Source organism: Chitinophaga costaii (assembly GCF_900094705.1).
Classification (GTDB): Bacteria; Bacteroidota; Bacteroidia; order Chitinophagales; family Chitinophagaceae; genus Chitinophaga; species Chitinophaga costaii.
Genome location: NZ_FMAR01000010.1, coordinates 115,344 through 173,014 on the forward strand (window position 1 = coordinate 115,344; position 57,671 = coordinate 173,014).

Sequence of the window (57,671 nt, forward strand, 5' to 3'; positions counted from 1 at the left end):
GTTTAGGGCGCATCGACATAGCATACGATTCACTTATTACGGCCTTTTTTAAATCACCTAGCTTGGAGCTTCACAATGGCATCGTTCAATATGGCGCTCAATTAGGTAAGAATAAAGAGCAGGTAATTGCTGAACTTTATCAGCGCCTGGTGGCTCAGGCCCAACCCGCCACTCCCTTTACCTTAAAACGTTACCTCACGCCCGGCAACGCCTCGCTGTCTGATTTTAAAGGTAAAGTAGTGCTGCTCACTTACTGGTTTCCCGGCTGCGGTCCCTGCCGCGGTGAATTCCCGCATTTCCAGCACGTCATTGATCAATATAAAGACAAGGCGGTAGCCTACGTGGGCATCAACATAGAGTCTGAACAAAACGACTATGTACGTTCTTTCATGAAACAAAGTGGATATACATTTACACCTCTGGAAGAGATAAAAGACAGGGTAAAAGGTAACCTGAACAATGGAGGGGCCGCCCCGGTCAACTTCCTGATTGACCAACAGGGACGGGTGGTATTTTCGAATTTCCGCATTAATAAAGACAATGAACCACTTCTGAACGCCATGATAGACCTGCTACTTACGCATCCCGCGTAAGCAGCCATCAATACGCAAAAAGAAAGAGGCTACGCCGGGACAAAACCCGTGGTAGCCTCTTTTCACTTTTAATATGCTTATTACGATGGTAAGCGGGACGCACTGGTGCTGAGCTTTGCCTCGACTTTGCGCGCAGGGGCAACACCCTTTTTTTTATGCTTACCCCACCAGATCATAAACCCCGTTATAGGCAAGCTGGCACCGATAAGCGTGGTGAAAAACAGTAAGATTTTACCAGGCAACCCCAGCATGCTGCCCACGTGAATATCGTAGTTCATACGCCTTAACTTTGCTGCTCCAGACGATGCTGCATAACTGGTTTCAAACAGCTTATTGGGAAAGGGTAATTGCTTACCCGTATGCTGGTCAAAATTTACAGTACACCTATCATAATACTTGCCGGCACTGGGATAAATACTGATGGCAATTACCGACGAAGCCCTTGCAGTATCCGCAAAGACCACATAAAATCCCTGCGCCGCCGGAAATTGGGTTAATACCTTATTCCACGAATGGTCTATGGCCTGGGAAAGTGTGTACCTAGTTGCCCGAGGCAAGGAGGTATCAGAACGGTTAATAATGTTCGCTGGAAGCGAATTCCCACCCGACGTAACCCAATACAAGCCCTTGCTAAACCAAGCTACCCCAAACACCAAACCCGTAAGGCCACTGACTAGCAATACGAGTAGTGCATAAAAACCAAGCACTTTATGCAGGTCATAATTCACCCGTTTCAGACTGGCCTTCCACTTAATACTGAAACCCTGCTGCCGTGCTGCTTTCGTCCATTTGCGCGGCCACCACAGCACAATGCCGGAGAGCAGGATCAATACAAATAACAAAGTACCATAATCTACGATAGGCCTGCCAATCGCTTTGGGCAACCACAAAGTACGATGCCCGTTCAGGATAAAACGAAAAAAATCTGTTTCTCCTGCTTTGCGCCGTTCCAGACTGAGCACCTGCCCGGTGTAAGGATGTACGCGCAGCATAGCCATGCCCAGGCTATCTACACCCAGCCCCATTGTTATAGCCCTGTTCTGCTGGTAGATAGCATACACAGGCCGCTTGCCGGGGCATACAGCACCAGCTATATTCAATAACGCAGCGGGGGTAATTACCGGCTTATCCTGTGCCGTAACCTTCATTTCCGGATGCGTAAGCAGGGTAATCTCGTCCTGGAATACCCATATGCAACCAGTTACGCATACCACCACCATAATAGCCCCCGAAATCAGCCCCAGCCACAAATGCAGCCACGCCGCAACCCGGTAAAAACTACTGCGAGCCTGCGGTTTTTTCTTTTTCATACTGCTATCTAAATGATCCAATCAGTATAATGGTTTAATGCACAAATGTATTGCCGGCGGGGAGGAGCAGGTAATCGAAACGGGAAACAATTTAATCCAATCCGGAAAAGCGGCTACAGCAGCGGATCACAACGACCCCATCCCAGCCATTCATCCCGGTAGCTACCCCAGTAAAAAATGGCCCCCAATGTTCGAAACATCCATATTTCAGGTAATATAAGACCTGGCATAAAAACTACTACGTATATACGATACCGTTACACAATATAATCCATCCTAGCCGGTCTCAAGCATCTTTTCCTTCATCTTGTCTGGCCTAATAGCCCAGCCTGTTTATTCAAAACCCCCATCCCACAAAAGGCCTAAAAGCGGGTTTAGTGCTTTAAATGGGGCGTTAAATTATTAATTACGGGAAGAAAAATACACAGTGTAATGGAGTATGCTAAATATTTTAGTGATGGTAGGATATTTGTATAATTAATCCTAGAGATGTATTTAATAAATTATAGCGGCCATTAGGGCTGTGTACGCCATTTTTAAGGCTTAAAATAGTAATATGTGTCGCAGCCATAGATAGATCAGCAGCATATAGGGCCGTAAGACTACCCCCGCATGGAATACAACAACGTGAGGTGAACGCATTGGTTAAAAGCGTCTTGTGAATGATATTCTTTTTGTTGTATTACCCTGCATAAAAATTATGCAGGTGCTATACTTCCTTAACAACTTCTACAATGATTTTACAATTAGATCCCGCTATAACAGTAGAAACTCCCCTTGGAAAAGGTCATACCCTATTTATTATAGATTACGGTATGCACCAAAATACTTGCTGGGTGGTGGTGCTCCAAGAATCCGGCATTGTAAAGCATTTTGATTGCAATGATATTATTATCAGCACCAACTACACGTATGGAATTAATACGAAGGTGGGGAACCACGTAAAAAAGTAAGAACTTCAGCTTTTCATCCACAGTTTCACCAGAATTGAAAATTAACAATGCCATTTTTTCAATTTCTTGCCAAATGGCAAGTCGTGACAGTGTAGAATGTGTGTTCTTTGCAATAAACTTTAATACAATGAGCAAAACAATTTTTATAACAGGTGCCTCTTCAGGATTAGGTAAAATTACTGCCAAATTATTCTCCGAAAAAGGATGGACTGTAATCGCCACCATGCGAACACCCGAAAATGAAACCGAACTTTCTCAATTACCTAATTTGCACATTTTACCGTTAGACATCAGCCATCCACAGCAAATAGTGGAAACGGTAGCACTCGCAGAAAAAATCAGCCCGGTGGATGTACTATTTAACAATGCAGGGTATGTGTTAGCCGGTCCATTGGAAGCAATTACGGACGATCAACTGGAACAACAATTTAATACTAATGTCTTTGGAGCCATCCGCCTTACCCGGGCATTTCTCCCCTACTTCACCGCGAGAAAAAGTGGTGTTATCCTCACGACTACAGCTTTAGGCGCTTATATCCCAGACCCTTTTATGGCATTGTATGTAAGCAGCAAGGCTGCCTTAGAAAGCTGGTCTACGGGAATGTTTTATGAATTAGCAGCGAAGCATATTTATATCAAAACCATTGTTCCAGGGTTGATGCAGACCAATTTTGTAGGGAACGCCCAAGTAAAATTTCATGAAGCCTACCAGGATGATATCAATAAAGTATTGGCTGCATACGCAGATCCAGCAGCTGCTGCAAATGCAGACCTTCCATCCACCATTGCAGCAGCGGTATATGAGGCTGCCACCGATGGTAAACAACAAATTCATTACTTTGCAGGCAACGATGCAGTAACAAGATACCAGGAATTGAGTAAAAAAGGATTAGATGTAATATTACAGGAAAGGAAAAATTTTTTTTTGACAAATAAATAATGGAAGCACTTATCAACTATTTATTGCAATTCGGACCGCTCAATCTTCAGCAAATTGAGCTGATCAAAAAAAAAGCGGAAGAAAAAAAGGTAGCCAAGGGAGAGTATTTCCTGGAAGCGGGAAAAATAGCCAGGCATATTGGTTTTGTAAAAGAAGGCGTTTTGATGATTTGCTATTACAACAACAAAGGAGAAGAAATCGTACATCATTTTGTTGATGAAAACCATTTCGTAGCAGATGTGGAGAGTTTTATTCACCAAATGACATCCATGATTTACATTCGCGCCGTCACAGATTGTCAACTGATCTCTTTTTCTTATGATAACTTCAAAGCATTGTCGGAAACCATTATCGATTGGGATAAAATAATGCATAAAGTCACTATTAAAACGCTGCTGGATAAAGTAAATGTAGTACAACCCATGCTGTCTACAGATGCTCAAACCAGGTACACAACTTTTTTACAAAATTTTCCTAATCTGGCCAATAGAATTCCGCTCATTTACATTGCCTCTTATGTGGGGATTACCCCCACTTCGCTAAGCAGAATAAGAAAAAACATGCGGTAGAGGCAAACATGCCGAAAAATACGGGTAAGTACTATAATTTACACCCTCCCTTATGGTGACCCTGGCACAAATGATGTTATCTTTGGGGTAAAGAAAGTTCTATATGTCAAATAAAACAGCAATATTAGCCGGTGGCTGCTTCTGGGGCGTGGAGGAGCTGTTCCGTGCGCTGCCCGGGGTCATTAAAACCAGGGTAGGCTATACCGGTGGCGACGTACCCAATGCTACTTATCGTAACCACGGCACCCATGCAGAAGCTATCAAGATCGAGTTTGATCCTAACGTGGTTTCTTATCGTAAAATACTTGAATTTTTCTTCCAGCTCCACGACCCTACCACCCGCAACCGGCAGGGCAATGATATCGGTAGCTCCTATCGCTCGGCTATTTTTTACCTGGATGAAGCGCAGCAGGCAACCGCCACGGCACTCGTGCAGGAACTTACGGACGCCCACCTATATCGTAACCCTATCGTTACCGAAATTGTACCAGCATCCGATTTCTGGGACGCAGAAGAAGAACACCAGGATTACCTGCAGAAAAACCCCTACGGATACACTTGCCATTTTGTAAGGCCCGAATGGAAATTAAATACAACAGCAAGCAAATAATAACCGGCGGGCAAACAAGTTCCGTTTGCCCGTCCCTTCCTGCCCGCCCTTTCCCTTTTTCTTCTACCACGCAAAACTTTTCCCGGTAACAAACTTTTTCATGGCGGATTTTTCTTCTTTAATGGGCATCGATAGCACCACCCTTCGAACGCTTATAATGGCCTACAGCGCTTATGCAGCCTACCTGGAAGCCGATGAAACCGGGGAAAACCAGCAGGCAGCCACCGCATATCTCTACGCCGCTGCCTACGAGGTATTGCTTGACCAGGAAAAAGCAAAAGTATGGTTTGCTAAAGCCGCAGCATGTTATACCCGGCATAATAATCCTTATGGTGTTATAGCCAGCATCTGCCACAAATCCATAAACTATCTGGGATATATTGATTACCTGGAACGCAGGAATACAACACCCGACATGCAGTTTTATCAACTATTAAATTTAACCTTCATCGGAGAGAATATTAAAACAGCCATCCGGCAGGAGCCGGTGGGAAGGTTGCAAATACCCTTTCAATGGTATGCAGATGCCATTAATGCTACAAAAAATATAACCGGAGCGCAGCAGGCTGCACAACTGCCGGCAGTCTGGTACCCACTGCTTTCCCGGATGAACGAACCTGTGATGCAACTTCGGCAGGATACCCTTCGCTGGCGGCAGCAGCAGGGAACGGTAATTCCCATAGCACCTGATACCATTGCCACTTGCCTTACGTTGCTTTCCATTGCAGCAAGAAATGGCATATCCGGAGCGCACATCTCATCGCTTCTGGCAACGCAAACAGACTTCGCTTTTCTACCGGTAAAAATTGCCTTGCAAATTTAATGCTCCCTTTTTCGCTCAATTTTCGTTGAATAGTTTAAGTAATACTACAGCTTACTGTCTTTTGGCTACAACAAAAGTAGATTTGGCAACATTTACCCTCGTTTTTTTTCACAATTTTACAGCAATAAAAAACTCATAAAATGAATAATATTGCTGAACAAAACAAACAGACAGTAGAAAAATTCTTTTCGTCAATTGAAGATCAAAATTTTGATTTTTTCCAAGAATTATTCACTACAGATGCCCGGGGATTCCAACCTTTTGCACCAAATGGATTCCCGAATAATTTAATAGGTGCTGAAGGTTTCTATAAAGAATTTAGTGAAGTCGCTGCTCGTTTTGGTTTTAAAAGTATAAAGTTTTTCCCGAGACTAATTTTAACAACAGAAGATCCAAACTTCATCTTTGCTCAATTTTCAGGGAATGTAGATTTAGCACAAGGAGGGAAATATCAAAATCAATATTTAGCAACATTTAAATTTATAGACGGAAAAATTTTTGAATACACGGAATACTTTAATCCGATTATTTTGTCTAAAACTTTTGGCATCCCACTTTAGATATTAATGGCAGGAAAATTGATAAATAATAATAATGAAATGCATATAAAAAATAGGGATATTAATGGCGAAAAGAATTAAAACCATAAGCGAATTTCATCAGCTAAGAGGTTTGCCAAAGCCTGAACATCCTTTGATTAGTGTCATTGATGTAGAAGCCATTAAGCATTTACACCACGATGAACCTGAAAATTTATTGATGGACTTTTATGTGATTGCCCTCAAAAAAAATCTCAATAACAGTCAGCTAAAATATGGTCAGCAGCAATATGATTTTGACAGTGGTGTAATGTTTTTTATGTCGCCTAATCAGATTTTTACCATTGTAATTGATAATGAAAAAGAATTAAAACAATCCGGCTGGGCATTACTCCTTCATCCTGATTTTTTGTGGAACACCTCACTTACCAACACCATTAAGCACTGTGATTTTTTTGATTATTCCGTCAATGAAGCCTTGTTCCTTTCAGAAAAGGAACAAGAAACATTGAATAATATCATTGAAAACATCAGGCAAGAATGTCATAATAATATCGATAAATATAGTAAGCAAATCATCATTTCACATATTGAAAGTTTGCTTAATTATTCGGAACGATTTTACAATCGGCAGTTCATAACCAGGGATAAATCCCATCACCAGATTTTGGAGCGCCTGGAAAAACTACTTGCGGACTATTTTAACAGCGATGATTTGATGTCAAAAGGGCTGCCTACCGTTCGGCACATTGCCCAAATGCTTAACCTATCACCTCAATATTTAAGTGGCTTGTTGAAAGTACTGACAGGGCAAAGCACCCAGCAACACATCCACGAAAAACTCATCGAAAAAGCAAAAGAAAAACTTTCCACCACAGATTTACCAGTCAGCGAAATCGCCTATGAATTGGGTTTTGAGCATTCGCAGTCGTTCAGCAAACTGTTCAAAACAAAAACCAATCAAAGTCCTCTTGAATTTCGAGCTGGCTTTAATTAATATTTCCTCCAATAAATATTTAAGGATATTACCCATCCAAAGATTAAAGTGCTGCACTTGCCGCAATGGCGCAATGGCAATGTAACAATGAAAAGGGCGCCCTGCATAGGCAAGCCATTTACTTGGAACATTCCTTCATGCCGGCGCGTTATTTTTTCACAAAAAAAGCCCACAACCAGGCATTTCCATAATCATTTTTGGAATTTAAATGGGTAAAAGCATCTAATTTCACCGGGGCGCCTTCTGCATTATATCCAATCTCAGTATCCTTCATGCTTATCTGTACATGCTGAAGGTCTCCATCATGTATAATGTCCAATTCATTCGTCACGAGGGGCAAGGAACCTGTATGGGAAAATTTTAATGCATTGGAAATAAGAATAAAAAACAGTTTGTAGCTTAATTCTGGCACGCCTTCTATCACCGGCAGATATTTACAAAGGATACGGGCATGACTGCGGGCAATCTTCAGCGAAAGGTGGTTGGTAATATCCATCATTACCTGTTCAGGTCTACCGGCTGCACCGGTTGGGCACTTTCCTCAAAGGCGGGATTGATAAATACGCCGTCAAAAGTAGACCTCAATCAGTTTGTAAGGCTAAGGCAGTTCTAGCGTCTATAACACTACCGCTGCGGGATGTATTTTTTTTATTTTGCAGGAGCCTTTTTGCTAATACTTACCTGCCGCCGCTATAAAAGCATAAGGTGACCTTGTTAACAACGGCTTTTTATTTTTAGCTGAATGATATATGCATAAAATTATTATACTTCCAATCTTATTATGCTTCGCTGCTCCATGTTATGCCCAATCTGCAGCGGGTACTATCGTCGATCAATCTTCCCACTTACCGCTGGGCGGCGTTACCGTGGAGGCAGGTGAAGCCCGGCAAACGGTTACTACCCGCGATGATGGAAGATTTGCTTTTAAACATTTACCAGCTGGCGTACAAAAGATTACCTTCCATATGGCAGGCTATCGTACACGCACCCTGCCGGTAGCCGAAGTGGCCGGGATGGCCGATACGGTATTTCTCTCGTCCCAAGCCACACAACTGGCCGATGTATTGGTGTCTGCCAACCGGATCAATCCTTATAAGACGATCAGTGAAAATGATATTCGCATGCGGAGTATCTCCAATGCACAGGAAGTGCTGCGGATGGTGCCCGGCCTGTTCATTGGGCAGCACCAGGGAGGTGGCAAGGCAGAGCAAATATTCTTACGCGGTTTTGATAATGACCACGGCACCGATATTAATATGAGTGTGGATGGCATGCCCATTAACATGGTGTCGCATGCGCATGGGCAGGGATATGCAGACAGTCATTTTATTATCCCAGAAACCATTGAACACACCACGTATGAAAAAGGCATGTACAATCCAGAAAAAGGCGACCTGGCCGTAACGGGATTTGTAAATTTTCATACCGCTAATGCTATTCCTCAAAGCCTGGTAAGGGCAGAAGCTGGGCAATACAATACCTACCGGGTACTGGGTATGGTAGATCTTCTGGGAGAAAAAACAAAAGAAAAAGGGCAATCCTGGTATGCTGCATCAGAATACCGTTACAGCAATAGTTATTTTGATAACCCGCAGCATTTTAAGCGCTTTAATTTCTTCACCAAGTATTATGGCCGGTTAAATGCCCGGAACTACCTGTCGGCCACTGCTTCCACGATGTACAGCCAGTGGAAGGCATCGGGGCAGATCCCCGAATCGGCGGTAGCGGAAGGCATCATTGGCTTTTACGGCGCTATAGATCCCAATGAAGGCGGCGTAACGGCGAGAACCAGCCTGAATGCTACCCTAACGACTAGCTTATCAGACAACGACCTGTTGAAAAACCAGTTGTACTATTCGCATTATACTTTTGACCTGCATAGTAACTTCACCTTTTTCCTGGAAGACACCGTTCATGGCGACGAAATCCGCCAGCGCGAATCCCGCGATCTAATGGGATATAACGGCAGCTATGCCCATGAAAGCCATCTGGGCAACAGCCACCTTCGTTCCGAGTTGGGCATTAACCTGCGCTGGGATGGCACCCTGGGTTCGGCACTCACCCATACCGTTAATAAATTTACCGAGATCCGGCCGGTTAAGCTGGGAAACATCAGCGAGCTGGGTGCAGGGGCCTATGTAAGTGAAACCCTCAGCCTCACCAACAGACTTACCATCAACGCCGGCCTGCGTTACGACCACTTTAATTACCGCTACGACAACAAATTGGCCACGGATAGCACCTTGCAGGGTGTGGGCAGGTATAAAGCAAACAACCAGGTGGTAAGCCCCAAAATAAAAGTAAGCTACCAGCTCAGCGACAAGGCCCAGCTGTATTGGTTTGCAGGCAGGGGCTTTCATTCTAATGATGCCAGGGCTGTGGTGGCGGCCAACGGACTGCCCACCTTACCAACCGCCATTGGGTCAGACATTGGTACGGTATTAAAGCCCACTAAAAATCTTTTACTCCATGCGGCAGTATGGTACAGCCGCTTGCAACAGGAATATGTATATGGTGGCGATGGTGGTACAGTGGAATTCAGCGGCCCTACCCGGCGCCTGGGCATGGACTTCTCCGCCCGCTACCAGCCACTGCGTGCGCTCTACCTGGATGTGGATGTAAATTATGCGCACGGACGTGCTACTAAAGATCCAAAGGGAGCCAACTACATTCCACTGGCACCGGTATGGAGCAGCACCGGCGGCATTGTGTACAACAAGGGTACGGGCCTCAATGGCAGCCTGCGTTACCGCTGGCTGGGCGATCGCCCGGCCAATGAAAACTATAGCCTTAAAGCGGCAGGATATTTTGTGAACGACCTGGTGGTAAACTATACCAAACGCCGGTATGAGGTAGGGGTAACGGTTAATAACCTGTTTAATGTAAAATGGAAAGAAACCCAGTTTGAAACGGAAACCCGGCTGCAACACCAGCAACCGGTAGATGGCATTGCTTTCACCGCAGGAACAAAGTTTTTTGCCACGGCGCATATAACCTACTTCTTCCATTAATCTAAATCAGGAACGCCCCAGTTGTTTCAACATTTTTGCATGCTCCCACAACGCCCGCAGGAAAGTAGGCTGGGAGTTGTAAAGCAAGCTTGTTGCCTTTCCTACTATCCTAATTAACGCAGCATGTACCAGCCACCTACCGCAGCAGCATTATGCCAGGAAATTGTAGCTTTGCAACATTCAAAGCCAACATTATGCAGAAAAAAATTATGCTGCTCGGTTCCGGTGAATTGGGGAAGGAATTTGTGATCTCCCTACAGCGCCTTGGCCAGTATGTGATTGCCGTAGATGCTTACAACGATGCACCTGCCCAGCAGGTAGCCCAAGAACGGGAAGTAATTAATATGCTCGATGGCGAAGCGCTAGACCGCATTGTAGCCAAACACCAACCCGATATCATTGTTCCTGAAATAGAAGCCATCCGCACAGAACGTTTTTACGATTATGAAAAGCAGGGCATACAGGTAGTACCCAGTGCCAAAGCGGCCAACTTCACCATGAACCGTAAAGCTATCCGGGATCTTGCAGCCAAAGAACTGGGGTTACGCACGGCCAACTATCGTTACGCCAGCAACCTGGAAGCACTGCGTGCCGCCACGGAAGCCGTTGGCATTCCCTGTGTGGTAAAACCGTTGATGTCTTCCTCCGGCAAGGGGCAGTCTGTTATCAAAACCGCGGCAGACGTGGACACAGCCTGGCATTACGCCCAGCACGGCCAGCGCGGCGATCAGACCGAAGTAATTGTGGAAGCCTTTGTAAAATTCACTGCCGAGATCACCTTACTGACCGTGACCCAGCAACATGGCCCCACCTTATATTGCCTGCCTATTGGCCACCGCCAGGAACGGGGCGATTACCAGGAAAGCTGGCAGCCGGCAGCCATCGCTCCAGACCACCTGTTGGTGGCGCAGGATATGGCCGCCAAGGTCACCCAAGCATTAGGCGGAGCTGGTATATGGGGCGTAGAATTTTTTCTGACGGAGGAAGGCGTATATTTTTCAGAGCTGTCTCCCCGGCCACACGACACGGGCATGGTAACACTGGCAGGTACGCAAAATCTTTCTGAATTTGATTTACATGCACGTGCCGTATTAGGCCTGCCCATTGCAGAGATCACCCATGAACGCAATGGTGCCAGCGCGGTGATACTCGCAGATCAGGAAGGCAGCCACCCTGTTTTTACCGGTGTTGAAAAAGTACTGATGCAACCCAAAACAGACATCCGCCTCTTTGGCAAACCTACTACCCGCCCCTATCGCCGCATGGGCGTGGTGCTTACTTACGATAGGCCTGGAACCAATGTAGAAGAGATTAAACAGCGGGCCATAGCCCTGGCAAAAGAAGTGAAGGTAAAACCGAGCCATTAAATTGGGCAGGTAGCGCCTTTGTAGCAGCCATGATGAGCGGCAGTGGCGCTACCCCATCTGCCCTGGTGGTATACAAAATGACCAGGGCCAATGCAGGATACCAGGAAGCACATCACCTCCGGAAAGATCAATGATCGTCTTCCGTTTCTTCCAGTTTATCCTGTTCCTTACCCCGGCGCAACTGCACCTTGGGGCTACTTTGAGTACCTGTTACGGTAAATGGAATGCCGAATATACCCAGCGGCGGCAGGCCTAAACGCCCGGTCATATTGAGTTTACCGTCCAGGCTTACCTGCCCCTCAAAACGGGGCCGGAAACCGGCCACCTTCATTTTAGTGCGTGCTATCGTAATAATATTGTTGTTGATCGTAGACTTGATGTCCACCTTCGACAGATCGGGGTCTTTTACATCATCCTTACCGGTAGCGCTGCTCACAGCATTAAATAACCGGAAACCTTTCATTTTTACTTTCTTTACAGACAACACGCCCTCCCCTTTAATCGAAGGGTATACGGGATTCATATTTTTATCCAGGCGTCCGCTCAGGTGGTAATCTAACCCCACCACCCCACTGGCACCAGCGGCAGAGGAGGCCAGGTCGTGAAAAATCTTTATCTCGTTGTAAGCACGTTTAATGTCGAATTCATGGGCGTTGATGCGATAATCGAACGTGGCCCTGTCTGGCGTGGTAGCGGCGTATACCGCCTCCATTTCCACCGGTGCACCGATGATGTGAAAACCGGTATTGTTCATGCGCAACTTACTGCTGTCTATCACCACTTGTCCATAAAAGCTATCAATATTTACGCCTTTAAAGCTGATCTTTTTTACGTTGGCCTGGAGGGTAAGCCCCAAATTGTCCGGCACCATCACCACACCGGAAGCCGCCACAGGGGCGGCATTTTCCACAGGTGCGCCATTTACCATCATTTCATCCACCAGGATATAATTACTCTTCAGGTTCAATTGCCCCTGTAATTTTTGATGCGGCAACGTGGCGTAAGCAATCATATTGTTCAGGTACCCGTTCAGGTTTATCAACGACTTACCATAGCTGGCATTGAACTGGTCGAACACCATTTTATCCTGGTCAAAACGGAAGGTGCCATTCTTAATAATAAAAGGCAAGGGATACAGTTCCGTCTTCAGCGCAATATCCTTTACAACCAGGGAGCCCTTGTTATGCAGCTTATCGTAATGCCCGTTCATCGCATCGCGCTGGGTACCACTCAGGGCCAGGTTGGTTTTAATAAATCCGTCCAGGTCGTATCCTTTCACTGCAAATACCTTGTAGATTTTACCCAGGTCAATAACCCCTTGCGATGTAACACGGTAGCGCAGGTCGTCAAAATTATTCAGATCGGCCTGTAGCGTGAAGGGCTGCCCCTCCAGTTCAAAGGCCACTGGCTTCAGGTTCACATTCAGGGAACGCATGGTACCCGTGGTATTGGTTACTGTAGCATCTACCTGTATATTTTGTAAGGGGGACGGGTAATATTTCGTTTGCACACTTCCATTATTCATGATAAGCCGGGCGGTGGTAACCGGAAACAAGCGTTTGGCAGGCAGGTAACTTCCCTTGGTCACCACATTCAGGTGCAGATCGCCGCCCATAGCCAGGCTATCTGTCTTATAACATTGCTGCACGTCTGCCAGGTGCAGTACTGCGCCCAGTTGTGCGTCTATCAGCGGAGCCTGAGCATTGCTAAGCCGGAAATACCCTTTGATATAATTGCTCAGCAAACGGGCATTAATATCTTCCACATTCAACTTCGTATGTGCATAATCGTTATCCGGGCAGGATGCCTCCACATGAAAGCTGATATTATCTACTGCCGCCGGCAACGATACATATTTGAAGTACCCGTTGCGGAAAGTAGATTGCAGGTGAAACGCTGGTATACTAGCCAGCACCGTATCCGCCTTATGCTGTAATCCTTTGTAAACCACCGAGGTGGCATACCTGCCATCGGCCTGCAATTGGGCTTGCAGTCGGCCCTTCATTTCATATGCCTGGCCGCCTATGGCCTTGTTCCATTTTTCGAGGTCAATATCGGTATTAATATTTACGTGTACATCCGGCGTTTGCAGCCCCTTCACGCGTATAATGGCGCTGAAGAAGTCTTTGTCGATGTTGAAGTAAATAGAATCTACATTAACATACAGGCTATCCATATTCAACTGCGGTAGCCTCGATTCAAAATTGAGAAAGGCGTGCCGGATGGGTGCTGGCGCTTTGTTGTTGCTAATCACACCATCCCTCACCTTCATGTTAAAAGCCAGGTCGGGCATAGTATTCGTAGCGGCGATGTACTGGCCACTCAGGCTGGCCGTAACGTCTGCCGAACCTTCTACATCGGTATGATCCAGCCAGGTAATGTACTCCGGCGGCAGGGCGCTGAAGATGGCGTGTAAGCTAGACTCCATGGAACTTAGCTTAAAATCCATCCGGTAGCCGTTTTTCAGGAATCCAAAAGAACCATTCAGCCTTACGGGCAGCTCATTAATTTTCAGATCATTTTTTTCAAATATCAGGTCCAGCGATTGGGTATTGATCTTGGTAATCAGTTCACCATCCAGTTGCTTGGATTTTACATAAGGCGTACCCGCATAACTAAGATCAAAGGAGCCGATACGGATGGCGGAACGCAGGTCAAACTGGGCCTTACTGAGATCGCCCGCACCCGTATAGTTCACTTCCTTCGCCCGGATATACATGGGCAGGGAGCGATCGTCATAAATAATATTGCAATGACTGAACTGTATGCGTTCAATACGCAGCGAGGCGCTGCTGCTATCGTTTTCGGCTTCCTGTGCTCCCGCAGGCGATGCCTTGTAAATATCGTAATTAGGATGGCCGGCGGCATCTACCAACACATGCACATTGCCTTCAGTAAGAAATATCTTATTGATCTTTAGGGAGCCGGAAAACAAGCTGGCCAGGTTCACCCCCAACGCCACCTCGTTTGCAGACACCAGCGTATCCTGTTTAAAAGGCGCAGCGCCCTTCAGGGTAAAATCGTATAAGGCCAGCGTGAGTGAAGGAAAGTGATTAAAAAAAGAAAGCCTTGCCCGAGAGAAATTCATCTCCCCGGTAATACTTTTATTGGTCCACGTTTTTATTTTGTTGGAAATAGTGGTAGGAAACAGGATAGGCAGTAAAAACAGCAACCCAAAAAAAACGGCAACTGATATTATAAAAATTTTAAACGTTTTTAGTATGGTCTTGTTGCGCATAAATATGATCGCGAAATATATAAGGATTAAATTGCATACCTAACCAATCCCACAGTTCAGCACGCAAAGATAGCCCAATTTTAAAACCCTCCCTATTTTTAGCGCAGTGGCGGTATTTTAGGGGTGGGTAAGCTTATAGGTCTAAATAGTCTGGCCAGGTAATTTTATTTTACAGCTTATACGAAAAACTTTAGCAATAAGGTGAGTCAACCATTTTTGGCATTATCAAAAAAAGGATATAAAATGCCTGCAGCTATTACTGCTTATCAAAATGAGAGCAAGAAAAAATAATCAAATGCTAATCCCTTAGCCCAACCTTTCTATGCTGCTCATGATTATTAAGCAGTCATAATTTAGGTAACAGGGAAAATGAAAAAATATATGATACAAATGGGACTTGCCATCTTTTGGGCATTTGTTATGTGCAACATGACGATTACCGCCACAACAAATGATGATAAAATACGTGCCGTGCGGGTAGTTCACCCTGCACCTGAATATGACCAGAAAATGAAACTAACCGTGTATGACACAATAGCGGTGAGTATTTACTATTACAAGGATATGGTCGCGTATGCTATTCCTGTATATGATAATGTATTTGTTAAAAGGTCCTCGCATAATTTCCGATATCTGGTCCATTAAAAGGATAGTAGTGCTGGATTTTACTATGCATTTTATGACAGTTCCTCCCTGTTCAATAACAAGCAATATATAGTAGATACCATTTTGAGACATGAAAGTTGGATTACCAGGATTTATGGTTACGAAGCGTTCAGGGATGATTCAGCAAAATTTATATCCGCCCATTATGACCGGCGGGCAGGAACTTTGAAAGAAGAATATATGATCTATTCAAAAAAGGATACGAACATTCATGTAAAAGCATTTTATTCCTACACCGCTAAAAAATTTCAAAACATAGATTATAGCTTATCAAAGCAACTAGATAGCATAAAAAAAATGAAATTATATGAAATCAAGATATTCCAACCATCTAAGTATTATGAAAATTATAAATTAACAATGGATGGATTTGAACAGCGATATACACTGGAAGCGTTAGAAGTACCCGATCAGAAGAAATTTCTATCTATTTTCAACAGATATCTCCGTGATATTGGCAAGAGTAGATAATAAAACGTAGCAGTCTTGTAGGCCCTCCCATATGCGGTAAGATCCACATTTGGCAGGGCCTATCTTTCGCACCCCAACTTGATGGAGCGCTTGCGATAGCACGCGCCACATATGCTTCCGAACATTGCCACTTTTCAAGGGGAGTTTATACGCACTCCATTTACTACCCTTTTTTATCAAATAACGTTATTGATTAAGAGAAAGGCCTTCCAGTATCTAACCCGAACCAGGACCTAACCCGCTCCTGTAGCCTATCTTAAAATATAAACTGCAAAAATACCGCAGTGAAAATTTCTTTGTACTTGCATTTAATAAATGACTTATATTTAATCTCAGTTATACCAAAAGCAACACAACATATCCCTTATCCAACAGCAACCTAAACCCGGATCACACCTAATTTATCACCCCCCAAACTTTTATTTTATGGGAGAATTCCTGTCTGCAAACACCTTATCCGTTGACACGATTCTGCAGTTAACGGAAGAAAAGATCACCGCCCCCGCACCGGCCCTGGCGGCGCTGGATGTCATTCTTTATGCTTTTACACTGCCTGCGACCATCACCGCCACGGCGATGCCGCAGGGAAAAGCAACCAGTTCTTTGGCAGCAGAACTGGCTGCCGCCTTTGACGCCACAGACCTACATGCCGATTTTATTTTCCAGCGAACGTTCAGCCATCTTACGCTGGATAAGGCAGTGGGCAACCGGGGCGTGGTGCTGTATTACCAGCCCGCGGGCCACATTAACACCGTGGAACAACAACTGTATGCAACGCTCAGTACCTGGGGCCTTCCCGGCGATCAGGCACTGGTGCAGGACATTGCCCGCCTCATTTTCCAGCAGGCCGCCGCCACGGGCAATACCCCGCTGGCCACCTACGGACAGGCAGCCTCCACCGTCATGCGCATAGAAGGCCCCAAGGTATATGCCTTGTTTGGCTGCTGGACAGTAGCGCTGGCTACCTTTCCCCTGGGAGATGATCAAACCGCTTTGCTTTACAGCTTCAAAGCCGCCACCACAGAACTTTCTACTATCATTGTATAACATGGCCGCTTCCCCAGCCATGCATCCTTCACCCTTAAACCATTTAATGATGAACAGCCCTTTTCGCTTACGCCTCCGTAACACAGATAAAGACACGCCGCCCACCATTCCTGTAGGAGAAGCCATGGCGCGCGCCTACCAGTGGCGGCAGCTGGTGCAATCTATTTACACCGGCACTGCCGATGCCGCCACGCATACCCCCGTGCCCAGCCAATGTATTTTCCGCGCCATCCACATTGATATGGATGATATTATTTTCCTGCGCGAGCAGCATCCCGACGCAAAATCCATCCGCGTTTACCTGAGTATAGCCGATCCTTCTTTACAGTTGCAAATTACCGGCATGTTGGTACCGGTAGATTACAACAACAGGGATATGATCTATACCCAGACGCCCGATGCGCGCCCGGAATCCGCCTTGCGGCAAGACGCCTCTGTTAGTACGGTGTATGATTTTACCCAACCCTGCCCTACACTATGCGATCCGCAAAGTTTACTTTTTAGCGAGGTGAATGATGCCACGGCTTACCTGCCACCAAAAGCCTGATTATGCCCTCTGCTTACCTGATCTACACAGGCATTATAGTGCCACTCAGCGTGCTGCTGCCCCTTGGGGCGGGCATAACCCGCTACCCATCGCTCAGTAAGGCGTTGCGTATCATTTATTTTTACCTGTGGCTGGATGGATTGGTAAACCTAGTAGCCATCGCGCTGGCAGATTTCCATATCAATAACCTGCCGGTACTCCATATTTTCACCATCCTGGAATGGTGGTGCATGGCCTATTTTTACCGGCAGGTATTACATCGCGTTCGGGCTAAACGCATGTTGATTTACCTGATGATTATTTTTCCGTTGCTGTGTATTATTAATTTCACCTGGTTCCAAAGCCTGTTGCATTTTAACACCTATACAAGACCGCTGGAAGCCTTGCTGGTTATGGCCTGTAGCCTGGCCTATTTTGCGCAAACGAACGACGCCAGCACGGCCTGGGTACAGTCTGCCCTAAACTGGGTTAACACTGGCATCCTCTTATATTTTTCCGGCGCGATATTTATCTTTTCTTTTTCTAATTTTACCATCACCCACATGAGCCGGAAAGTGGTGAGCATGAATGTGCTGATTTGGGACATTCATGCCTCCCTCTTGCTGGCTATGTATTTATTGTTTACGATCGGCTTTTTGAAATGCAGGCAACCATAGGTGACAACATTTACCTGCTGATTATTTTCTGTACTGGCGGCATTTCCTTGCTGGTGGTATCTTTTGTGCTGCTCTTCATCCGCAACCAGCGAAAACTGCTGGCTTCCCGCCAACAAGCGCACGACCGGGAGATGGCCCACCAGAAAGCGCTGATGCACACCATGCTCACCTCCCAGGAGCAGGAACGCCAGCGCATCGGGCAAGACCTCCACGATGAAGTAGGCGGCGCGCTGGCAAACCTGCGCATGCGCATGGGCCGGGAGGATCCTAATTTATTCAAACAGCAGATAGATGAAATTATTCAAAACGTGCGCAGCATTGCACACAACCTGTCGCCACCGGCCCTGGCCTTATTCGGCTTTTCGGCAGCACTGGAAGAGTTAGTAGCACACAATGGCCAATTCATACTCCTGAAACAGGAAGCCGCAATAGCAACCGATCAACTGCCCAACGAGGTGGCACTGGCACTACTACGCATTCTCCAGGAGCTGATCACCAATACTTTGAAACATGCTCAGGCAACACAGGTTACCATCCGCCTGTATCTCCAGGATCAACACCTGCACATCCAGTTCACCGACAACGGCATTGGCTGCGACATCCACGCGGGTGTGCATGTGGGCATGGGATTAAGGAACATAGAAAGCAGAATAGCCATGATTAAAGCCCATTTTACGATAACATCCGCCAGGGGCGAAGGCTTTGCGGTACACATTGCCATGCCCTTATAACCTTAGCTATATGTCAAAGATTAAAATTGTCATTGCTGATGATCAGCACCTTTTCCGGGAAGGGTTGGCCAATCTGTTGCAGGCCAATCCCGACTACCAACTCCTGGCCCAGGCTGCAAATGGCCGCCTGCTGCTGGAACAGTTGTCTGCCCTGGAAACCCTGCCAGATATTGCCCTCATCGATATGAACATGCCAGAAATGAATGGCGTGGAGCTGAATGTCATGTTGAGTCAGCACTACCCCACTATCCGGGTCATCGTGCTATCGGTGCATGGAGAAGAACGTTACATGAGCCGTATGATTGAAGCCGGGGCCTGTGGCTACCTGAAGAAGAATTGTGAAGTCCAGGAATTATATACTACCATCAATAATACTTACCAATTTGGTTTTTATTTTAATGCAGAAAGTGTGAGCGCTATGCGCAACGCTTCCCGTTATCGCCAACAGGATATTCAAAACCTCAATAATATTCCCATAACCCTCACCGACCGTGAACTGCATGTGCTGAAACTTGTCTGCGAGGAATGCACCAATGCAGAAATAGCCGCCCGCCTGCTGATCAGCATACGCACCGTAGAAGGACATCGCAATAACCTGCTGGCCAAAATTGGCTGCAAAAACACCGCAGGCCTTGTACGCTTCGCCATCCGCTACAATATTTTTGAAGTTAAATGCTAAGCATCCGTAAAACTACCTACCCTTACCAGGTAATTCCCGCAAAAAAAATGGGGGATTACTACGGGCATTTCCATGCCGGTTGTATCGTTATTTTGACATATCAGTTGAACATTAAATAAACCTAGCCAACAAAACTTACTGCCAACATACACCCTATGGGCCTGAAATAGTCAGGACCACAGCGCTAGCCCTTTTTCACTTTGTTTGTAAGCCCCCGGTACGGAAGGCTTTCCCTCAGGCGGGAGCGCCTTTATCATTTAGCATCACTCAGGTTCACGGCCGGTTGTTTTGTACGACCGGCTCATTTATTTACGCCAGCACAGGCCCATACAGCAGCATAGTTTTCATTTCTAAAAAAACAGGTGCATTTCGTACCTTGCACCCTTTAACACTTCCTGCGCATGAAATGGATCATCGTTTCTTTATTGGCATTAGGGTGCTCCCTTCCCCTGCATTCCGTCCAAGCGCAGCAAGGTCCTAATTTTCCAAGCGATAGCAACCTGCAAACAAAAGCAGATTACGACCGCTATGGCCCCATGGTACAGCAGGCCGCCGACTGGCTGGAGGCAACTAGCCTGGATGATCAGCGCGAACTGCGCCAGGCTACCGACCGCTTTATTTATCGCTGGGTCAATGGATCTCCCACGGTAAGGGTACATGTAAATAACCACCTCCTGAAACTAATGGATAAAAACCAGCAACTGTCTATGATTTACCTGGCCCGATATGCGGCATGGTGCTTAACCAACAACGATTATCAAAACGCAAAGCCCCCTACGAAGGCGGCCTTGCAGGCCATTATAAAAGTGTATAAAAAAGGAATAAACGTAAAACACACTAAATTGATGGATCAGTTAGTGAGCGCAGCAGACCATAACGGGTTGGATGATTATATCAGCCACACCGTGCTGCAATAACCGGAGAGACTTTTCCTCCAACCAGCTAATTTATAAGGCATTCCTTCGTCTTGCTCCGTTTCCTCTTATCATACATTGCTGTGACTCATTATATGCACATAGCAGGCCGCTGCAAAAAAAGTAACAGGCTGCATATGTAATTTTTGCTCAAGCATTCTTTTCTTTAAAAGGTAAAAACCATTTGAACAGGTGTTTTATCCGGTCTTTCCGGGTACGGTATACCAAACGGTTCTTACGGTAATTTAGCATGGTGCTGAGTGACAGTAAATCGTTCTCTCCACTGATCTTGGCATATTGCTGGCAGAAGTAGGCCAGCATGGGCAGCGGCAGGTCTAGCCGGCGCAGATTTTTCATCCTGTCGCCAAAGGAACCCTTCGTGAACTTCATGCGGTTGTTGTCTACCAGGGAAAAATCATAATGGCCCTGTTCATTCTTTTTAAAGAGAATATTGCCGATGGAGTAATCTTTATGGTAAATGCCTTCCTGGTGCAATTGCCAGGTGAGGGCAGCTAGCTGATCCAAAATTTTAAGCGCTTCTTCCCGGGGCATTTGATAAATGTCCCGCAATGGTTGGTAATCTACATAGGTGCTTACAAAATAACTGTCACGCATCAATCCCTTTTTCACGCATTCAATATAAGCAATGGGTGCTGGTGTTTGAAAACCTTTGTTCAGCAGCTTTTGTGCATACAGGAAAGCACGTTTCGCTTTAGATGGAACCACATTAGCGTAAAAGAAACGGTTAAAAATGTATATCTGCCGGTAAGACTTTATAACCAGCTTTACATTTTGCTGCACATCTATCCGTATAATATTACGACCCGAATGTACTGCTGTACCCACGCTGTTAAAACTAATCGGCAAATGCTCAATATATTTTCCTAAAAATTCGTATTGGGCTGCGATCTCCATGTGAACGCTCATGTTTCCTATTTTGTGCTACAGATTAAAAATTTGATGCTGATGATCCTTTGTTCGTTACAATTACAATATAAGTACCACCTTACAGCCGGGGAGGCTACAAGGTTTTAGTTGCAGGTCAGGTTGTGCATTAGTTCTTATCAAAATTACAACAACAAAATTGAATCGCTTTAATTGTCACTATATATTTTAAAAATGGAAGCCCTTGTTACCATAACGGTTATATAATACCAGCAGACAGTAAATATTATAAAACTCCTCACCATAAAGGATCCTGAGGGGAAGACAGTCTTTTATATTATAACTTTATAAAATTTATTAATCCTGCCATTATTGAGCTGTTGCCTATGTGCCGAAATATTTTTACGAATTAGTTATAATTTTCTCACCGGCGTTATAGCCTGACAAATTATCCGCATTTAACATTTGATAAAATAATATGTACCTTACAACCGATCGACCGAAATTATGGTGCATGTTCCTGACGATGAAATACTGTCCATCAGTAACACTGACCGGCACAGGGCTTTTGAACTCGCCTTCCAACAATACTGGCAGCCTTTATTTACGCAGGCCTACAAAAAAGTCCAACAGGAAGATATTGCTAAAGACCTGGTGCAAGAGACCTTTGTAGCCTTCTGGCACAACCTGGAACAACTCACTGCCGAAACGAAGTTGCTACCCTATCTCTATGGTATTTTACGCAACAAAGTATTACAGCACTACGAAAAAAGTGAAGTGAGGCTGCGCTATGCCATGAAAGTGGCCTCCCAGCCCGAGCATGCGGCACCCTCCGGTTTCCATCTTCTTGTGAATAAAGAATTACAAGGCATATTGGACGATGAAGTGGCCAGTATGCCGGAACGTATGCGTACCATCTATTTATTGCGCAAGGATCAACAACTGTCTATTAAAGATATTGCCACACAACTATCCCTCTCCGGGCAAACCATCAAAAACCAGTTGAATGCCGCTACCAACCGGCTGAAGGAGCGCATTCGCCGCTACGGCGCTCCCTTGCTGGTGGCCGGCCTGCTATTACTGGCTGGTTTGGCCTTGCAATAATTTTTTTTCACCCACTTAGTACTTTTTATTCCCTCACCGGATAATTATAAAAGCACCCTTTGGAACTGCACGAACTCAAACAGATGATCGCCAGGTATAATGCCGGCGAAGCCACCAACGACGAAAAAGCACTGATTGAGGAGTGGTACGAAAGTATTCACGGGGAGGATGCCGTGCTGGATGAAGCCGCATTGCAACGCCTGCAACAAACATTATACGCCAGCCTCAAAAAAGCTACCGGCAAAGATACCGGTATGCGCATCGTAAGCCGGCGGCCGGCCTATTGGAAGTGGGCAGTGGCGGCCGGCCTGGCGCTGGCCATAGGCGCTGGGTGGTATTATAATCCTTACCGCCAGCAGGCTACCAAACTAAGTGAGGAAACCGCCCAAGACTTCGCCCCTGGCGGCAACCGCGCCACGCTTACGCTGGCTGACGGATCCCGTTTAGTGCTGGAAAATACTGGCAACGGCACCCTGGCCCAGCAAAGTGGCGCCAGCATTCATAAGAACAATGGCCAACTGGTATATGATGCAGCTGGTACACCTGCTGCCGCCGGCAGCAACATCCTCAACACCATTACGACCCCCCGGGGTGGCACCTTTGCCATTGTACTGACAGACGGCAGCAAGATATGGCTGAACGCTGCATCCAGCCTACGATTTCCCGCCTATTTTGCTGGCAGCGATCGAACCGTGGAACTGCAAGGAGAGGGCTATTTCGAAATTGCGCCCGATGCCAGCCGGCCTTTTCACGTAATATCCGGCGATCAAACCCTGGACGTTTTAGGAACACATTTTAACATCAGTCATTATACCGACGAATCGGCCATTATTACCACCTTAACAGCAGGCAGTGTACGGGTAAAAACCAACAGCGATACAGCCCTGCTGACACCGGGACAGCAATCTCTCGTGCGCAACAACGATATAACCCATATCATCCATGTGCAAAAAGAAGCAGACACCGGGCAGGCACTGGCCTGGCAGCATGATATGTTCCAGTTTAACAATGCAGATATTATCACCATCATGCACCAGCTAAGCCGCTGGTACAATGTAGAAGTAGTGTTTGAAGGACCTTTGCCCACGGAGCATTTCAGTGGAAAAATATCCCGCAACGTACCCGCCTCCGGGGTTCTGAAAATTCTGGCGGCAAGTGGTATTAACTTTAAAATAGCAGGAAGAAAAATTATACTGATGTAAAAATGTAACCGGCACTACCAGCTGGATAAGCAGGCTCTTCAACCATTTCAGCTAACAACTTTATTGTGCAGTACACCCCGTGTAGTGTGCATTCTGTCATCGATCTATGGCTAAAAAAAGCCGGCACGTGTTGCAACCACGTTCCGGCCATACAGTCAGGGACCGGTCGCTAACAGCTATTGTCTAAAAAAGCATTATCAACCAAAAGCCCAAAACCAAACAAATGTATGGAAATTTCCCGTCTTTCCTTATCGCCGGCTGCTTTGCCCCGGTGCAAAAAAATCTTTATGGTTATGAAATTAACCAGCTTTTTATGTTTACTCGGTTGCCTGCATGTCAGCGCTACCGCCTTCAGCCAAAATATCAACCTTTCAGAAAAAGATGCCAGCCTTAAAAGCATTCTGAACAAGCTCGAACAACAAAGTGGCTATACCTTTTTCTACAACGCAGACCTGGTGCGGCAGGCCCCGCATGTAAACGTGGAGATACAGAACGCCACCTTGCAACAAGCCCTGGACGCCTGTTTCCAGGCAATGCCCCTGCACTATACACTGATCGATAACACCGTGGTGATTACCCGCCGCAACATCGATTTTGTAAAGCCGATGAATGCCCTGGCACCCATCGTTTTTATAGGCAGGATTATAGACGAAGCCGGCAACCCGCTGCCCGGCGTTACCGTAAAGATTAAATATACTAACTACGGCGCTGTGACCAATAAAGACGGGCAATTCACCCTGCTGGTGCCGGACAAAGACAATAATACACTGGTAATAACATTCATCGGTTATACCTCGCAAGAGGTATCCACCAGCACACTTAAAAGTCCACTGATCATTACGCTGAAGGAAAACGTTAGCTCCCTGGACGAAGTGCAGATTCTTGCCTATGGCCAAACCAGCAAACGCCTGCTCACCGGCAACATTACCACCATCACCGCCAAAGAAATTGGCAACAACCCGGTGACCAACGTACTATCTGCCATAGAAGGCCGTGTGCCGGGCCTTTACATTACCCAGAACTCCGGCCTGCCTAGTTCTTCCTTTACCACGCAAATACGCGGCAATAGTAGCTTTAACGGTACTAACCCGCTGTTTGTAGTAGACGGTGTTACCTATCCGGCCAACGATAACCTATCTTTCCTGAGCAACGGAGATCTGAATAACTCCATTTCCCAGGGCAGCAGCGCCCTGAACTTCCTGGACCCTTCCGAGATCGAAAGTGTAACGGTAATGAAAGATGCCGATGCTACTGCCATCTATGGCTCCCGTGGCGCTAATGGCGTGATCCTCATCACCACCAAGAAAGCTAAAAGTGGCATCCCGCAGTTGTCTATCAATGCAAGGCTTGGCGAGTCGTCCCGTGGCACGGCACCCAAACTGATGAATACCGCACAATACCTGGCCATGCGCAGGGAGGCCTTTGCCAACGACAACGCCACCCCTAAGGCCTCCGACCTTGATCTGAATGGTGCCTGGTCGCAAACGGCCTATACGAACTGGCCAAAATACACCAGCGGTATTCACGCACTCAACTCCGATGTGAACGTAGCCTACGGTGGCGGTAATGGCAATGTGAATTACCGCATCAGCGGCCAGTATGCCCAGCAAGACGCCGTGCAGCTAGGCGGTGGCAGTGTGAAAACCCTGGGCCTTCGCTTTGACATTAACAGCACCTCGCCTAATAAGAAATTCTACTTCGATATGTCTGGTGGATTTTCGTCTACTACAAATAATACAAAGCCCGGCGACTTTTCCAACGTAAGTCTCTCTACCCAGGCACCCAATATGCCAGCGCTGATAAAACCCGATGGGCAGCTGAACTGGGATAACCTGGGCGGCAACCAGAACCTGCTGCAAAAGGTGAAGCTACTGTACAATGCAACTACCAACAATTTGCTGAGCAATACCGTATTGAGCTACCATCCCATAGCAGGCCTCAGTATTAACGCCACCATCGGCTACAACCTGCTGCTGAACCGCGATTTCCGGGGACAGCCCACCGACTATTACCAACCAGTGGGCAATGTAGCCTTACAAACACAGGCCGCCCGCAGTGAATTCAGCGTGCGCACCTGGACGCTAGATCCCAACATAGACTACACGTTTAAACTGGGCAGCAAAGGCACATTAGACGCACGTGCCGGCGGTACGCTGGTAGACAAGCTCAATCCTTACAGCTCCATCACAGGTGTAGGCTTCATTGGCGACGCCCTGCTCTATAACCCCGCTACTGCTGCTTCCGTAGTAGCCAATTACACCCAGGTACAGGAACGCAATCTTGGCTACTTCGGCATTCTGAAATATAATTGGGCCGACAAATACCTGCTAAGCCTCAACGGCCGTTACGACGGCTCCACCAAGTTTGGCTCCGGGAAGCAGTTTGGTGCTTTCTGGTCTGTTGGCGCTGGATGGATATTCACCGAAGAGTCGTGGCTCAAAGACCGCATCCCTTTCCTTTCTTTTGGTAAACTACGCGGCAGCTATGGTATTACCGGCAATGATGGCATTCCTAATTACCTCTTCCTTTCTACCTACTCCACCGCCCTGTCTTACGATGGCAAGCCAGGCCTCTCGCCTACCCGCCTATCTAATCCCGACCTGCAATGGGAGCAGATCAAGAAACGGGAGGTGGGCCTTTACCTGGAATTTTTCAACGGCCGAATTGCCTTCGATGGGGATTATTATAATGACATCACCTCTCACCAGCTAGTCACCAGTTTCCTTTCTTCCGTAACAGGCTTCACCCAATACCCGATAAACTCACCCGCCATTATCCGTAACAATGGTGCAGAACTGAGCCTCACTACCTACAACATAAAAACGAAACAATTCACTTGGTCTACCGGGATAAACATCACCATTCCCCGCGCTACATTGGTGTCTTACCCGGGCCTGAGCACCTCTGCCGTGAGTACCAGTTATATCGTGGGCAAATCGCCCTTCCTGGTGCGACTGTATAACTATGCCGGCGTAGACCCGCAAACGGGTAGTAATACTTACATTAATAAGAAAGGCGACAAGGGCGCCTTCATACCTTTCCTCTCCCCGGAACAGTTGGACATCAATACAGACCGTACAAAATACATTGATCTATCGCCCAAATATTTTGGCGGCATCAGCAATAGTTTTAGCTACAAAGGTTTCCACCTCGATGTGTTCTTCGAATGCAGGAACCGCATGGGCCGGAACATGCTGGGCGCGCAATCACAGATGCCCGGCCTGTTTAACGTGAACACTACTACACAATGGCTGAAACGCTGGCAGCATCCAGGCGACGTAACCGATGTGCCGAAAGTATCCCAGGGCATTTCATCCATCCTGGGGTGGAGCAATTTTAGCCTTAGCACCGGTGCTTACGAAAGGGTTATCTATGCCCGCATGGCCAACCTGAATTTCTCTTACTCCCTGCCGCAAGCACTCCTCAAAAAAGCGCATATCCGCAATGGCAGCATTTTCTTCCAGGGCCAGAACCTGCTCACCATTTCCAAATACAAAGGAGGATTGGACCCTGAAAACCTTACTCCTGGCAGCTTACCACCGCTGCGTATTTTAACCGGCGGTATTAGTCTCAACTTGTAAAACAACTGGCATGAAAATATTAAAACATACTTATCTCCTCTTTGCAACGCTGCTGATCACCTTCAGCAGTTGTAAAAAGTTTCTGAACATTCCCCTGCCGGTAAACCAGATTGCCGGCAACGGGGCTTATATATCAGACAACTCGGCGGGTGCCGCGTCTACCGGCAACTTCACCAACATGTATACTTCCGGCTACTTTAACGGTGCAGAAAGTATTCCCTTCCGCACCGCGGTGTATGCAGATGAACTCACCAACCTTTTGACCACCAGTACCCAGCACCAGGCGTTCTACACAGACAACCTACAAGCAACTAATGTAGGTCAGTGGAGCAGTTTGTACAACCAGATATGGAAGATCAATACCACCATCGAAGGGCTGGATGCCAGCACCGCTACCCTGGAACACAAAAACCAATGGTTGGGAGAATCTTATTTCCTGCGCGCCTGGATGTTCTTTCACCTCCAGAACCTTTATGGCGACCTGCCTTTGGCCATTACCAGCAGCCTCTCTACCAATAATACTTTATCCCGCAGCCCTAAAGCAGCCGTGTACGCACAAATCATTGCCGACCTGCTGAAAGCACAGGCTTTGCTGCCTGATAGTTATACAGATGGTTATGGCGAAAACACCGATAAGCGGGTACGCCCTAACAAATGGGCCGCTACCGCTTTACTGGCCCGGGCTTACCTCTATAACGGGGAATGGGCCAATGCAGAAACACAGGCCACGGCAGTGATTAACCAAACCGGCACCTACCACCTGGAAGCGCTGGACAGCACCTTCCTGATAGGCAGCCACGAAACGGTGTGGGAACTGGCCCTGGTGACGGTACCCGGCGCTGCAGTTGCTACCGTGTATGATTACGCGTTGTACAACTTTGGCATTCCTTCCGACCTGGGTGTAGGTAAAACGCCGTTCGATTACCGCATTAGCTTTGTGGCCAGTGACGACCTGGTAAATGCCTTTGAACCAGGCGACACCCGTTTCACCAAATGGCTGCACCCGGTAGCCTCCGATGCCGATGCCACCCACGAAGCCATCACCTATTATGTCATTTATAAATACCGCGCCGCCGTGGTAGGCATTGAAAACGCCGTACAGATGCGCCTCCCCGAGCTATACCTCATCCGTGCAGAAGCCCGCGCCCAGCAGGGCAGCAACCTGCCCGGCGCGCAGGCAGACATCAACGTGGTGCGCACCCGTGCAGGACTAAGCGGCACTAAAGCTGCCACCAAAGACGCTTTGCTGGCAGCAGCCCTGCAAGAACGCCGCGTGGAATATTTTACGGAAGGCGGCCACCGCTTCTTCGACCTGAAACGCACCGGCAACATCGACGCCGTAATGACCCTGTCTGCTCCGAAAAAAGGCGGCACCTGGGATAGCAACAAACAACTGTGGCCCTTGCCCACCAACGATCTGCAACAAGACCTGAACCTGCAACAAAACCCAGGCTATCAGAACTAACCCACTTTAGATAACTACCCGCGCGGGTACAATAACACCCGCGCTTTTTTATTCACTTTTAATAACTAACCGTAATGACTATACGTAAAATAGGATGGGCAGCCCTGTGCTTGCTCACGCTGCCGGCCATGGCGCAGCAGCAACCCAATTTCACACTCAAAGGCACCCTCACCAACATGCCCCACGCCTATACCAAGTTATACTTGCTGTACGATAGTACCTTCGTACCCAAACAGGCCGACAGCGCCGTGGTGCAGGATGGTAAGTTCCAGTTCTCCGGTTACATTCCTGCCGCCATGAATGTATCGATCGTAGCCCAAAAAGTAGCGCAAAATGCAGGCATCAGCGTCAACGCAAGCGAGCGAATGATTTTTATGCTGGGCAAAGGCAATACTTCCCTGACTGCCAATGGCTCCCTGGGGCAATTTACCCTCAGCGGACCGGGCGCCAAAGCCAACCAGGATTATCATACCGCCATCGCCGCTACCCTACTGGTAACCGATAGCATCAAAAAAATAACGGAGCAGCCAGACTACAAGACCAACCGGGCATTGCAAACTACCGTGATGTACCGGATATCTAACCTTTTTAAACCCATGAATGATGAAATGATCGCGTTTGTAAAATCCCATCCTGCATCGCCGGCCAGCCCCGCAATGGTATATGGTATTGCCAGCAGCCCATTCACCACCACCCAGTTGACAGACACGCTGCTGGCATTACTACCGGCAGCATCCCTGCCCACGGTGAAGAATGCCGTGGCCACCATATATACCAAACACGCGCAGGAACAGGCCGAAAAAGAAGCCGCCGCCAGTAAAACCGCACCCGGCACACCGGCGATAGATTTTACCCTGAACGATATAGATGGCCATCCCGTAAGCCTGGATTCCTACAAAGGCCAGTATGTGCTGATAGATTTCTGGGCAAGCTGGTGCGGCCCCTGCCGGGCAGAAAACCCTACGGTACGCAAGGCCTTTGAGTCATTTAAGGATAAGGGATTTACTGTGCTGGGCGTATCGCTGGATGTAGCCTCCCAAAAAGATAAATGGATGCAGGCCGTTGAGAAAGACGGACTACCCTGGAAACAAGTTTCCGACGGAAAAGGATGGAATAGCGACGTGGCGGCCCTGTATGGAGTAAAATCCATCCCGCAAAACTTCCTCATCAGCCCAGATGGCAAGATCATCGCCAGGAACCTGCGGGGAGCAGCCCTGGAGGAAAAACTGGCTACCATCCTGCACTAAGATAATAGCCATATGAGATTTAAATGATGACCAGCCCTGGTACACATTCGGTTGATTAAATAGTATCATTCAATAAGCACCGGTTTTTTAACCATCGCTTATTGAATGGTACTTAAAAATACAAAGCGCTTAAAAAAACAGGATGCGCTACACCAGGGAGCGCCCCCGGTAATAAAAACGATAAAACCAAAACGCGGAAAGCCCCAGGCACAGCGCCATACAAGCCCATACCTGCCCATACATGACGCCCCAGAACATTCCTATAAAAAATACAAATACCCAACGCAGGTACACCCCGGTGTGTAAACCAATCACGTATAACAGGCTACGCAAACATACAAGCATGCTTAAGCCCCATACCGTCATCAACAAGGCCCAGGGCAGCGAAAAACATAACCACAGCCACCCTATTTCCGGCAAAAAAATGAACGCATATCGCAGGGCCAGGAAGGCAAACAAGCGGGAACGGCTATACGGAAAGTTTAATCCAAATTTTAATTGGAACGTTTCGAAGCGCTGGTCCTGGTATAGCAGGTAAACATGCGCCATCACGAATAGCAGTACCACGAGCTGCAAGGCCCGGAAATCCTGCACCCCATGCAGGGCCACGTACCACATAACTGCCAGGGAAGCTGTTTTGATCAATACCCAAGACACCTTGTGCTGGTGAATGAGCTGGTAGATAAATAAGCTAAAAAAAGGTTTACGCCATTGACGGGTAATGCCCACCCGCGAAGTGCCGCCCGGCAACCGGTTGGCCAAAACTACATACCCCCCAGCACTCACGGCTACCAGCACCAGTAAATAACACAAAGACCACAACGGTATTTGCAGATGTCCGTACAGCCCACCCAGCACCAGCGCAAACAGGACATACGCCAGGGCCGGCAGCATTATGAACAGTTGTGCTACATACCAACTAAAAAACTGCCTGCGCCGGCTAAACGCGGTGGCACTGTAAAATAAATACTGGCTGGCCGGCAGCGATAACTGCGCCGCTACATACTGCCAGCTTTTAAAGGCATACAAGGCCCATACTACGAAAACCGCCCCCATCATGAAGGGCGAGGTAATAAAAGTTAGGGTGATCACCAGGCTGGCCACCGTTATCTGGCTGGTGGGAATGGTACCCGCGTAGTTAATGAAAAAGCAATAACTCACTACGGCCACGAAGAAAAACAGCAGCAGCCCCGCATGCACCCGGTAAAAACCTTTGCCAAAACTGCGAATGAGTACCTGTGTGAATGGTGCATGCATGCTTAAAAATTTACCGTATTGTTTTCTACCAACAAAGTCTGCAAGGCAGGCAGGGAGCCCGTTTCCAGTGGTTGGTGAGAGGATAATAGAAAGCTTACCCCGGCTGCATACTGGTCGCGTATCCAGGTATTCAGCACTGCCAGTGCGGCGGTGTCCATGGTAATCAGGGGTTCGTCCAGTAGTATCCATGCTGGCTGCCCCAGGAAGGCCAGTACCAACGACAGTTTTTTGAGCATACCACTAGAATACCCGCCCACCGGCCGATCCAGGTCGTTTTGCAGCCCAATGCTTTCCAGGTAATGCCCTTCCTGCCCTGCCGGGGCCTGCTTGGCGGCGGCAAAGAGGGCACACATTTCCCGGCCAGTGAGGAACTCCGGGAATATGGGTTCTGCTTCCGCAAAATTTACCCGCCGGCGGTAGCCAACCGGTTGTTTTTTAAGGTCCAGCATTTCATCCAGCAACACCTTCCCCTTAAAATCCAGTACGCCTGCCAGGGCTTTCAGCAAGGTACTCTTGCCCGATCCATTTGCCCCGCGTATCCAATATACACCCCTGGAAAGCGCCAGGGAAGGCACTTGCAGCGCCAGGCGACCCTGGTAATACTTTTCGAATTGTGAAATATGTAGCATACCTCACCAAAATATCTGATTTATAAAAAGGTAACCCCATAAAATCTACCAACGGCATTTTACACCTTACTACTGGCAACAAAAAAGGGCCAGCGTATCAGCCAGCCCTTTCCAATAACATGGGAATAAAATTAATAGCCCTGTAAGTTCACCGTGTCTGTTTCGGTGATCGCTACCTTCCGGCCCATCTTTTTCTGGATAATGCCAAAATGATGATCGTCTTCCGGTGTTACCAGGGTAATAGCTTTACCCATGGCGCCGGCGCGGCCAGTACGACCTATGCGGTGAATGTAGTCTTTAGGAGAACGGGGCAGCTCGTAATTAATCACCACCGGCAGTTCCACGATGTCTATGCCACGGGCCGCCAGGTCGGAGGCCACCAGTACGCGTATTTTGCCACTCTTAAATTGGTGCAGTATATCGATACGGGTGTTCTGGCCCATGTCTCCATGAAAGGCAGCGGCCTGTATGCCGTTCTTATTAAGCTTGGCCACGATGTTGTCTGCCGTGCGGGTGGAGGAGGCAAATACCAGCACCTGCTGTATATTCTGTTCTTTAATGAGATAGCGCAGGAAAGGCCCTTTGCGCTCCATGCTTACGTGGTAAGCCGTTTGTTCGATGGTGTCGATGGCATCTTCCGTTTCCTTGATCTCTATGGTTACCGGCTCAAATAAAAGATGCTCCTGCAACCATTTAATATCCGGGTTAAGGGTGGCGGAGAATAAGATGGTTTGCCGGCGAACGGGCAACTGGGCCAGTATCTTATCCATTTCTTCGCGGAAGTCCTTGTTCAGCATCTTATCCGCTTCATCCAGCACCAGTATCTCTACTTTATTGAGGTGGAGGGTTTTACTTTCCACCAGGTCTAGCAGGCGGCCAGGGGTGGCTACCAGCACGTCGGTATGGCGTAGGTTTTTCATCTGCGGATTAATGGATACGCCGCCATATACCGCCGATGCCTTAATCTGCTGCGGAAGGTGCTCACTCAGATCGGTAAACACTTCGGCCACCTGTATGGCCAGTTCCCGGGTAGGCACCAGCACCAGGGCGGGCGGAAAGCGTTCGCTGCGCTCGGTACGCTGCTGGAAGCGCTCAATAATGGGTAAGGCATAACTGGCGGTTTTCCCGGAGCCGGTTTTAGATACACCCAATACATCTTTCCCCGCCAGGATGGCCGGTATGGCCTGTTCCTGCACCGGGTAGGGATGCGTATAATTTTTCCGGGTGATCGTGCTCAATAAAGGAATGGACAGGCCCAGCGTTGCAAAACTCATTTTCTTTTTTGCCGCAAAGCTATCGAAAATAATACACTTGCCTGTTTTCATTCACACCCAGGCCCCGGTGTTACGATGCAGCAGTTCCTATTCCTAGGCATGCCCCCTATTCCCAGGCAGGCAGCATATGGTAAATAACTGCCATTTGCGGGTGATTAAAAGTGATAAACAGGGAAAGAGCCACCCGGGATGGCCTATCATACCGCAAGGTGCAGATAATAACGTTCACGCATACACGCCATTTCATAGAATGCCTGCAACATGCTGTAGATACAGCATGCAGGCTTGCTATTACAAAACAGTTTATTTAAAGCTATTTTTCCAGGACAATGCCGGCTGCGGAGGCAGCGCGTTGGAGTTTGTATTTATTTTTGGGGCATATACTGCCCGGCGGCGCGCTTGTACCCGGCCCACCAGCAGTACCAGTGCCACTACCATGCAGCGCACTAGCAGGGAAGTATGCATAAAAATTGCCCCGCAGCGTACCTCCACCACAATGATCAAAAATACGATGAGTATTGCCATCATCTTTTTCATAGCATGCATTTTTTAGTAAACAGGATACCAGCGCAGGAAAGAAAATCCCCCACAGCAGGCCATACCGCTTTATAACCGCCGTGCATTCATCCATTATTAACCACTGCAGGCCGTATGCCTTTCACAATGCAAGCTTACGATAAGTTGGGCTGCTCCTCGGCAGCATGTGACCAATGTACCGGAAGATGTGACGAACAAAGGCCTGCCAGCAACCCTTTCATATTAAACAAATTCATTACCTTTACAACGCTTGTATGAGCCCATGCCAGTTACCCACACTGGAGAATCCGAACCTATGAAAAAAATGTTTCACACCACCGCACGCATTGGCCTGGCTATTGGCATTTTGTGCCTGGCCGGCGCCTCCACCGGCTACCTAACCATGAGCAGTTTCCGCCGGCATGCCGCTACGGCCAGTGGTACCGTGATCGATATGGTGTCTTACCACAATGGCGGCGACCTTACGTATGCGCCGGTGGTGACTTATTACGATAAAAAACGCAAGCGCCATACTTATATTTCTCACGCCTACGCTACCCCTGCCGCCTATACGATTGGCGAAGGGGTATATGTTTTCTACAATCCGCAGCATCCTGAAGAAGCCCAGTTGGTACCATTCAACACGCACACTGGTCTGATGGTGCTACTTGTTGTGGGCTTGCTGGCAGGTGGTATGGGTATTGGCTTATTGTACTACCGGCGGTCAGCAAGCCACCCACAAAACTGGCTGCTGCCCAATGGACGCAGCGTGGCCGTGGAATTTATAAAAATGAAAAAATGAAAAAAAAGCGAAAGGCCGGTTTCGTTGCCTTTCGCTTTGCGCATAACTGCTAATAATAACTACCAGATAAAACTAGCGACCGCTCCCGATGGTAGTACCGGGGTCACTATCTTACCGTTGTATTTAATGTTAAACGCCTGCTGCGAAGATCCCGTGTTGATCACCAGTAGCACATGTTTTCCATCGGGGCGTTTAAAGGCCACGTTATTGAAAGTGCTATTGTTATCAGAACCTATACGCACAGCACCTGGGCGGATAAACTTGGCGGCATGGCCAATAATGTAGTAAGACACATTGCGCGTTACACTGCCGCTAATGGTGAGGGCGCCCATGCAGTTGCTGCAACCGCCGGAGGTATGCGGCCCGTAATTAGCATCGGAGGCCAGGTTCCATTCCAGCACATTTCGGCTCCAATTGCGCGTAGCGCCAATAATCAGGTTAGTGATATGCCATTTCAGATCGCCCCCAAAATTACCGGGGCCACCCACCCACTGCTCGGTAAAATATACCGACTTATCGGGATAAGCATTGTGCACATTACTCAGCGCGCTGATGTCGCCGGCATAAAGGTGAAAGGCGGAACCATCTACAAAGGCATTGGCTCCTGCATCCGCTAAAATACTAAGGGGATAATCTGTACGGTCTGCATTATGATCATACACGATAATCTTGGTGGTAAGTCCCGCATCCCGGAAAGCGGGTCCCAGCGCATTTTTGATGAAGTTGGTTTGTTCGTCGGGCTGCATGGTCATACTGGGATTGTTGTTGCCATTCAAGGGTTCATTCTGGGGCGTAATGGCGTCTATGGTAATGCCTGCTGCCTTCATCGCTTGAATATATTTTACAAAATACTGGGCATACACCGCATAATTGGCCGGCTTTAAACTACCGCCTGAAAAGCTGCTATTGGTCTTCATCCACACGGGGGCAGTCCAGGGCGAGCCTAATATTTTAATATCAGGCGCAATGGCCAGTATTTTTTTCAATATGGGTATCAGGTCCGTATTTTCTTTATCAATGCTGAACTGCGCCAGGGTAGGATCTTCGGTGCCAGCGGCTACATCATCGTAGGTGAAGGTGGAACTACTCATGTCAGACGCGCCGATACTGACGCGCAGGTAGCTCACGCCAATGTGATTACTGTCTGTTGCAAATAGTTCCTGCAACAAAGCATCCTGCGTGGCGGGGTCCAGGGCATGGATTAGGGAGGCACTGCCGCCGGTGAGGCAGTAGCCGAAACCATCGATAGACTGGAATGTCTGGGAATCGTCTACGTTGATGGTGGGGTAGGTATTCACCGTATCGCGGAATAGCAGGCTTACATTTTGTTTGGCCAGCAACACACTTTTGTCTGCGGTAGTAACCCAGGCCTCCACATCGGTTTTTAAAGGGCCGGTGGACGTATCTACGGGAGGATTTACAGGTGTGGTGCCGGTATCGCCGGTACATCCTGCGGTGGTAATGGCTGCCAGTAAGCAAACCAATGCTACTTTGTGTAGGTTTTTCATAGTGAAATCATTTATCGGTCATTTTATATACGCGAACATAATCTACCTCCATGGTAACGGGGAAAATAGGATCGTCTACCCCCTGCGCACCCCCCCAGTCGCCACCAATGGCAAGGTTCAACAGTAAATGAAACCGTTTGTCGAACGGCCATACCGTATACCCGGCGCCTTCGTTCTGCACCGTGAGTACCAATTCATCATCAATATACCCGCGCAGCGCCGTTGGCGTCCAGTCCAGCCGATACAAGTGGAATCCGGTGATCGCGGTGGGAATCACCTTGGTAGCTGTTTGCTGGGTATTGGTTTTAAAGTAATATTTTTCGCAGTGTGCGCTGATGTGAATGTTATTGGGATCGTACCCCACCTGCTCCATAATATCTATTTCGCCCGACTTTGGCCAGGAGCCATAAGCCCAGTCGGTAGGAAGCATCCAAATGGCAGGCCAGCTGCCTGTACCCGCCGGTAATTTAGCTTTTATTTCGAAGCGGCCATACAACCAATCGCCTTTATGAGCAGTCACCAGCCTGGCGGATGTGTAATCGCGGCCATTGGAGGCCTCTTTGCGGGCGGTGATATGTAGCAGGCCGTCTTTCACATAAGCGTTGCTTATGCTGCTGGTATAATCTTCCAGCTCATGGTTGCCCCAGCCGCTGCCGCCCAGGTCGTAGCCCCATTTCCGGGCATCCGGCAGGCCGTCTGTATCAAACTCATCGCGCCATACCGGCGTAGGCTCAAAGGTCCAACCCTTGTCTTGCGGCGGTGTGGGCTTCACATTACCCCCACTGGAAATAGCATCTCTTTTTTGCCCGGAGCAGGCAATAATGGCCACCGTAAATAGCAATAGGGGCAAAATACATAATATTTTCATGCTATTCGTTTAAAGGACAACACCCACCTCCGTATAGTATTAAAAGTGGAAATGTTTTAAAGACACTGGTCCCTCAGCATTTGCAGGTAGGCACTCCCCTTCTCCCGCGCAAACTGCACATTGCGGGCGGGTATCTTTTCCGCATCTCCATAAAACGCCAGCGCTTTGCGGATGCTGGCCTCGCGCAAGAGGTGCAGCATGGGGTAAATACTACGATTGGTAAAATTAGCGGCATCGTCTACCGTGCTGCCTTCGAACTGGTATAGGGGGTGAAAGGTAGCTACCTGGTAAATGCCCTGGTAGCCCTTTTGCTGTAAGAGATGCTCTACCCGCCGCACCAGCGCCAGGTAATCGTGGAAAGCGGCGAAGGTGCCGGGCAAAATAAGTAGCGTAGTTTCGATATTTTTATCTGCATCCAGCCGCTGAAGCTCCCGCAGTAATACGGCGCGGCTCGAGGTAAGGGTCATGCCTGTTTCCACCTGGTAATGAATACTGTTGCGTTGCAGCTCGCGCGCAGCAAAAGGACAAAAATTACAACCAATCACCACAGATTGTATCCATTGGCGGGTTTGTGCAACGACCGTGGCTTTATCATCCATGCCGTAAAGATAGCGGAATATCACTCGGGCGCAATACCTGCGGGTAATTCTGCCTGTAAGCTCTTTACCGGGTTTACCATTGTGGCTTTCGTGGCAGGCTGGCATACCGTAACCAGCGCCATAAGCAGGGCAAATATGCCTGCACCCGCAAACATCCATCCGCTGAGCATCACGGCGGCCACCTGTTTTTTATCTACAAGCACATATAAGTTGTCTTCCCCGGCAATTACCGTAGGCAGGTACATGCCCACGCTGCTTGGGGGTTTGGTCAATGCCGGGAACGGATCGACGGCCAGGAAATGCCAGTTTAAAAGCGGGAAAATGGCATTGTCGGCAAAGATGATTTCTTAAATTTTATACTGCTGATCAAGCTGTAAGATGGTGCCACCACCTTCAGGATTTATGCGGGCGTTACTACCCATCTCTGTACGCTAGGCGAACAGTATTATTCCTGTTGTTGATGCAAGGCCCGTTCAATATGTTTATCGGGTACTAGCCAGGTAGTAGCTACTAAAAATATGATTATTTCGGAGCATAGGGGGCTTACATATGCCAGTCCTATACCCACCAGGTAACCAATGGTGGAGATAATACTTTTGCGGTTATTAGCACGTATAGCTGCTTCCATGGCCGGACTAAAAGGTGTGCAACTGCGTATTACGGCAATAAGGATGGTGTAAGCAGCGCCGCAAAGCATCAGGTTCAGCGAGTAGGCCACTATAGTATTGGGGGCCTGGTGATTTTCTCCCAGCCAGCCCGTAGTAACCGGCAGCAGGGAAAGCCAGAACAGCAGATGCAGGTTGGCCCAGATAATACCGGAAGAAACGTTTTTAACTGTGTGCAGCAGGTGATGATGATTGCCCCAGTAAATGCCTACATAAATAAAACTGATAACATAACTGAGGAACACAGGAAATAAAGGTTCCAGATCGCTCCAATTGGCCCCATGCGGTACTTTAATTTCTAACACCATGATGGTAATGATGATGGCAAATACGCCATCGCTGAATGCTTCTAGTCTTGTTTTATTCATGACAATACAGATTAATGGCAATATAAGATTATTGTGGGATTGTAGCACAACTGCTCCTTATGTAGGCAGCAGTTAATGGGTTTTCCGGCATTCGCCGGGCTTATTTGATAGCATTGGATAAATGAAAGCAATTAGTGCGCGAAGACTCTCCATAAAGCAAGATGGAGGCAGATAGTTTGCAAAGCATTTGCGGCCTCAGGAAAATGGCGTGAGAAATTTACGCAGTGCAGCGTTAAGCGGCAAACGGGCCGAGCGAAGTACAAAAGCCCAGTTGCACAATCGCCCAATAGAAATCCTCTCGCTCAATAGTAAGCTTCGTTTGCCGTAGCGGAGCGCAGTAAATTTTAGCCATTTTCCGCAGCCGCCAGGTGCTTTTTTATTTCTTTTTTGCACCAGCAAAAAAGAAAGCCCCCGCGGCAGCGGAGCATCTCCCAGCGCATGCCAGCAAAAACATTACCTTCGTACATATCATCGATAAGCGTGGATGATATGCGCAAAGGCCATCCCCCTGCCCCCTTCAAATGGGGACTAATGCATCGGAGCCACCATGGCTTATTTGACAGCATCAAATAAATGAAAGCGAATAGTGCGAAGACTCTCCATTTAGCAAGATGGAAACAGATAGTTTGCAAAGCATTTGCGGCCTCAGGAAAATGGCGTCAGAAATTTACGCAGTGCAGCGTTAAGCGGCAAACGGGCCGAGCGAAGTACAAAAACCCAGCTGCACAATCGCCCAATAGGAATCCTCTCGCTCAATAGTAAGCTTCGTTTGCCGTAGCGGAGCGAAGTAAATTTTAGCCATTTTCCGCAGCCGCCAGGTGCTTTTTTATTTCTTTTTTGCACCAGCAAAAAAGAAAGCCCCCGCGGCAGCGGAGCATCTCCCGGCGCATGCCAGCAAAAACAAATGCAGTGGATGTACCCGCTTCCACTGCATGTTTCCTCAAAGATTCTTAAGTGAGCGGCGCGGTAAATACCTTAATAGCGCCGCCCCGTTGTAACTGGGTGTGCTGCGTCCATTGGTCTTGCACACGGGCCAGTTGCGCTTTCATTTCCAGGGCGTATAATTGCTGGAGCAGGCGCTCAGTGGCCAGTTTTTTATTTTGGTGTTGAGAGCGGCTGTCGCTAGCCAGTACGCGCAGTCCTGCTGCGGCATGGATGGCCCATACGGCAGTCTCGGTTTTGTTTACGTGCTGTCCGCCGGGGCCCGAGGCGCGGGTGGTTTTGTATGTGATAGCACCTGCGGGTACTGCCTGGGCTGCGGGGGTAAAAGATTGTACACTCACAAACCAGTTCTTGCGGCCATGTGTAGGGCGGAAGGGGCTTTGGGCAATCCATTGTACGGTGCCTTCCCATTCGCGCAGCCAGGCAGCGGCAGCCCCGCCCTTCAACCGCAGCAACACAGAGTGCAGCGTGTCTGGAAGCGCACCGGGCGCTTTGTCTGTTACGGTGGCCTCCAGCCCTGCCGCCGTGGCGGATTGTAATAGCAAGGGAAGCAGCTTGGCCACTACCCTGCTGCATTCTGCCGGACCATGGCCGGCAGATATTTGCAGGAAAATATAATTGTGCATGTTATGTAATATTATCAGGTAGGATTCCTAACTTTTTTTAAATAAAAACCCTGCGCACTTAATAATAAAAAAAATGCCGCAATGGCTTATTCTTTATGCATACGCACGATCTTGGGCAGAAAACGCCCTTCTACCGCCACCAAGGCCGATTGGAGATCCATCACCGTATGAATGTCTTTGTAGGCCAATGGCGCTTCTTCGGTAGAACCGCCTATCAGCGTCACCTCATGTTGTGCCAGTAGTTTTTTCAGGGAAGACACGGTAATACTGTCTTTGGCCCGCTGGCGCGACATAGCCCGTCCGGCCCCATGGGAGGCCGATTGCAAGGCTTGGGCTACGCCCTTTCCCCGCACCAGGAAACCGGGATCTATCATGCTACCGGGAATAATGCCTGCTTCACCTGCATGTGCCGGTGTGGCACCTTTGCGGTGTACGATAGCAGCCTGCCCATTGGATAGTGTTTCCTTCCACGCAAAATTATGGTGGTTCTCTACGGTGGCCAACGGCTGCAAACCCAGCGCCCTTGTCAGGTTCAGGTGAATACGCTCATGACAGGCCTTGGCATATTGGCCAGCCAGCGTCATACTCTCCCAGTAGGCCTGGCCTGCTTCGCTGTTCATATCCAGCCAGGCCAGGTGTTGAGCTGCTTTGGGCAGCCGGCATAGGTCGCGGGCTATATCCGTGTAATACATGGCAATGGCCGCGCCCAGGCCCCGGGAGCCGCTGTGCGATAGCAGCGCTGTGTAATGCCCGGCGGGCAATGCCATCTCGTTGCCTTCATACAGCTCCAGGGCGCCAAATTCTACGAAGTGGTTACCTCCGCCAGAACTGCCCAATTGCCGGTAAGCTTTGCCCTGTAAGGATCGCAGCAGCTCCGTGTTTTTAAACATAGGATCGTCCATCACGGCATGCTCCTGGCGTACACCAAGGCTGCCTTCCATACCGAAATGGGTATGTTCACGGAGGGCGGTTTTGAGTTGATGTCCATACCGCACCAGGTATTTATCGTTTTCACTAAAAATGGTAAGCGCCATGCGGCAGCCAATGTCTACCCCTACAGCGTAGGGAATCACGGCGTTGTCGGTAGCCAGCACGCCGCCAATGGGCAGGCCATAACCGCCATGTGCATCGGGCATTAATGCCCCTTGCAAGGCCACGGGCAGTTGCAGTGCCACACCCATTTGTTGCTGGGCGCTTTGGTCTATTTGCTGACCGCCATACACCTTACAGGGCGCGGCATCTTGCGCGGCGCGCAGCGCGTAAGCGGTGAATACCGGCGCTACTTCGTCCGGCAGAAAATGCGCAGCCAGCGGAGCCCACACGGCATCATCTTTCCAGTCTTCGGGTGCTGCCATTACCTGTTGTAAAATATGCTGTAGTTGTTCCTGGCTTTCGTGTTTACAATGCCGGGATATGATATTGATGGCAAGACTGCGGCTAATGTCTGATGTGTAGCCAATCTTGCGCAGTGTTTTTAAAGGAATGCCTGCTTTCATACAGTGCGAAAATTGAAGTAGTTATAAAAATGCATACAAAGGCGTGGGCCGCAAACGGCCGGTGTGTAAACAAAGCATAACCCATCGTGTTGTTGCTGCGCGGGCAGCAGGATGAAGAAATATTTTCTGGAAAACGGGTTGGCAACGCAGGCGTGGGAACGCCCCGTAGTAGCGGGTTTTATCCGGGATAAGGCATTACATGATACGCCGCCAGCCATGTGTGCAGACGTTCACTTTTTCTTACCACCTTAAAAAACGGGAAAAGACCGGTCTGGGTAAAACCGAAAGTGCCAACTAAGCGATATGTGTAGATTGTTCCAGCATATATAATACCCTCCACTTGTAGTTTAGGATGAGGTATAAATTGAGCAACAAAGTTGCGATGATTATTTTTAAAAAACAAGTTCCCCAAAAAATTAGCCTATATACAGACCTGTCTGTGCCAGGTATAAAAGTATTACCTTTAACCCATGAAAACGGCAGGAGTAAAAGAAAGAGTATTGGAAACGGCGGCCCGGTTGTTTTACGAACAGGGCTACCAAGCTACGGGGATCAATCAGATCATCGAAGAGGCAGCTATTGCAAAAGCGAGCCTGTACCAGCATTTTGCCTCAAAAGAACTGGTGCTGAATGCTTACCTCCAAAATCATAAAATTAATTGGTATAATAACCTACTGGCCTACACCGAGCAGATGGAAGCTGGAAGGGAAAAGTTGCTGGGCCTGTTCGACTACCGCAAGCAAACGCTGGAAAACCGCCATTATAAAGGATGTGCTTTTTCCCGCATGGTGTATGAACTACCAGATATCAATGAAGAAGCGCTGGCCATTATCCAGGGCCACAAACTGGCCATTAAAGGATTTTTGAAACAGCAACTCTACGTAATGAAAACAACTTTTGGGAAGGACGACCTGAACGAATTTACCGAAATGCTTTTCAACCTGTTAGAAGGTGCCATTCTGCAAGGCACCATCCTGCGCTCTAGCAAACCGATGGAAGAAACCCGGCGCATGATCGTGAAACTGCTGGATAAAATCTAAACCGTAGCCAGCTTACATTCACACCTCCACAGATTTACTCAGCTTGTGCATTTCCAATACCGTCATACTGCCATCTTCGCGGTACATGGGTACAAACTTTCTTCCGAATTTTATTTCATCGAATGTATAAGAGGTACGTTGCAGCACAAAGTTGGAATATACGTCGTTGAAGCCACGGATCATAACGTATATTTCCACATCGGCTGCCTCGAGGTCTGCTGCGGTAAGGCCCTGGATGGGGCTTTCGTTGTCTATAGGATGTACCACCGTCCAGTTCATGGGCAGGTTTTCTACTTTGTTACGCTCCAGTTTCAACTCATAATATTGGTAACGTTTTTTACCATTCACCTCCGCCAGCATGGCCATATTTACCTGCACGGTTACGTCGCAAAGTGTGTGTTCGTCTTTATAACCTGCAAAGCGAAACATTAGCGCAGCACCGCCATCATAGGGTGCTATTACGGCATATTCGCTGAAGGCCAGGTGGGCGCGTGGACGGCTAAAGCGGCCATAGATTAAACCCGTAGCCACGGCAAAAGACAGGAAGCCGCTCATAGCCTCTATAGCCGCCAGCAGGTTGGCCCCGTCACCCACCGGGTTCACCCGGCCATAACCTACCGTGGTAAAGGTTTCTGTACTGAAAAAAAAGGCTTCTTTAAAAATGCCCCAGGCCGTATGAGACACCACGCCCTGCAACTGGCTGATGCCGATGAGCAGGTATAAGCTGGCATAAAGTAGGTTAATGCAGCAATAGGCCGCTACCAAACATAATACAAATGTAGGCCAGGACAAGTTCAGCAAGGCATGGTATACGCTGAAACGGTTCCAAAACTTACGCCCCTCGCGGCGCAGGTTGTAGGTACCATCTTTGTTCAGAAAACGGTTGCCATGCACGTCGGCAATATTGCTGAAACCAGTGCTCTCATTAATCTTCAAAAAAGGATTTACTTTTTGCTCCACAGCCATGACGTAGGGGTTTAACTCCTTCAAAACTACTATTCGTTTTTTACACACAGTATTTTTTTGATACAGCCCTTTACAGCCGCTACCATGCAGAGGCAGGCGCAGAAGGGTTACAGGCGCAGGAGGCCAAATTTCTGCAACCCGCTCACGGGTTTATTATCCCAGAACAGTTCAAAATCTTCCAGGCCGGCAGCCTCGTAATGGGCTTTTACTTCCTGGTAAGTATAGGTCTTGGCATTGTAGCCAGACAGCTCCGCGAGCATTCCCGCCAGCCATTGACCCTTGGGTACGTCTACTCTGATGTTAATAGCCTCCTTTCGACTTTGAAAGGTGAGGGAAGCCATTTCCCAGGAGCTGCCCTTCTTGGTTTTTACAATGGTTTCCATGTCTGGCGGGCGGCCCAGCCATACCAACCGGGCAGTGGGTTTGGTACTGGTGTATTCTTCCTCCTGCAAGGCCTTGGTAATAAAATCCGGGGCAATGCTGGTGCGCGGCACTTTAAATTCGAACCACTTTTGCAGCGGGTAATCCAGGCAGGTGCCATGCATGTAATTGAAGAGCGATTTTTTCAGTCCGAAACTATATGCGGCATGGTCTGCCCCGCCGGGATCGGCATGTTCCAGGTCGTTGTTGGCAAAAGTACCATCAGGGCCCGATACCCGCTGCACACCAAATGCCGCAGGGTTCAGGCCCACGGGGCTGTGGGCCGTCATGGTGAACTGGTGCCAGAAAGCCGATTGCAGTACGCCCGACTGGAAAAGCTGCCGCACCATTTCCAGGGAATCGATGGTTTCTTGCGCAGTTTGCGTGGGGAAACCAAACATTAAATAGGCATGTACCATGATGCCGGCCTCGGTAAAATTGCGGTTCACCCGCGCCACCTGGGCCACGGTAATGCCTTTTTTAATGAGGGCCAGCAGCCGGTCGGACGCCACTTCCAGCCCGCCGGATACGGCAATGCAGCCGCTGGCTTTGAGCAGCAGGCAGAGGTCGCGGGTGAAGCTTTTTTCGAAGCGGATATTGGTCCACCAGCTTACCGTAAGCTTACGGCGAATGATTTCCAGCGCCAGCGCGCGCATAAGGGCGGGTGGCGCGGCTTCGTCTACAAAGTGAAAACCATTCTGCCCCGTTTGGGCAATAATGGTTTCCATGCGGTCGCACAGCATACTGGCGGTAAGCGGTTCGTAGTGCTGGATATAATTTAGCGACACATCGCAGAAGGTGCATTTACCCCAGTAACAGCCATGGGCCATGGTGAGCTTGTTCCAACGCCCGTCGCTCCAAAGACTATGCATGGGGTTTACTACCTCAATGGCAGAAATGTATTGATCCAGGAGAAAATCACTGTAATCCGGCGTGCCGGTTTGGCCTTGTTTATAGTCGCTGCAAGAAGGGTTGTTGAGATAAGTTACCTTCCCATCCCTTAACAAGAAAGTACGTTTTAACAGATCTGCTGGAATATCGCCATGCAGGTATTTGAGCAGATTTTCTACCGGGGCTTCTCCATCGTCGAGGGTAATAAAATCAAAGTATTCAAATACACGAACATCGCTCACGGAGCGCAGCTCGGTATTGGCAAACCCGCCCCCCATCGCAATCTTTACCTGGGGATGGTGTTGTTTTATCCATTGCGCGCAGCGGAAACCCGCGTATAGATTGCCGGGAAATGGAATGGAAATAGCCACTAACCTGGGTTGCACCTGTTGCATATGGGCGGCCAGCAGGTTTGTCATCAGGGTATCGATAAAAGTATATTCCTGTTGCAACGCATGGTGCAGCACTTCGAAGCTATTCGCAGAACGGCCCAGCTTTTCGGCATAGCGACTAAAACCAAAGTGAGGGTCCACGCATTCCATGATCAGGTCGGACAGGTCTTCGAGGTACATAGTGGCCAGGTGTTTTGCCCGGTCCTGGGTGCCCATGGTGCCAAAGGCCCAGTACAGGTCGTCCAACTGGGCAAAGCGGTCCGCTTCGGGCAGGAAATCGCGCTTGGCGATCAGGTGCGCCAGGGTGGGGTTTTTGCCCTGAAGGAATTTCACCACAGCATCGATGGTTTGCAGGTAATCATTTTGCAGCACCAACATGCGCCGGGCATTGTCTGACCAGTTGCTGGCTCCGGTTTCATTGATCTTGGCAAACAGCCTTGCCAGGCCCTGTTGGGAAAACAGCGCCAGCGTAACCTCAATGCCCAGGTCGCTCTGGAAAGCGGTGATCTGTTTGGTGTTGAGGAACCCTTTCAAGTAGGCCGTAGCCGGGTAAGGCGTATTGAGCTGTGTGAAAGGCGGTGTGATCAAAAAAACTTCGGCACTCAAATCGGGTCATTTTAGCGTACAAAAGTAGGTTAAAATGTATTAGGTAGCCGGATTAGAGCAGCCCTCCCTCCATGAAGAGGTGCACCGTGGGCCTGTATGGAAGTTTGGTCATACCCAAGATAAAGCCTGCCAGCGCCCGGGATGCAGGCACCTTAAGCCCCTATGGGAGCCAGGATACGACCAGGCTAAAACTTACCAGCATTTCGGAAAATGCCCCTTATCACCTCTCTTACCTTACATATACTCCCCCGTTCCTGGTAATATTATCCTACCTTTGCACGCTATGACTTTCGCAGACCTGAATCTCAATAAGCCGCTGCTCAATGCCTTGCAGGACCTGGGATATACCACGCCCACCACCATCCAGCACCGGGCGTTTTCGGCCATGATGTCTGGCCGCGACGTATGCGGCATTGCGCAAACCGGCACGGGTAAAACCTTTGCCTACCTGCTGCCCATCCTGCGACAGTGGGAGTTTTCCAAGGATAGATTTCCCACGGTACTCATTATGGTACCTACCCGGGAACTGGTGGCCCAGGTGGTGGAATCTGTCCACCAGCTAACGCCCTACCTGCGCGTGGTGACGGAAGGTTTTTACGGTGGGGTGAATATGAACCCCCAAATGGATCGCGCCAGCCAGAAGATAGACATCGTGGTGGCCACCCCAGGCCGCCTGGTAGACCTGATACTGAGCGGCGCCCTGAAAATGAAAGCCATTAAAAAAGTGGTGATCGATGAAGTGGATGAAATGCTGAACCTGGGCTTCCGCACCCAGATCAAACACGTGCTGGACCTGCTGCCCCTGCGCCGGCAAAACACCATGTTCTCCGCCACCATTACCGACGAGGTACAAGCCCTTATCCAAACCTTTTTCAACGAACCCCTTATCATAGAAGCCGCCCCCGCAGGCTCTCCCCTGGCTAATATCCAGCAGATTGCCTACGAGGTACCCAACTTTAACACGAAGGTGAACCTGCTGGAAAAAATGCTCCGGGAAGATGCTACCATGACCAAAGTGCTGGTATTTGCCGCCACCAAGGCGCTAGCCGACGATCTTTTTGAAAAACTGGAACCTGCATTTCCAGGTAGGGTGGGAGTCATTCATTCTAATAAAGAACAAAATCACCGTTTCAATACCGTGAAGCAATTCCAGGAAGGGAACTACCGTTTTATCATCGCCACCGATATCATTGCCCGCGGACTGGATGTGGCGGAAGTATCGCATGTGGTGAACCTGGATGCGCCGGAGGTGCCGGAAGATTACATTCACCGCATTGGCCGTACTGGCCGAGCAGACCGTCCCGGGGTGGCCATTCTTTTTAAAACGGAACAGGAACAACCCCTGGTGGAAAAGATAGAAGCGCTCATGCACTACCAGATACCTACCCTCCCCCTGCCGGCGGATGTAGAAATCTCGAACGTGCTTATTGAGTCTGAACTGCCCCCGCCCCTCTTCGTAAAAAACGTGGAGATCCGCCTTCCCAAAGCCGAACCAAGAGGCCCGGCCTTCCACGAGAAAAAAGCGAAGAACAAAAAGGTGAATGTAAAAGTGAGCCACAAGGATAAGATGAAAGCCAAATACGGCAAGCCTAAAAAGCGGGGCGCCAAGAAGAAGTAAGCTACCCCGCCAGGGCAACAGGTGCATTTCACCCCTTCTTTTTACTGCTTCGCCGGTATAGTAGGATACGTAGCAGCGATTATTTGCTAATTTCAGGAAATGGACAGCAATGAAAGACGGATCTGCGTTTACAGCTCGCTGCTGATTGCCTTGATGGTCAATTCCGGCAGGCTGCTAGCGCTGCGGGAACATGGGATTGTGGCGCAGTACTGGCACTTTAACTTTTGGGAATATAGCTTCCAATTGCTGTATAACCTGGCTTTCTGTATCCTTTTGTTTTATATTAACCTCGGTGCCCGCTCCCCTATAGCCCGGTACCGGCAGCAGCACTATATTACCTACTATCTTTACAATGGGCTGTTTATCATGGCCGCCATGCTAACCGGCAATGCCCTGCAATATTTTCTTTTTGCCAATGGTCATTTACCCGGCGTGTTCTGGATGGGATATTTTGCCCGCTTTGGTCTCAGCGCCATTATGATTGGCATTGTGGTCCGGATCATATTACTGCTGCGCGAAAGCCGGCAAAAAGACCGGGAGCATGAACAACTGAAAACCAGCTACCTGGAAGCCCAGCTGGAATTATTGAAAGAACAACTAAACCCACACCTGCTGTTCAATTCCCTTAGCAGCCTTTCCGGTATTGTAAGAGAAGATCCTACCCTGGCCCAGTTCTATATTGGCCACCTGTCCAAGGTATTCCGCCATGCCCTGCTGCGTCCGGGTACCACGCTGGTTACGGTGGCAGATGAATTGCAGCTGCTGCCCTCTTTTGAAGCCTTGTTGAACATGCGCTTTGAAAAGGGCTTCCGGTTGGAGGTGCAGGTAGATGCTCCCTATCTTACCGCCCGCATCCCACATTTATCTTTACAGCCCTTGCTGGAAAATGCAGCCAAACATAACGCCGCCTTACCCGATAGCCCGCTGGTGGTAAAGGTGTATGTGCAGGATGATTGGCTGATAGTGCATAACAACCTGCAAGAAATAGCCGTGCCGGAACATAGTACGGGCATAGGACTGCTAAACCTGAATGAACGTTTCCGTTTGCTGCTGCACCAGGAAATTGAGATCGAAAAAACAACCAACGCCTTTATCGTAAAATTGCCCTTACCATTATGACATCCCTCCGCATTGCCCTTGTTGAAGATGAACCAGTTACTGCCCGCAACCTAGCCCACATGCTACAAAGCCTGGATGAAAACATCCGCATTGTAACGATGCTGCGCAGTGTGAAGGAAGCCACTGCCTGGTTTTCTGAGCAAGAAGATGGGTACGACCTAGCGTTTATGGATATCCGGCTGGCAGATGGCTTGTCTTTCGACATTTTTAAAAAAGTAAGTATCCACAAGCCAGTAATATTTGTGACGGCCTACAACGACTATGCTATTGAAGCCTTTAAAAATAATGGGATCGATTATATCCTGAAACCTTTTGATGAAGCGGAGCTACAACAATCCCTGCAAAAGTATGAATCCCTGGTGAGGCCTACAGCCACTGGGGCCCAGCCAAACCCCGCTAAGCTGGCAGCCTTGCTGGAACAACTGGAATCTAATATTAAGCCATATAAAAGATCTTTCCTGGTACACCACCGCGATAAGCTGGTGCCGGTAGAAACCAATAAAATTGCCTGGTGTTATACCGCCCATGAAATCGTGTACGCCCACACCCAAGACAACCGGCAATACATCATGGAATTTACCATGGAGCAACTAGAACAACAACTAGACCCCAGCCTGTTTTTCCGGGCCAACCGGCAGTTTATCGTAAACCGACAGGTAATTACAGAAGTCGATTTTTATTTTAATGGCCGGTTGTTAGTAAAGGTAAAACCCGAACCAACAGAACCTATCCTCATCAGCAAAGCACGCGTACCCGAATTTAAAAGCTGGATGAACCACTAACGTATTTCACCCCTCCATTTTTCAGCTTCACCCCTTTTCTCCCCGCTAGCATGGCGACTATTAGTCACCTTTGTATTGTCTTACATCAAACAATATTAAAGCGCTAATAGTATGAAACACCTGATCGCTCCATACCGCCTGTATGTGCTTTTGTTCCTCTTACTTTTAATTACAGCAGAAATATGCTGGAGTTGGAAAAAGGATAAGCACGCGTATGAAATACAAGAAACATTCTCCAACCTGGCAGTGCTGGCCGGTTTCCAGTTTTCAAAATATGTATTTGCCGGTTATCAGCTGGCCGTGTTAGGATTTTTTGCGCGGTATTCATTATTTACCCTGCCCCAAAATGCCTGGGTATTTCTGCTGACTTTTTTCGGGGCAGATTTTATTTACTACTGGTTCCACCGGTTTTCGCATAGCTGGAAACCACTCTGGGCTTTTCACCTGATCCATCATTCGGCCATGCACATGAACCTAACGGCTGCTTACCGGCTCAATTGGTTTTCTGCCATTATCAGCCCTTTGTTTTTCATTCCTTTGGCTTTACTGGGTATGCCGCCAGGTTTTATTGTAGTGTCTTATGCGCTCAATCTGGTGTATCAGTTTTTCTTACATACCGAAGCGGTAGGTAAGCTGGGAACACTGGAAAAAATAATAGATACCCCCTCTTCCCACCGCGCCCATCATGGCAGCAATGCCATTTATATCGACAAAAATTTTGGCGGGGTACTCATCATCTGGGACCGGCTGTTTCATACCTACCAGCCGGAAACTGAGCCAGTAGTGTATGGACTCACCACCGGGTTTTTAAGTAATAATCCTTTTAAACTGGTAATGCAGGGATTCATGGATTGGTTTACACCAGTCAAGTCACCCAAAGACCCGGTCACTTCAACCGTCAATTCAGCAGTCTTACCTGCAAAGGGATAACCTTGCCGTTCAAATCTTATCCAACATACTATTCATATTCACCTTTAAAATGTATCCAATGATGAAAAGTATCCTTTTAGTTGTTTTACTGGCATTTACCGGAGCCTTTGCGGCCAGCGCCCAAACCCGTGTGGTAATACGCCCGGTTCCCGTTGCAGTAAGGCCTGCCGTAGTGGTGGCACCCGCCGTACCTGTTGTAGTAGCTACTCCCGTAAGCCCGGTAATTGTACGCCCGGCTGCGGTGGTGGTACGTCCAGCCATTCGCAGGCGGGTTGTAGTGGTGCGCCGCTAGTATATTTCTTTCTATCATTTATTGCTTCATCAAATAAAAAAAACCAAATGAAAACGCCCTATCATTACAAAGCAACATTCGCCATCCTGATTTTCCTGGCCCTTATGACCACCGGCCTTTATTCCTGCAAAAAAGATGACGCTCCTGCCAGCACCACCACAGTTACCGAAGCAGATGCCGTAGAACTGGCCACCGATGCCGTAGTGCCGGCAGATGGCGGTATGGTATTGCAGGTAAATAACTCCGTGATGATCTACCAAACCGCTGCAATAGACTGCGGCGTAGCAAAAGATTCGGCGATTGCAGGCAGCAGCGCCAGTGGAGCTACCCCTTCTTATAGCTATGCGCTGAACTGGAATTACCTGTTAACTTGTTCCGGCGTGGTGCCTTCCCTGCTTACATTCAATTTTAGCGGCGAAAGCAAATACGATGGCGTTCATATGTCATCGAACGATAGCAGCACCGGTAATTTTGTCTTAACCGGCATTACCCCTACCGCTACCGCCTATACGCTGAATACCACTTATACCCGCAATGGTAGTCAAACTTCTAAAATTGCCCGTAACAACAGTTTCAGCAGCAAGATGAGTATCGAGTCTTCCAACATTACCGTAGATAAAACCAGTCTTAAAATTTTGTCGGGAGAGGCTACCATCGCTATCAGCGGCAGCTCCACTTCGGGGAGCAGCTTTAGCTACAGCGGAACACTTACTTTTTTAGGAAACGACAAAGCTACCTTAGTGCTTAATAGCGGTACTTCCTATACCATTGTATGGTGAGCGGCAGCCATACTTTTCACAAAAAAAATCCTTCCATCGTAAAAATGAAACTATGAAATACGAAAAAGGGAAACTTATTATCTTATTTGTGCTCTTTGTACTCCTTTTCAACCTGTGCCTGATAAATTTCTGTAATGCACAAGTCACAGGAGCTGCCTGGCGGGATAAAACACCCGCCCAACGCGCACAGTTCCAAACCGACATGATGCGGACAAAATTGGGCCTTGACGCTAACCAGTTATCGCAGGCACAGGCTATTAACCTGAAATATGCGCTGACGATAGCGCCCATCTTAAAGGAAAACGGCAGTAAGCTGAATAAAATCCAACGGATCAAAAGCTTGCAGGAGCAAAAAGACAAAGAATTAAAACAAGTATTTTCCGCCGCACAATTCCAGCAATATCAGACCGCGGAACAGCAATTCATAAAAAAAATAAGCGATGCCCATCCGTAAATAGGTCATCCGAACGAAAAGGCCGGTAACGGCAAGTATTACTAAAAAAGGGCTGCCTCATTCATCCTGGAATGAGGCAGCCTCTTTTTTGCGGATGAATGGGTAAGATGGCGTGTAGTAAAAAAGGCAGGCCTCCAAGAATAGAAGCCTGCCGTTCAAAAACAGTATGAAAAGAAAAACAAAAACTATTGGTGTTCCAGCGCCGGATCGTCTGCCTGTTTGGTTTCTACAGGTTTGAACTGTTCTTTCAGGAAGTCCGGGTTGGCCAGCCCCAGTGTGGGATTGGTAGAGAAAAAACCAAACGGCATGAGGGAAAATCCCATGTGATGTACTGGCATGATGGGCCACTCTTCCGGCCTTACAATATGGGTAATGCCTGCCACATACCATACTACGATATCGTTGTTGCCAATGTCGCGGTTCTTAGCCGTCCACTCTGGCAAGCCGTCGTATACCTTATTGCTGGCAGGATATTTACCGGCGGGGTATTCCTCTCCTTCATGGTATTGTGTAACCCATACCTGGTGATTCAGAAAGCCCGCCTTTTTGCGCAGTAGGGAAGTTTCCGGTACAAAGGTCTTGGCCTGCAAGCCGGGCATCAGCATGTAACCCACGTCCCCGCCCAGGGCATTATGCTCGTTGTTATTGACGATATGCCAGTTGCGCGCAGTCTGATAGTTCACATCCCGTTGCGCTTCTTTTTCTTTCATAAACATGGAATGCTGCACATAAAAAGCGTTGGCATAGGGGTTCTTAGGGCCGGGTGGCACCAATTTACAGTTCATTTCCATGACGCTGTTATTATTAGCGCCATCAATGTCCATGTCCAGGCGGAATACAAAGAAGTGTTGGTGATTAATGGCCTCTACATGCGGATGTACCAGGGTGCCGAAGCTATGTCCATCGTAGGAATAATCGTTCTTATCGGGATCGTCCTGTTCATTGACGCGGTGTACACCTTTTACCTCTACAATACCTGTCAGTTCTATATCTACATCAATGGTACCATCTTGCTTAAAGCGCCAGGTGAAGGCATAGTCATAATTTTCGATCATCGTATAATACTTGATCGCCAGGTTAGTTGCGCGGCGCGACACGGTATTATGCCGCCATAACACGCCGCCATATTCTTCATACACCGCCACTGCGCGGTCTAGCTGGAAGGGCTGGCCGTTTTCGCGGTGCAGGATGGCAGGCAGGTAGGTGGCGTTTTCCGGGGCGTCTGCACCAGGACTCAGGGAGCGGCATACACCTTGTCCAAGGCGGTATTCGCCAGCATCAAAGAAATTGTAGGAGGCCTGAAACAGGTCGGGGGAGCCGTAAGGCACCACCATTTCCGGCATGGAACCCCGGTACATCACGGAGCGCGCTTTACCCTGGTCGTTATACTTCACATCATAAATCACCAGGCCTTCGCGGTTGTCTACCCCAAAGCGCAGGTGCCAGTTCTGGAAGTTAATCTCATGGCCTTTTATCTCAAAAGAAGGCCCGCCGGGCTGCGTGATCACTACTGGGTGGGGAATACTGTAGGTATCTTTTACCGAGTCCTGGTTCCAGTAGTTCAGGTCTACCGCATCGCTGAAGGCGCCAGGTTCGTCTACAATCTTCAGGATCTTGCCCGTGGTGAAATCGGTATAGGCCATGAGGCCTTCCACATCCACGTTATTATGCTTACGGCGGGCAATGACCAGTTGCTCCCGGTGGCCCACGGGGGCCATGCCCATGTCGCCGGTGAAGATGCTGCGGTGGGTGACGGAATCGATGGAGATGCCGCGTTTGGCCAGGGCTGCCACCCAGCCCTGATCTTTGCGCACAATGGCGGTAGCCACAGAATCGGCTTCCAGGCCCATGCCTATTACGTTGGGAATATTTTTTACGCTGATCACCTGATGGGCGTTCAGGTTTACCACCGCTTCGGTGACGCCGTTTTTGCTATAATCATAAAAACTGGTAAAGGCCTCACGGCGATAGGGTGTGCCGGGCTGCCAGGCCAGTACTTCGGCCTTCGGCGGCTCTTTAAGATTAATGATATTGAAAATGTCTTTGCCAGATATCGTTTTGCTGTCTTTCAATACCTGTACCACCTCCCGCATTTCGGCGGCAGTAAGCGGATCTAACGGGTGGGTTTGTGCATGGGATCTCAGGCTTACCAACAGCATCAACATGGCACACAGGATGGGTGTCTTTCTCATTTTTTATTATTTTAAGAACGTAACTGTGGTAGCAATTAGCTTAAAGACAATAAAAAATGTGATTATAACTAAAGCGATTATCAAAATTTTGCGAAATACCAGGAAATAATACGAATAATAAAAAATTATTATACAAAACCTTCCAGCCTTTTTGACACAAGCGGAGCAACCTAACCTATCGATACCTGCCTGAACTTTATTGATGTGTGGTAAGCCCACTGAAAAAATACCCGGATAGCTTGTTTGCTGTGCTGGGGTTTTAATATGATGCTGGCTTATCTTGTAAGCCATGCTGCGCATATTGGTTCCGTTCTGTTTGTATTTTCACAACCGCCGTGTTGAATAATGTTGCTGGATTTACCCTACAAAAATAAACGATGTACGCTGGCCTAACTATGCACATCCAGGCACTGAACATGTATATTTACTGGAGAATTGTTATAAGCGCAACCCGCGGTGTATATCTTTTTTAAAATCCGTAAAGCTGGCACCCTCCACATGCTTAAAGTTCTTGCTTAAATGGGCAATATCACCGAACCAACGTAGCTGTTGGAGTGAAGAATATGGAAGCCTTTTGCTGGGACTTGACGAGCTGTTCATCTGCCGGGAACACTGTGGCCAGTTTGTGGCCCGTACTTTTATTGATGCACGGATAGACGCTGAAAGGACTGATCCCACTTTTGCCGGTATAGAGCTGAAAACCCTCGCTGGCAATGCCCTGGCCAACCAATTCTTTGCCAGCATAGGCTTCCGGAAAAAATAACGATCAGTTTTACTTATACCTAGCCCAACAAAGGAATGGATGACCAGGAAACACTTATGCCTGTTTTTTTCCAAATGCCCAGGCACCTGCTGCCGTCCAGGCACCTTGTTGATAATGCCACCCACATATCCCCATTGCCTGTACCGTAAATGGCTGAAAATCTTGTTCTAGTTGCCGTTGCAACTGCGTAGCCTTGTACGTGGTAACCCGCTGCTGTATGGTAACATGGGGCCACAAAGGTTGCCTGTCACGGGGTATGAGCCAGGGGGCCAGGCTTTGTTGCAAGTTCTTATGCCACTGCGCCAGCACATTGGATTGCAAGGTGTAGGCCAGCCCCTTTCCCATATTAAACAGGCCGGTTACCTCCAGATCAAATACAGGCATTGCCGCCTGTGCGGCCAGCGTAGCGCGTACCACGGACTGGTTTTCCGGTAAGTAATGAAAAAGGGTGAGGTGGGCGGCCACCCGATTGGCGTAAGCCGGATAATACCGGACCCGTTGCGCGTTAAAAAATGCCTGCGCGGCATCGTCCATTTGCAGGGTAACGATGAGGGATGGCAGCGGGTCCATGGTAATTATTTTTTGCCTTGACCCAGCCAGCGCAGTGCGTTGATGATCATTTTATCCTGCACTTCGCTGGCAAAGGTTTGCGACAGGTCTTTGTTGGTATGATGCTCGTAATCGATATCATTGTGGCCCATGTTTACGTACAGCATGCGATAATGGATGTTCGTCCATACCACGGGATAATACCCGCTGTGCCATATCTCCGATGGTTTGGGTCCGGTGCCCAGGGGAAAGCTGCTGGAATCTATGGAGAGTAGTATTTTAATATCGGGGTTCTGGCGCAGGTCTTTTTCCCAGCGGTACCATTCGTTGGGCGATGCCTTAAAAGTAGTGGGCAAGCCTTTTGTAACGGGATGGTGGGCATCTTCTACCCGCAGGATGGCAGCAGTGGGCCGCCAGGTATTGCTGCCATACTGACCGGCACCCAGGAATACGTTGTGATACCAGTTCCAGTCCTGTGGATAATCGCTGGGGGTGAGTGCAAAGGCGGCAAAGTGAAAGCCCATCCATCCTCCTCCCTGCTCCATCCAGGCCTGGAAAGCAGCGCGTTGGGCAGGATCTTCCGGGCGGGTATCGAGGAACAGCACTACCTGGTAATGAGCCAGGGTGTCTGCATTGAGTTTAGACCAGTCGTTGGTACTGTCGTAAGAGAAATGATACTTGGCAGCCATCTGCGGAAACCAGCGGTTCGCTTCATGTACATAACTAATATGGGCCTTGTCTTCTTTGGCTGTATAAAATGCCAGCACTTTGAAGGAAGGTTTTTGCTGCGCCTTGGTAAGGCTACACAGCAGCAATAACGGCAATATATGTACGAAATATTTTCGCATGGCAATCCTGGTTTTATTATCTAAAACTAAGCGGAATATTTTGATTGTGCAATGCCGGCCTTCATTTTAAAAGGCAGTTGGGCATTGCATTCCAGTCTTTCCGGTAGTATATATCTGCTATGTGCAGGGCGAAAACGTTTTCGTGAAGAATAGATCAGTCCATAAATTCCCATGCGCTCAGGTAAGCGTTATGCTGCTCGGTATAGGTAATGAAGTTAGCATAGAAAGGCAGTTGTGAGAGCGTGCCGCTATCGCCCACCACCACCAGTTTTTTCCTGGCCCGGGTCATGGCCACATTCATGCGGCGTATGTCGCTGAGGAAGCCGATCTTGTTTTCGGTATTGCTGCGGGTCATACTGATGTACACAATATCGCGCTCCTGGCCTTGAAAGCTGTCTATCGTATTCACCGATATTTTACTGCCGTATTTCTGCAAATCTGGTGCATGCTGCAACTGTTCCCGGAGCAACTCCACCTGCTGTTTGTAGGGCGAGATCACCGCGATGCTGGGAAACTGCTCCACCGGATAATGCGTGTCTAATGCGGCGCTCAGGCGGGTCAGGTGTTTAAAGAGAAAGGTCGCTTCTTCGGGATTAGTGGTGCTGGTACCGTCTTGCTTTTCTTCAAAACCACATCCGGCAGTATCGATGAAAGCCAGGGGCGAATCGTCGGTAAATAATACCTGCCCTGCCACCGATGCATGCGCGCGCAGGCGGCTGTCATAAAACGAGGCCGCGGAGTAACCCATGATGGTGGCGTGCATACGGTATTGCTCTTCCAGCATTACCACTGCCTCCGGGTGCAGGGCCACGCATTTTTCCAGCAAGGTAGTGCTAAGCCCCCGCCGTGCGGCCTCCTGCGATTTGATGGTAGGCGGCAATTGCTGGTGGTCGCCGGCCAGCACTACTTTTTTGCCTTTGAGGATGGGTATCCAGCAGGCCGGCTCCAGGGCCTGGCCAGCTTCGTCGATCACGATGGTTTTATAGTGGAGATTGCGCACGGTATAATGGTTGGCCCCTACCAGCGTGGCTGCTATCACCTGTGCTTTGGCGATCACGTCGTCGGCAATATATTGTTCGGTATCGCCTACAGCCTTCATGATATTACGTGCTTCGTTAAAGAGAGCCTTGCGTTGTTCGCGTTCCGACTTGCCAAAGTTGCGCTTGTATTTATGCGCCATATCCCGGAATTCGTTAGCCTGCTTCTTTAGCTTACGGATCTCCTTCATGCTGGCATGTTCTGCCATGCGGGCGTCCAGGGTTAGCGACATCAGGTGTTCGGACACACGGGCGGGATTGCCAACACGCAGTACATTGAGGCCCTCAGCAGCAAGTT

The 57,671-nt window shown here is 48.5% G+C and carries 53 protein-coding genes (2 of these 53 cut by a window edge); 31 read left to right on the forward strand and 22 right to left on the reverse strand.

What is annotated here, in order from left to right; all coding sequences use genetic code 11:
- A protein-coding gene (locus GA0116948_RS14340) for a TlpA disulfide reductase family protein (protein ID WP_089713441.1) crosses the window boundary here: on the forward strand, positions 1–593 show its 3' portion. It extends 922 nt beyond the left edge of the window; 593 of the gene's 1,515 nt are visible here — the last part of the coding sequence; the start codon falls outside the window, past its left edge; the stop codon is at positions 591–593.
- Positions 594–673: 80 nt separating this feature from the next.
- On the opposite strand, the gene GA0116948_RS14345 is transcribed toward GA0116948_RS14340, so the two are convergent.
- Complete coding sequence (locus GA0116948_RS14345) at positions 674–1,903, reverse strand: PepSY-associated TM helix domain-containing protein (RefSeq protein ID WP_089713443.1); 1,230 nt, start codon at positions 1,901–1,903, stop codon at positions 674–676.
- Between the two features lie 794 nt (positions 1,904–2,697).
- Entirely contained in the window at positions 2,698–2,991 is a 294-nt protein-coding gene (locus GA0116948_RS21300; RefSeq protein WP_165798490.1) for a hypothetical protein, read from the reverse strand.
- On the opposite strand from GA0116948_RS21300, the gene GA0116948_RS14360 reads away from it, so the two are divergent.
- The 6 genes from GA0116948_RS14360 to GA0116948_RS14385 all read left to right on the forward strand — a co-directional run bounded on the left by GA0116948_RS14360 (position 2,984) and on the right by GA0116948_RS14385 (position 7,334).
- A complete protein-coding gene (locus GA0116948_RS14360) occupies positions 2,984–3,796 on the forward strand; it encodes an SDR family oxidoreductase (protein WP_089713449.1) in 813 nt (270 codons plus the stop codon). The genes GA0116948_RS21300 and GA0116948_RS14360 overlap by 8 nt on opposite strands.
- Complete coding sequence (locus GA0116948_RS14365) at positions 3,796–4,365, forward strand: Crp/Fnr family transcriptional regulator (protein ID WP_089713450.1); 570 nt, start codon at positions 3,796–3,798, stop codon at positions 4,363–4,365. The genes GA0116948_RS14360 and GA0116948_RS14365 overlap by 1 nt, the downstream gene beginning before the upstream one ends.
- Positions 4,366–4,468: 103 nt before the next feature.
- A complete protein-coding gene (gene msrA / locus GA0116948_RS14370) occupies positions 4,469–4,975 on the forward strand; it encodes a peptide-methionine (S)-S-oxide reductase MsrA (RefSeq protein ID WP_089713452.1) in 507 nt (168 codons plus the stop codon).
- Positions 4,976–5,075: 100 nt separating this feature from the next.
- Positions 5,076–5,798: a hypothetical protein gene (locus GA0116948_RS14375; RefSeq protein ID WP_089713455.1), complete on the forward strand. Its 723-nt coding sequence runs from the start codon at positions 5,076–5,078 to the stop codon at positions 5,796–5,798.
- Between the two features lie 140 nt (positions 5,799–5,938).
- Positions 5,939–6,358, forward strand: a complete 420-nt coding sequence (locus GA0116948_RS14380) for a nuclear transport factor 2 family protein (RefSeq protein ID WP_089713457.1) — start codon at positions 5,939–5,941, stop codon at positions 6,356–6,358.
- Between the two features lie 64 nt (positions 6,359–6,422).
- Positions 6,423–7,334: a helix-turn-helix domain-containing protein gene (locus GA0116948_RS14385; protein WP_089713458.1), complete on the forward strand. Its 912-nt coding sequence runs from the start codon at positions 6,423–6,425 to the stop codon at positions 7,332–7,334.
- Between the two features lie 148 nt (positions 7,335–7,482).
- On the opposite strand, the gene GA0116948_RS14390 is transcribed toward GA0116948_RS14385, so the two are convergent.
- Entirely contained in the window at positions 7,483–7,833 is a 351-nt protein-coding gene (locus GA0116948_RS14390) for a hypothetical protein (RefSeq protein WP_089713460.1), read from the reverse strand.
- 250 nt (positions 7,834–8,083) lie between these two features.
- Between GA0116948_RS14390 and GA0116948_RS14395 the strand changes: the two genes are divergently transcribed.
- Positions 8,084–10,345 (forward strand): TonB-dependent receptor, encoded by a 2,262-nt coding sequence (locus GA0116948_RS14395; RefSeq protein ID WP_089713462.1) that lies wholly within the window; start codon positions 8,084–8,086, stop codon positions 10,343–10,345.
- A gap of 194 nt (positions 10,346–10,539) precedes the next feature.
- Positions 10,540–11,712: a formate-dependent phosphoribosylglycinamide formyltransferase gene (purT, locus tag GA0116948_RS14400; RefSeq protein ID WP_089713464.1), complete on the forward strand. Its 1,173-nt coding sequence runs from the start codon at positions 10,540–10,542 to the stop codon at positions 11,710–11,712.
- Between the two features lie 127 nt (positions 11,713–11,839).
- On the opposite strand, the gene GA0116948_RS14405 is transcribed toward purT, so the two are convergent.
- Positions 11,840–14,950 carry an AsmA family protein gene (locus GA0116948_RS14405; protein WP_089713466.1) on the reverse strand — a complete coding sequence of 1,037 codons (3,111 nt, stop codon included), beginning with the start codon at positions 14,948–14,950 and terminating at the stop codon, positions 11,840–11,842.
- A gap of 729 nt (positions 14,951–15,679) precedes the next feature.
- On the opposite strand from GA0116948_RS14405, the gene GA0116948_RS14415 reads away from it, so the two are divergent.
- The 7 genes from GA0116948_RS14415 to GA0116948_RS14445 all read left to right on the forward strand — a co-directional run bounded on the left by GA0116948_RS14415 (position 15,680) and on the right by GA0116948_RS14445 (position 20,664).
- Positions 15,680–16,087 (forward strand): hypothetical protein, encoded by a 408-nt coding sequence (locus GA0116948_RS14415; protein WP_123891820.1) that lies wholly within the window; start codon positions 15,680–15,682, stop codon positions 16,085–16,087.
- A 426-nt stretch (positions 16,088–16,513) separates the two neighbouring features.
- Positions 16,514–17,134 (forward strand): hypothetical protein, encoded by a 621-nt coding sequence (locus GA0116948_RS14420; protein ID WP_089713472.1) that lies wholly within the window; start codon positions 16,514–16,516, stop codon positions 17,132–17,134.
- Positions 17,135–17,180: 46 nt separating this feature from the next.
- Entirely contained in the window at positions 17,181–17,681 is a 501-nt protein-coding gene (locus GA0116948_RS14425) for a hypothetical protein (protein ID WP_123891819.1), read from the forward strand.
- 2 nt (positions 17,682–17,683) lie between these two features.
- Complete coding sequence (locus tag GA0116948_RS14430; protein ID WP_089713476.1) at positions 17,684–18,337, forward strand: hypothetical protein; 654 nt, start codon at positions 17,684–17,686, stop codon at positions 18,335–18,337.
- Positions 18,322–19,068 carry a sensor histidine kinase gene (locus tag GA0116948_RS14435; RefSeq protein ID WP_089713478.1) on the forward strand — a complete coding sequence of 249 codons (747 nt, stop codon included), beginning with the start codon at positions 18,322–18,324 and terminating at the stop codon, positions 19,066–19,068. The genes GA0116948_RS14430 and GA0116948_RS14435 overlap by 16 nt, the downstream gene beginning before the upstream one ends.
- 10 nt (positions 19,069–19,078) lie before the next feature.
- Positions 19,079–19,747 (forward strand): response regulator, encoded by a 669-nt coding sequence (locus GA0116948_RS14440; protein ID WP_089713480.1) that lies wholly within the window; start codon positions 19,079–19,081, stop codon positions 19,745–19,747.
- Positions 19,748–20,148: 401 nt separating this feature from the next.
- Positions 20,149–20,664: a hypothetical protein gene (locus GA0116948_RS14445; protein WP_089713482.1), complete on the forward strand. Its 516-nt coding sequence runs from the start codon at positions 20,149–20,151 to the stop codon at positions 20,662–20,664.
- Between the two features lie 147 nt (positions 20,665–20,811).
- Here the strand turns inward: GA0116948_RS14445 and GA0116948_RS14450 are convergent, their stop codons facing one another.
- Positions 20,812–21,588, reverse strand: a complete 777-nt coding sequence (locus tag GA0116948_RS14450; RefSeq protein ID WP_089713484.1) for a lipopolysaccharide kinase InaA family protein — start codon at positions 21,586–21,588, stop codon at positions 20,812–20,814.
- 465 nt (positions 21,589–22,053) lie between these two features.
- Here GA0116948_RS14450 and GA0116948_RS14455 point away from each other — a divergent pair, with 465 nt between their 5' ends.
- The 5 genes from GA0116948_RS14455 (at position 22,054) to GA0116948_RS14475 (ending at position 30,145) form a co-directional block, all read left to right on the forward strand.
- Positions 22,054–22,650 (forward strand): RNA polymerase sigma factor, encoded by a 597-nt coding sequence (locus tag GA0116948_RS14455; RefSeq protein ID WP_089713486.1) that lies wholly within the window; start codon positions 22,054–22,056, stop codon positions 22,648–22,650.
- 59 nt (positions 22,651–22,709) lie between these two features.
- A complete protein-coding gene (locus GA0116948_RS14460) occupies positions 22,710–23,852 on the forward strand; it encodes a FecR domain-containing protein (protein WP_089713487.1) in 1,143 nt (380 codons plus the stop codon).
- A 293-nt stretch (positions 23,853–24,145) separates the two neighbouring features.
- The gene (locus tag GA0116948_RS14465) at positions 24,146–27,433 is read left to right on the forward strand and encodes a SusC/RagA family TonB-linked outer membrane protein (RefSeq protein WP_165798489.1); all 3,288 of its coding nucleotides are present in this window, start codon (positions 24,146–24,148) and stop codon (positions 27,431–27,433) included.
- Positions 27,434–27,443: 10 nt separating this feature from the next.
- Positions 27,444–28,898 (forward strand): RagB/SusD family nutrient uptake outer membrane protein, encoded by a 1,455-nt coding sequence (locus tag GA0116948_RS14470; protein WP_089713492.1) that lies wholly within the window; start codon positions 27,444–27,446, stop codon positions 28,896–28,898.
- Between the two features lie 74 nt (positions 28,899–28,972).
- The gene (locus GA0116948_RS14475) at positions 28,973–30,145 is read left to right on the forward strand and encodes a TlpA disulfide reductase family protein (RefSeq protein ID WP_089713494.1); all 1,173 of its coding nucleotides are present in this window, start codon (positions 28,973–28,975) and stop codon (positions 30,143–30,145) included.
- Between the two features lie 147 nt (positions 30,146–30,292).
- Here GA0116948_RS14475 and GA0116948_RS14480 read toward each other — a convergent pair whose 3' ends face one another.
- From GA0116948_RS14480 to GA0116948_RS14495, 4 genes are all read right to left on the reverse strand, one after another.
- Positions 30,293–31,402 (reverse strand): hypothetical protein, encoded by a 1,110-nt coding sequence (locus tag GA0116948_RS14480; RefSeq protein ID WP_089713496.1) that lies wholly within the window; start codon positions 31,400–31,402, stop codon positions 30,293–30,295.
- A 2-nt stretch (positions 31,403–31,404) separates the two neighbouring features.
- The gene (locus GA0116948_RS14485) at positions 31,405–32,031 is read right to left on the reverse strand and encodes an ABC transporter ATP-binding protein (RefSeq protein WP_089713498.1); all 627 of its coding nucleotides are present in this window, start codon (positions 32,029–32,031) and stop codon (positions 31,405–31,407) included.
- A 131-nt stretch (positions 32,032–32,162) separates the two neighbouring features.
- Positions 32,163–33,305: a DEAD/DEAH box helicase gene (locus GA0116948_RS14490; protein ID WP_089713499.1), complete on the reverse strand. Its 1,143-nt coding sequence runs from the start codon at positions 33,303–33,305 to the stop codon at positions 32,163–32,165.
- A gap of 303 nt (positions 33,306–33,608) precedes the next feature.
- Positions 33,609–33,842, reverse strand: coding sequence for a hypothetical protein (locus GA0116948_RS14495; RefSeq protein ID WP_123891818.1), 234 nt, complete (start codon positions 33,840–33,842; stop codon positions 33,609–33,611).
- Between the two features lie 295 nt (positions 33,843–34,137).
- Between GA0116948_RS14495 and GA0116948_RS14500 the strand changes: the two genes are divergently transcribed.
- Positions 34,138–34,623, forward strand: a complete 486-nt coding sequence (locus GA0116948_RS14500) for a DUF3592 domain-containing protein (RefSeq protein WP_165798488.1) — start codon at positions 34,138–34,140, stop codon at positions 34,621–34,623.
- 59 nt (positions 34,624–34,682) lie between these two features.
- On the opposite strand, the gene GA0116948_RS14505 is transcribed toward GA0116948_RS14500, so the two are convergent.
- From GA0116948_RS14505 to GA0116948_RS14535, 7 genes are all read right to left on the reverse strand, one after another.
- Positions 34,683–36,131, reverse strand: a complete 1,449-nt coding sequence (locus GA0116948_RS14505; RefSeq protein ID WP_089713505.1) for a glycoside hydrolase family 30 protein — start codon at positions 36,129–36,131, stop codon at positions 34,683–34,685.
- 7 nt (positions 36,132–36,138) lie between these two features.
- Positions 36,139–36,999, reverse strand: a complete 861-nt coding sequence (locus GA0116948_RS14510; protein ID WP_089713507.1) for a glycoside hydrolase family 16 protein — start codon at positions 36,997–36,999, stop codon at positions 36,139–36,141.
- A 56-nt stretch (positions 37,000–37,055) separates the two neighbouring features.
- Positions 37,056–37,598, reverse strand: a complete 543-nt coding sequence (locus tag GA0116948_RS14515) for a DUF1415 domain-containing protein (RefSeq protein WP_089713509.1) — start codon at positions 37,596–37,598, stop codon at positions 37,056–37,058.
- A gap of 20 nt (positions 37,599–37,618) precedes the next feature.
- Positions 37,619–37,870 carry a hypothetical protein gene (locus tag GA0116948_RS14520; RefSeq protein WP_089713510.1) on the reverse strand — a complete coding sequence of 84 codons (252 nt, stop codon included), beginning with the start codon at positions 37,868–37,870 and terminating at the stop codon, positions 37,619–37,621.
- A gap of 173 nt (positions 37,871–38,043) precedes the next feature.
- Complete coding sequence (locus GA0116948_RS14525; protein WP_089713512.1) at positions 38,044–38,631, reverse strand: TMEM175 family protein; 588 nt, start codon at positions 38,629–38,631, stop codon at positions 38,044–38,046.
- A gap of 950 nt (positions 38,632–39,581) precedes the next feature.
- Complete coding sequence (prfH, locus tag GA0116948_RS14530) at positions 39,582–40,199, reverse strand: peptide chain release factor H (protein ID WP_089713513.1); 618 nt, start codon at positions 40,197–40,199, stop codon at positions 39,582–39,584.
- An 86-nt stretch (positions 40,200–40,285) separates the two neighbouring features.
- Positions 40,286–41,695, reverse strand: a complete 1,410-nt coding sequence (locus GA0116948_RS14535; RefSeq protein ID WP_089713515.1) for an RtcB family protein — start codon at positions 41,693–41,695, stop codon at positions 40,286–40,288.
- A gap of 470 nt (positions 41,696–42,165) precedes the next feature.
- Between GA0116948_RS14535 and GA0116948_RS14540 the strand changes: the two genes are divergently transcribed.
- The gene (locus GA0116948_RS14540; RefSeq protein WP_089713517.1) at positions 42,166–42,735 is read left to right on the forward strand and encodes a TetR/AcrR family transcriptional regulator; all 570 of its coding nucleotides are present in this window, start codon (positions 42,166–42,168) and stop codon (positions 42,733–42,735) included.
- 18 nt (positions 42,736–42,753) lie between these two features.
- On the opposite strand, the gene GA0116948_RS14545 is transcribed toward GA0116948_RS14540, so the two are convergent.
- Positions 42,754–43,725 (reverse strand): ion channel, encoded by a 972-nt coding sequence (locus tag GA0116948_RS14545; RefSeq protein WP_240619217.1) that lies wholly within the window; start codon positions 43,723–43,725, stop codon positions 42,754–42,756.
- Positions 43,726–43,808: 83 nt separating this feature from the next.
- The gene (locus tag GA0116948_RS14550) at positions 43,809–46,010 is read right to left on the reverse strand and encodes a B12-binding domain-containing radical SAM protein (protein WP_089713520.1); all 2,202 of its coding nucleotides are present in this window, start codon (positions 46,008–46,010) and stop codon (positions 43,809–43,811) included.
- 283 nt (positions 46,011–46,293) lie between these two features.
- Here GA0116948_RS14550 and GA0116948_RS14560 point away from each other — a divergent pair, with 283 nt between their 5' ends.
- The 7 genes from GA0116948_RS14560 to GA0116948_RS14590 all read left to right on the forward strand — a co-directional run bounded on the left by GA0116948_RS14560 (position 46,294) and on the right by GA0116948_RS14590 (position 51,984).
- Positions 46,294–47,628, forward strand: coding sequence for a DEAD/DEAH box helicase (locus GA0116948_RS14560; RefSeq protein WP_089713525.1), 1,335 nt, complete (start codon positions 46,294–46,296; stop codon positions 47,626–47,628).
- A 99-nt stretch (positions 47,629–47,727) separates the two neighbouring features.
- A complete protein-coding gene (locus tag GA0116948_RS14565) occupies positions 47,728–48,747 on the forward strand; it encodes a sensor histidine kinase (protein ID WP_089713526.1) in 1,020 nt (339 codons plus the stop codon).
- Complete coding sequence (locus GA0116948_RS14570; protein ID WP_089713528.1) at positions 48,744–49,529, forward strand: LytR/AlgR family response regulator transcription factor; 786 nt, start codon at positions 48,744–48,746, stop codon at positions 49,527–49,529. The genes GA0116948_RS14565 and GA0116948_RS14570 overlap by 4 nt, the downstream gene beginning before the upstream one ends.
- 111 nt (positions 49,530–49,640) lie before the next feature.
- On the forward strand, positions 49,641–50,459 hold the full coding sequence (locus GA0116948_RS14575; protein ID WP_089713530.1) for a sterol desaturase family protein: 819 nt from the start codon (positions 49,641–49,643) through the stop codon (positions 50,457–50,459).
- 58 nt (positions 50,460–50,517) lie between these two features.
- Positions 50,518–50,751 carry a hypothetical protein gene (locus tag GA0116948_RS14580; RefSeq protein ID WP_108675053.1) on the forward strand — a complete coding sequence of 78 codons (234 nt, stop codon included), beginning with the start codon at positions 50,518–50,520 and terminating at the stop codon, positions 50,749–50,751.
- 47 nt (positions 50,752–50,798) lie between these two features.
- Positions 50,799–51,530, forward strand: a complete 732-nt coding sequence (locus tag GA0116948_RS14585; RefSeq protein ID WP_089713534.1) for a hypothetical protein — start codon at positions 50,799–50,801, stop codon at positions 51,528–51,530.
- Positions 51,531–51,582: 52 nt separating this feature from the next.
- Positions 51,583–51,984 (forward strand): hypothetical protein, encoded by a 402-nt coding sequence (locus GA0116948_RS14590; RefSeq protein WP_089713535.1) that lies wholly within the window; start codon positions 51,583–51,585, stop codon positions 51,982–51,984.
- Positions 51,985–52,169: 185 nt separating this feature from the next.
- On the opposite strand, the gene GA0116948_RS14595 is transcribed toward GA0116948_RS14590, so the two are convergent.
- The gene (locus GA0116948_RS14595) at positions 52,170–54,176 is read right to left on the reverse strand and encodes a primary-amine oxidase (protein ID WP_089713537.1); all 2,007 of its coding nucleotides are present in this window, start codon (positions 54,174–54,176) and stop codon (positions 52,170–52,172) included.
- Between the two features lie 574 nt (positions 54,177–54,750).
- Between GA0116948_RS14595 and GA0116948_RS14605 the strand changes: the two genes are divergently transcribed.
- Positions 54,751–54,939 (forward strand): hypothetical protein, encoded by a 189-nt coding sequence (locus GA0116948_RS14605; RefSeq protein ID WP_089713541.1) that lies wholly within the window; start codon positions 54,751–54,753, stop codon positions 54,937–54,939.
- Positions 54,940–54,993: 54 nt separating this feature from the next.
- On the opposite strand, the gene GA0116948_RS14610 is transcribed toward GA0116948_RS14605, so the two are convergent.
- The 3 genes from GA0116948_RS14610 to GA0116948_RS14620 form a co-directional block, all read right to left on the reverse strand.
- The gene (locus tag GA0116948_RS14610; protein ID WP_089713542.1) at positions 54,994–55,509 is read right to left on the reverse strand and encodes a 2'-5' RNA ligase family protein; all 516 of its coding nucleotides are present in this window, start codon (positions 55,507–55,509) and stop codon (positions 54,994–54,996) included.
- 5 nt (positions 55,510–55,514) lie between these two features.
- On the reverse strand, positions 55,515–56,336 hold the full coding sequence (locus GA0116948_RS14615; protein ID WP_089713544.1) for a ThuA domain-containing protein: 822 nt from the start codon (positions 56,334–56,336) through the stop codon (positions 55,515–55,517).
- Between the two features lie 154 nt (positions 56,337–56,490).
- Positions 56,491–57,671, reverse strand: partial view of an AAA domain-containing protein gene (locus GA0116948_RS14620; RefSeq protein ID WP_089713545.1) — the 3' portion only. 724 nt of this gene lie beyond the right edge of the window; 1,181 of the gene's 1,905 nt are visible here — the last part of the coding sequence; the start codon falls outside the window, past its right edge; the stop codon is at positions 56,491–56,493.

Coding starts and splice junctions, on each gene's coding strand:
- GA0116948_RS14470 (WP_089713492.1), top strand. CDS start 27,444: ATGAAAATATTAAAACATACTTATCTCCTCTTTGCAACGCTGCTGATC.
- GA0116948_RS14575 (WP_089713530.1), top strand. CDS start 49,641: ATGAAACACCTGATCGCTCCATACCGCCTGTATGTGCTTTTGTTCCTC.
- GA0116948_RS14425 (WP_123891819.1), top strand. CDS start 17,181: ATGATGAACAGCCCTTTTCGCTTACGCCTCCGTAACACAGATAAAGAC.
- GA0116948_RS14440 (WP_089713480.1), top strand. CDS start 19,079: ATGTCAAAGATTAAAATTGTCATTGCTGATGATCAGCACCTTTTCCGG.
- GA0116948_RS14590 (WP_089713535.1), top strand. CDS start 51,583: ATGAAATACGAAAAAGGGAAACTTATTATCTTATTTGTGCTCTTTGTA.
- GA0116948_RS14435 (WP_089713478.1), top strand. CDS start 18,322: ATGCAGGCAACCATAGGTGACAACATTTACCTGCTGATTATTTTCTGT.
- prfH (WP_089713513.1), bottom strand. CDS start 40,199: ATGCACAATTATATTTTCCTGCAAATATCTGCCGGCCATGGTCCGGCA.
- GA0116948_RS14445 (WP_089713482.1), top strand. CDS start 20,149: ATGAAATGGATCATCGTTTCTTTATTGGCATTAGGGTGCTCCCTTCCC.
- purT (WP_089713464.1), top strand. CDS start 10,540: ATGCAGAAAAAAATTATGCTGCTCGGTTCCGGTGAATTGGGGAAGGAA.
- GA0116948_RS14570 (WP_089713528.1), top strand. CDS start 48,744: ATGACATCCCTCCGCATTGCCCTTGTTGAAGATGAACCAGTTACTGCC.
- GA0116948_RS14465 (WP_165798489.1), top strand. CDS start 24,146: ATGAAATTAACCAGCTTTTTATGTTTACTCGGTTGCCTGCATGTCAGC.
- GA0116948_RS14430 (WP_089713476.1), top strand. CDS start 17,684: ATGCCCTCTGCTTACCTGATCTACACAGGCATTATAGTGCCACTCAGC.
- GA0116948_RS14345 (WP_089713443.1), bottom strand. CDS start 1,903: ATGAAAAAGAAAAAACCGCAGGCTCGCAGTAGTTTTTACCGGGTTGCG.
- GA0116948_RS14360 (WP_089713449.1), top strand. CDS start 2,984: ATGAGCAAAACAATTTTTATAACAGGTGCCTCTTCAGGATTAGGTAAA.
- GA0116948_RS14585 (WP_089713534.1), top strand. CDS start 50,799: ATGAAAACGCCCTATCATTACAAAGCAACATTCGCCATCCTGATTTTC.
- GA0116948_RS14455 (WP_089713486.1), top strand. CDS start 22,054: ATGGTGCATGTTCCTGACGATGAAATACTGTCCATCAGTAACACTGAC.
- GA0116948_RS14580 (WP_108675053.1), top strand. CDS start 50,518: ATGATGAAAAGTATCCTTTTAGTTGTTTTACTGGCATTTACCGGAGCC.
- GA0116948_RS14565 (WP_089713526.1), top strand. CDS start 47,728: ATGGACAGCAATGAAAGACGGATCTGCGTTTACAGCTCGCTGCTGATT.
- GA0116948_RS14525 (WP_089713512.1), bottom strand. CDS start 38,631: ATGAATAAAACAAGACTAGAAGCATTCAGCGATGGCGTATTTGCCATC.
- GA0116948_RS14615 (WP_089713544.1), bottom strand. CDS start 56,336: ATGCGAAAATATTTCGTACATATATTGCCGTTATTGCTGCTGTGTAGC.
- GA0116948_RS14450 (WP_089713484.1), bottom strand. CDS start 21,588: ATGAGCGTTCACATGGAGATCGCAGCCCAATACGAATTTTTAGGAAAA.
- GA0116948_RS14395 (WP_089713462.1), top strand. CDS start 8,084: ATGCATAAAATTATTATACTTCCAATCTTATTATGCTTCGCTGCTCCA.
- GA0116948_RS14365 (WP_089713450.1), top strand. CDS start 3,796: ATGGAAGCACTTATCAACTATTTATTGCAATTCGGACCGCTCAATCTT.
- GA0116948_RS14390 (WP_089713460.1), bottom strand. CDS start 7,833: ATGATGGATATTACCAACCACCTTTCGCTGAAGATTGCCCGCAGTCAT.
- GA0116948_RS14485 (WP_089713498.1), bottom strand. CDS start 32,031: ATGCTACATATTTCACAATTCGAAAAGTATTACCAGGGTCGCCTGGCG.
- GA0116948_RS14480 (WP_089713496.1), bottom strand. CDS start 31,402: ATGCATGCACCATTCACACAGGTACTCATTCGCAGTTTTGGCAAAGGT.
- GA0116948_RS14595 (WP_089713537.1), bottom strand. CDS start 54,176: ATGAGAAAGACACCCATCCTGTGTGCCATGTTGATGCTGTTGGTAAGC.
- GA0116948_RS14420 (WP_089713472.1), top strand. CDS start 16,514: ATGGGAGAATTCCTGTCTGCAAACACCTTATCCGTTGACACGATTCTG.
- GA0116948_RS14560 (WP_089713525.1), top strand. CDS start 46,294: ATGACTTTCGCAGACCTGAATCTCAATAAGCCGCTGCTCAATGCCTTG.
- GA0116948_RS14375 (WP_089713455.1), top strand. CDS start 5,076: ATGGCGGATTTTTCTTCTTTAATGGGCATCGATAGCACCACCCTTCGA.
- GA0116948_RS14380 (WP_089713457.1), top strand. CDS start 5,939: ATGAATAATATTGCTGAACAAAACAAACAGACAGTAGAAAAATTCTTT.
- GA0116948_RS14505 (WP_089713505.1), bottom strand. CDS start 36,131: ATGAAAAACCTACACAAAGTAGCATTGGTTTGCTTACTGGCAGCCATT.
- GA0116948_RS14515 (WP_089713509.1), bottom strand. CDS start 37,598: ATGGATGATAAAGCCACGGTCGTTGCACAAACCCGCCAATGGATACAA.
- GA0116948_RS14405 (WP_089713466.1), bottom strand. CDS start 14,950: ATGCGCAACAAGACCATACTAAAAACGTTTAAAATTTTTATAATATCA.
- GA0116948_RS14510 (WP_089713507.1), bottom strand. CDS start 36,999: ATGAAAATATTATGTATTTTGCCCCTATTGCTATTTACGGTGGCCATT.
- msrA (WP_089713452.1), top strand. CDS start 4,469: ATGTCAAATAAAACAGCAATATTAGCCGGTGGCTGCTTCTGGGGCGTG.
- GA0116948_RS14610 (WP_089713542.1), bottom strand. CDS start 55,509: ATGGACCCGCTGCCATCCCTCATCGTTACCCTGCAAATGGACGATGCC.
- GA0116948_RS14385 (WP_089713458.1), top strand. CDS start 6,423: ATGGCGAAAAGAATTAAAACCATAAGCGAATTTCATCAGCTAAGAGGT.
- GA0116948_RS14495 (WP_123891818.1), bottom strand. CDS start 33,842: ATGAAAAAGATGATGGCAATACTCATCGTATTTTTGATCATTGTGGTG.
- GA0116948_RS14540 (WP_089713517.1), top strand. CDS start 42,166: ATGAAAACGGCAGGAGTAAAAGAAAGAGTATTGGAAACGGCGGCCCGG.
- GA0116948_RS14490 (WP_089713499.1), bottom strand. CDS start 33,305: ATGAGTTTTGCAACGCTGGGCCTGTCCATTCCTTTATTGAGCACGATC.
- GA0116948_RS14535 (WP_089713515.1), bottom strand. CDS start 41,695: ATGAAAGCAGGCATTCCTTTAAAAACACTGCGCAAGATTGGCTACACA.
- GA0116948_RS14500 (WP_165798488.1), top strand. CDS start 34,138: ATGAAAAAAATGTTTCACACCACCGCACGCATTGGCCTGGCTATTGGC.
- GA0116948_RS14475 (WP_089713494.1), top strand. CDS start 28,973: ATGACTATACGTAAAATAGGATGGGCAGCCCTGTGCTTGCTCACGCTG.